General features: G+C 73.3%; 62 protein-coding genes and 1 pseudogene (2 of these 63 running past the window's edge). 30 read left to right on the plus strand and 33 right to left on the minus strand.

The window, feature by feature from the left end:
* The 4 genes in view from C5507_RS05650 to C5507_RS05660 are tightly spaced (at most 46 nt apart) and all read right to left on the minus strand, a layout consistent with a single transcriptional unit that may run on beyond the window.
* Positions 1-96, minus strand: the 5' portion of a protein-coding gene (locus tag C5507_RS05650; RefSeq protein ID WP_207225704.1) for an MBL fold metallo-hydrolase. The gene continues 1,251 nt to the left of window position 1, outside the view; only the first 96 of its 1,347 coding nucleotides appear in the window; its start codon is at positions 94-96; the stop codon falls past the left edge of the window.
* Positions 97-142: 46 nt separating this feature from the next.
* The gene (locus tag C5507_RS05655) at positions 143-508 is read right to left on the minus strand and encodes a DsrE family protein (RefSeq protein WP_104527549.1); all 366 of its coding nucleotides are present in this window, start codon (positions 506-508) and stop codon (positions 143-145) included.
* A 28-nt stretch (positions 509-536) separates the two neighbouring features.
* Positions 537-680: a hypothetical protein gene (locus C5507_RS23610; protein ID WP_158657516.1), complete on the minus strand. Its 144-nt coding sequence runs from the start codon at positions 678-680 to the stop codon at positions 537-539.
* Between the two features lie 36 nt (positions 681-716).
* Entirely contained in the window at positions 717-1,328 is a 612-nt protein-coding gene (locus C5507_RS05660; protein WP_104527550.1) for a methyltransferase domain-containing protein, read from the minus strand.
* 92 nt (positions 1,329-1,420) lie between these two features.
* Here C5507_RS05660 and C5507_RS05665 point away from each other — a divergent pair, with 92 nt between their 5' ends.
* From C5507_RS05665 to C5507_RS05690, 6 genes and pseudogenes are all read left to right on the plus strand, one after another.
* Complete coding sequence (locus C5507_RS05665; protein ID WP_207225705.1) at positions 1,421-2,083, plus strand: ArsR/SmtB family transcription factor; 663 nt, start codon at positions 1,421-1,423, stop codon at positions 2,081-2,083.
* Positions 2,084-2,344: 261 nt separating this feature from the next.
* The gene (locus tag C5507_RS22790; protein ID WP_207225706.1) at positions 2,345-2,638 is read left to right on the plus strand and encodes a transposase; all 294 of its coding nucleotides are present in this window, start codon (positions 2,345-2,347) and stop codon (positions 2,636-2,638) included.
* Positions 2,635-3,354, plus strand: a complete 720-nt coding sequence (locus C5507_RS05675) for a DDE-type integrase/transposase/recombinase (RefSeq protein WP_104527552.1) — start codon at positions 2,635-2,637, stop codon at positions 3,352-3,354. The genes C5507_RS22790 and C5507_RS05675 overlap by 4 nt, the downstream gene beginning before the upstream one ends.
* A gap of 19 nt (positions 3,355-3,373) precedes the next feature.
* Complete coding sequence (locus C5507_RS05680) at positions 3,374-4,726, plus strand: IS30 family transposase (RefSeq protein WP_423191803.1); 1,353 nt, start codon at positions 3,374-3,376, stop codon at positions 4,724-4,726.
* Positions 4,727-4,733: 7 nt separating this feature from the next.
* Positions 4,734-5,024 (plus strand): annotated as a pseudogene (locus C5507_RS05685) (integrase core domain-containing protein); the annotation flags it as partial.
* Between the two features lie 101 nt (positions 5,025-5,125).
* Positions 5,126-5,992, plus strand: a complete 867-nt coding sequence (locus C5507_RS05690; RefSeq protein WP_104527553.1) for a Rieske 2Fe-2S domain-containing protein — start codon at positions 5,126-5,128, stop codon at positions 5,990-5,992.
* A gap of 165 nt (positions 5,993-6,157) precedes the next feature.
* On the opposite strand, the gene C5507_RS05695 is transcribed toward C5507_RS05690, so the two are convergent.
* Together C5507_RS05695 and C5507_RS05700 are read right to left on the minus strand one after the other, a co-directional pair.
* Entirely contained in the window at positions 6,158-6,580 is a 423-nt protein-coding gene (locus C5507_RS05695; RefSeq protein WP_165400437.1) for a PIN domain nuclease, read from the minus strand.
* Complete coding sequence (locus C5507_RS05700; protein WP_104527554.1) at positions 6,571-6,777, minus strand: DUF2191 domain-containing protein; 207 nt, start codon at positions 6,775-6,777, stop codon at positions 6,571-6,573. Before C5507_RS05700 ends, C5507_RS05695 begins: the two co-directional genes overlap by 10 nt.
* Positions 6,778-7,385: 608 nt before the next feature.
* On the opposite strand from C5507_RS05700, the gene C5507_RS05705 reads away from it, so the two are divergent.
* Genes C5507_RS05705 through C5507_RS05720 form a run of 4 tightly spaced genes read left to right on the plus strand, consistent with a single transcriptional unit; the run spans position 7,386 to position 12,672 of the window.
* The gene (locus tag C5507_RS05705; protein ID WP_158657517.1) at positions 7,386-9,026 is read left to right on the plus strand and encodes an ABC transporter substrate-binding protein; all 1,641 of its coding nucleotides are present in this window, start codon (positions 7,386-7,388) and stop codon (positions 9,024-9,026) included.
* A 16-nt stretch (positions 9,027-9,042) separates the two neighbouring features.
* Positions 9,043-10,008, plus strand: coding sequence for an ABC transporter permease (locus tag C5507_RS05710; RefSeq protein ID WP_104527556.1), 966 nt, complete (start codon positions 9,043-9,045; stop codon positions 10,006-10,008).
* Positions 9,992-10,867, plus strand: a complete 876-nt coding sequence (locus C5507_RS05715) for an ABC transporter permease (protein ID WP_104527557.1) — start codon at positions 9,992-9,994, stop codon at positions 10,865-10,867. The genes C5507_RS05710 and C5507_RS05715 overlap by 17 nt, the downstream gene beginning before the upstream one ends.
* Positions 10,864-12,672 (plus strand): ABC transporter ATP-binding protein, encoded by a 1,809-nt coding sequence (locus tag C5507_RS05720; protein ID WP_104527558.1) that lies wholly within the window; start codon positions 10,864-10,866, stop codon positions 12,670-12,672. The genes C5507_RS05715 and C5507_RS05720 overlap by 4 nt, the downstream gene beginning before the upstream one ends.
* On the opposite strand, the gene C5507_RS05725 is transcribed toward C5507_RS05720, so the two are convergent.
* The 6 genes from C5507_RS05725 to C5507_RS05750 are packed head-to-tail and all read right to left on the minus strand — an operon-like array spanning position 12,669 to position 15,041.
* Positions 12,669-13,466 carry an ATP-binding protein gene (locus tag C5507_RS05725; RefSeq protein WP_158657518.1) on the minus strand — a complete coding sequence of 266 codons (798 nt, stop codon included), beginning with the start codon at positions 13,464-13,466 and terminating at the stop codon, positions 12,669-12,671. The genes C5507_RS05720 and C5507_RS05725 overlap by 4 nt on opposite strands.
* On the minus strand, positions 13,463-13,837 hold the full coding sequence (locus tag C5507_RS05730; RefSeq protein ID WP_104527560.1) for a PadR family transcriptional regulator: 375 nt from the start codon (positions 13,835-13,837) through the stop codon (positions 13,463-13,465). Before C5507_RS05730 ends, C5507_RS05725 begins: the two co-directional genes overlap by 4 nt.
* Positions 13,834-14,220: a hypothetical protein gene (locus C5507_RS05735; RefSeq protein ID WP_104527561.1), complete on the minus strand. Its 387-nt coding sequence runs from the start codon at positions 14,218-14,220 to the stop codon at positions 13,834-13,836. The genes C5507_RS05730 and C5507_RS05735 overlap by 4 nt, the downstream gene beginning before the upstream one ends.
* A gap of 1 nt (position 14,221) precedes the next feature.
* Positions 14,222-14,503, minus strand: coding sequence for a hypothetical protein (locus C5507_RS05740; RefSeq protein ID WP_104527562.1), 282 nt, complete (start codon positions 14,501-14,503; stop codon positions 14,222-14,224).
* A complete protein-coding gene (locus C5507_RS05745; protein WP_104527563.1) occupies positions 14,500-14,793 on the minus strand; it encodes a hypothetical protein in 294 nt (97 codons plus the stop codon). Before C5507_RS05745 ends, C5507_RS05740 begins: the two co-directional genes overlap by 4 nt.
* On the minus strand, positions 14,790-15,041 hold the full coding sequence (locus C5507_RS05750) for a hypothetical protein (protein ID WP_104527564.1): 252 nt from the start codon (positions 15,039-15,041) through the stop codon (positions 14,790-14,792). Before C5507_RS05750 ends, C5507_RS05745 begins: the two co-directional genes overlap by 4 nt.
* Positions 15,042-15,175: 134 nt before the next feature.
* Between C5507_RS05750 and C5507_RS05755 the strand changes: the two genes are divergently transcribed.
* Genes C5507_RS05755 through C5507_RS05765 form a run of 3 tightly spaced genes read left to right on the plus strand, consistent with a single transcriptional unit; the run spans position 15,176 to position 19,231 of the window.
* Positions 15,176-16,528: an NADH-quinone oxidoreductase subunit B family protein gene (locus C5507_RS05755; RefSeq protein ID WP_207225707.1), complete on the plus strand. Its 1,353-nt coding sequence runs from the start codon at positions 15,176-15,178 to the stop codon at positions 16,526-16,528.
* Between the two features lie 20 nt (positions 16,529-16,548).
* Positions 16,549-18,450, plus strand: a complete 1,902-nt coding sequence (locus C5507_RS05760) for a nickel-dependent hydrogenase large subunit (RefSeq protein ID WP_104527565.1) — start codon at positions 16,549-16,551, stop codon at positions 18,448-18,450.
* A gap of 16 nt (positions 18,451-18,466) precedes the next feature.
* Positions 18,467-19,231, plus strand: a complete 765-nt coding sequence (locus C5507_RS05765) for a hypothetical protein (protein WP_104527566.1) — start codon at positions 18,467-18,469, stop codon at positions 19,229-19,231.
* On the opposite strand, the gene C5507_RS05770 is transcribed toward C5507_RS05765, so the two are convergent.
* Both C5507_RS05770 and C5507_RS05775 read right to left on the minus strand, forming a co-directional pair.
* Positions 19,228-20,007, minus strand: a complete 780-nt coding sequence (locus tag C5507_RS05770; RefSeq protein ID WP_130504194.1) for a biotin--[acetyl-CoA-carboxylase] ligase — start codon at positions 20,005-20,007, stop codon at positions 19,228-19,230. The genes C5507_RS05765 and C5507_RS05770 overlap by 4 nt on opposite strands.
* The gene (locus tag C5507_RS05775) at positions 20,004-21,233 is read right to left on the minus strand and encodes a tetratricopeptide repeat protein (RefSeq protein ID WP_104527568.1); all 1,230 of its coding nucleotides are present in this window, start codon (positions 21,231-21,233) and stop codon (positions 20,004-20,006) included. The genes C5507_RS05770 and C5507_RS05775 overlap by 4 nt, the downstream gene beginning before the upstream one ends.
* Before the next feature lie 18 nt (positions 21,234-21,251).
* Here C5507_RS05775 and C5507_RS05780 point away from each other — a divergent pair, with 18 nt between their 5' ends.
* A complete protein-coding gene (locus tag C5507_RS05780; RefSeq protein ID WP_104527569.1) occupies positions 21,252-21,767 on the plus strand; it encodes a hydrogenase maturation protease in 516 nt (171 codons plus the stop codon).
* Here the strand turns inward: C5507_RS05780 and C5507_RS05785 are convergent.
* Genes C5507_RS05785 through C5507_RS05800 form a run of 4 tightly spaced genes read right to left on the minus strand, consistent with a single transcriptional unit; the run spans position 21,718 to position 23,067 of the window.
* Positions 21,718-22,329: a NifU family protein gene (locus C5507_RS05785; protein WP_104527570.1), complete on the minus strand. Its 612-nt coding sequence runs from the start codon at positions 22,327-22,329 to the stop codon at positions 21,718-21,720. The genes C5507_RS05780 and C5507_RS05785 overlap by 50 nt on opposite strands.
* Complete coding sequence (locus C5507_RS05790) at positions 22,322-22,501, minus strand: DUF1059 domain-containing protein (protein ID WP_158657519.1); 180 nt, start codon at positions 22,499-22,501, stop codon at positions 22,322-22,324. Before C5507_RS05790 ends, C5507_RS05785 begins: the two co-directional genes overlap by 8 nt.
* Positions 22,502-22,533: 32 nt before the next feature.
* Entirely contained in the window at positions 22,534-22,800 is a 267-nt protein-coding gene (locus tag C5507_RS05795; RefSeq protein ID WP_104527572.1) for a hypothetical protein, read from the minus strand.
* Positions 22,801-22,809: 9 nt separating this feature from the next.
* Positions 22,810-23,067, minus strand: coding sequence for a hypothetical protein (locus tag C5507_RS05800; protein WP_104527573.1), 258 nt, complete (start codon positions 23,065-23,067; stop codon positions 22,810-22,812).
* Positions 23,068-23,165: 98 nt separating this feature from the next.
* Between C5507_RS05800 and C5507_RS05805 the strand changes: the two genes are divergently transcribed.
* A complete protein-coding gene (locus C5507_RS05805; RefSeq protein WP_104527574.1) occupies positions 23,166-23,960 on the plus strand; it encodes a nucleotide-binding protein in 795 nt (264 codons plus the stop codon).
* A gap of 9 nt (positions 23,961-23,969) precedes the next feature.
* Here C5507_RS05805 and C5507_RS05810 read toward each other — a convergent pair whose 3' ends face one another.
* From C5507_RS05810 to C5507_RS05820, 3 genes are read right to left on the minus strand one after another with little or no spacing between them, the layout of a single operon-like run.
* On the minus strand, positions 23,970-24,371 hold the full coding sequence (locus C5507_RS05810; RefSeq protein ID WP_104527575.1) for a hypothetical protein: 402 nt from the start codon (positions 24,369-24,371) through the stop codon (positions 23,970-23,972).
* A 21-nt stretch (positions 24,372-24,392) separates the two neighbouring features.
* Positions 24,393-24,710 (minus strand): nucleotide-binding protein, encoded by a 318-nt coding sequence (locus C5507_RS05815; protein ID WP_104527576.1) that lies wholly within the window; start codon positions 24,708-24,710, stop codon positions 24,393-24,395.
* Positions 24,707-25,462: a nucleotide-binding protein gene (locus C5507_RS05820; protein WP_158657520.1), complete on the minus strand. Its 756-nt coding sequence runs from the start codon at positions 25,460-25,462 to the stop codon at positions 24,707-24,709. Before C5507_RS05820 ends, C5507_RS05815 begins: the two co-directional genes overlap by 4 nt.
* A 93-nt stretch (positions 25,463-25,555) precedes the next feature.
* Here C5507_RS05820 and C5507_RS05825 point away from each other — a divergent pair, with 93 nt between their 5' ends.
* From C5507_RS05825 to C5507_RS05840, 4 genes are read left to right on the plus strand one after another with little or no spacing between them, the layout of a single operon-like run.
* Positions 25,556-25,879: a HypC/HybG/HupF family hydrogenase formation chaperone gene (locus C5507_RS05825; protein WP_104527624.1), complete on the plus strand. Its 324-nt coding sequence runs from the start codon at positions 25,556-25,558 to the stop codon at positions 25,877-25,879.
* Between the two features lie 2 nt (positions 25,880-25,881).
* Positions 25,882-26,910, plus strand: coding sequence for an extracellular solute-binding protein (locus tag C5507_RS05830; protein ID WP_158657521.1), 1,029 nt, complete (start codon positions 25,882-25,884; stop codon positions 26,908-26,910).
* A gap of 2 nt (positions 26,911-26,912) precedes the next feature.
* Positions 26,913-28,589 (plus strand): ABC transporter permease, encoded by a 1,677-nt coding sequence (locus C5507_RS05835; protein WP_104527579.1) that lies wholly within the window; start codon positions 26,913-26,915, stop codon positions 28,587-28,589.
* Complete coding sequence (locus tag C5507_RS05840) at positions 28,579-29,547, plus strand: ABC transporter ATP-binding protein (RefSeq protein WP_104527580.1); 969 nt, start codon at positions 28,579-28,581, stop codon at positions 29,545-29,547. Before C5507_RS05835 ends, C5507_RS05840 begins: the two co-directional genes overlap by 11 nt.
* Before the next feature lie 5 nt (positions 29,548-29,552).
* Here C5507_RS05840 and C5507_RS05845 read toward each other — a convergent pair whose 3' ends face one another.
* A complete protein-coding gene (locus tag C5507_RS05845; protein ID WP_104527581.1) occupies positions 29,553-30,320 on the minus strand; it encodes a DUF6390 family protein in 768 nt (255 codons plus the stop codon).
* A 585-nt stretch (positions 30,321-30,905) separates the two neighbouring features.
* On the opposite strand from C5507_RS05845, the gene C5507_RS05850 reads away from it, so the two are divergent.
* From C5507_RS05850 to C5507_RS05860, 3 genes are all read left to right on the plus strand, one after another.
* On the plus strand, positions 30,906-31,739 hold the full coding sequence (locus C5507_RS05850; protein WP_242611028.1) for an SDR family NAD(P)-dependent oxidoreductase: 834 nt from the start codon (positions 30,906-30,908) through the stop codon (positions 31,737-31,739).
* A 187-nt stretch (positions 31,740-31,926) separates the two neighbouring features.
* The gene (locus C5507_RS05855) at positions 31,927-32,097 is read left to right on the plus strand and encodes a DUF1059 domain-containing protein (RefSeq protein WP_104527582.1); all 171 of its coding nucleotides are present in this window, start codon (positions 31,927-31,929) and stop codon (positions 32,095-32,097) included.
* A 240-nt stretch (positions 32,098-32,337) separates the two neighbouring features.
* Positions 32,338-32,958, plus strand: coding sequence for a hypothetical protein (locus C5507_RS05860; RefSeq protein WP_104527583.1), 621 nt, complete (start codon positions 32,338-32,340; stop codon positions 32,956-32,958).
* 56 nt (positions 32,959-33,014) lie between these two features.
* Here the strand turns inward: C5507_RS05860 and C5507_RS05865 are convergent, their stop codons facing one another.
* The gene (locus tag C5507_RS05865) at positions 33,015-33,995 is read right to left on the minus strand and encodes a GlxA family transcriptional regulator (protein WP_207225708.1); all 981 of its coding nucleotides are present in this window, start codon (positions 33,993-33,995) and stop codon (positions 33,015-33,017) included.
* Positions 33,996-34,076: 81 nt separating this feature from the next.
* Here C5507_RS05865 and C5507_RS05870 point away from each other — a divergent pair, with 81 nt between their 5' ends.
* Together C5507_RS05870 and C5507_RS05875 are read left to right on the plus strand one after the other, a co-directional pair.
* Positions 34,077-34,718: an isochorismatase family protein gene (locus C5507_RS05870; protein ID WP_104527585.1), complete on the plus strand. Its 642-nt coding sequence runs from the start codon at positions 34,077-34,079 to the stop codon at positions 34,716-34,718.
* Between the two features lie 311 nt (positions 34,719-35,029).
* Positions 35,030-36,325 carry an acyl-CoA dehydrogenase family protein gene (locus C5507_RS05875; RefSeq protein WP_104527586.1) on the plus strand — a complete coding sequence of 432 codons (1,296 nt, stop codon included), beginning with the start codon at positions 35,030-35,032 and terminating at the stop codon, positions 36,323-36,325.
* Positions 36,326-36,528: 203 nt separating this feature from the next.
* Here C5507_RS05875 and C5507_RS05880 read toward each other — a convergent pair whose 3' ends face one another.
* Entirely contained in the window at positions 36,529-38,115 is a 1,587-nt protein-coding gene (locus C5507_RS05880; RefSeq protein ID WP_158657522.1) for a Na+/H+ antiporter NhaC family protein, read from the minus strand.
* A 78-nt stretch (positions 38,116-38,193) separates the two neighbouring features.
* Positions 38,194-39,057 (minus strand): fumarylacetoacetate hydrolase family protein, encoded by an 864-nt coding sequence (locus tag C5507_RS05885; protein ID WP_207225709.1) that lies wholly within the window; start codon positions 39,055-39,057, stop codon positions 38,194-38,196.
* Positions 39,058-39,223: 166 nt separating this feature from the next.
* Between C5507_RS05885 and C5507_RS05890 the strand changes: the two genes are divergently transcribed.
* From C5507_RS05890 to C5507_RS05900, 3 genes are all read left to right on the plus strand, one after another.
* The gene (locus tag C5507_RS05890; RefSeq protein ID WP_104527588.1) at positions 39,224-39,883 is read left to right on the plus strand and encodes a cysteine hydrolase family protein; all 660 of its coding nucleotides are present in this window, start codon (positions 39,224-39,226) and stop codon (positions 39,881-39,883) included.
* A gap of 344 nt (positions 39,884-40,227) precedes the next feature.
* Positions 40,228-40,431: a zinc ribbon domain-containing protein gene (locus tag C5507_RS05895; RefSeq protein ID WP_104527589.1), complete on the plus strand. Its 204-nt coding sequence runs from the start codon at positions 40,228-40,230 to the stop codon at positions 40,429-40,431.
* Between the two features lie 125 nt (positions 40,432-40,556).
* Positions 40,557-40,925, plus strand: coding sequence for a hypothetical protein (locus C5507_RS05900; protein WP_104527590.1), 369 nt, complete (start codon positions 40,557-40,559; stop codon positions 40,923-40,925).
* 43 nt (positions 40,926-40,968) lie between these two features.
* On the opposite strand, the gene C5507_RS05905 is transcribed toward C5507_RS05900, so the two are convergent.
* From C5507_RS05905 to C5507_RS05915, 3 genes are all read right to left on the minus strand, one after another.
* Positions 40,969-41,733 (minus strand): CPBP family intramembrane glutamic endopeptidase, encoded by a 765-nt coding sequence (locus tag C5507_RS05905; RefSeq protein ID WP_242611029.1) that lies wholly within the window; start codon positions 41,731-41,733, stop codon positions 40,969-40,971.
* A complete protein-coding gene (locus C5507_RS05910; protein ID WP_104527591.1) occupies positions 41,730-42,671 on the minus strand; it encodes an NAD(P)H-binding protein in 942 nt (313 codons plus the stop codon). Before C5507_RS05910 ends, C5507_RS05905 begins: the two co-directional genes overlap by 4 nt.
* Before the next feature lie 145 nt (positions 42,672-42,816).
* The gene (locus C5507_RS05915; protein WP_104527592.1) at positions 42,817-44,373 is read right to left on the minus strand and encodes a DUF2252 domain-containing protein; all 1,557 of its coding nucleotides are present in this window, start codon (positions 44,371-44,373) and stop codon (positions 42,817-42,819) included.
* A gap of 296 nt (positions 44,374-44,669) precedes the next feature.
* On the opposite strand from C5507_RS05915, the gene C5507_RS05920 reads away from it, so the two are divergent.
* On the plus strand, positions 44,670-45,515 hold the full coding sequence (locus C5507_RS05920) for an SDR family oxidoreductase (protein ID WP_104527593.1): 846 nt from the start codon (positions 44,670-44,672) through the stop codon (positions 45,513-45,515).
* A gap of 20 nt (positions 45,516-45,535) precedes the next feature.
* Here C5507_RS05920 and C5507_RS05925 read toward each other — a convergent pair whose 3' ends face one another.
* The 5 genes from C5507_RS05925 to C5507_RS05945 form a co-directional block, all read right to left on the minus strand.
* Positions 45,536-47,113 carry a cryptochrome/photolyase family protein gene (locus tag C5507_RS05925; protein WP_207225710.1) on the minus strand — a complete coding sequence of 526 codons (1,578 nt, stop codon included), beginning with the start codon at positions 47,111-47,113 and terminating at the stop codon, positions 45,536-45,538.
* Between the two features lie 43 nt (positions 47,114-47,156).
* Entirely contained in the window at positions 47,157-48,065 is a 909-nt protein-coding gene (locus C5507_RS05930; RefSeq protein WP_104527594.1) for an NAD-dependent epimerase/dehydratase family protein, read from the minus strand.
* A 76-nt stretch (positions 48,066-48,141) separates the two neighbouring features.
* The gene (locus C5507_RS05935; protein WP_104527595.1) at positions 48,142-48,459 is read right to left on the minus strand and encodes a hypothetical protein; all 318 of its coding nucleotides are present in this window, start codon (positions 48,457-48,459) and stop codon (positions 48,142-48,144) included.
* Between the two features lie 127 nt (positions 48,460-48,586).
* On the minus strand, positions 48,587-50,158 hold the full coding sequence (locus C5507_RS05940; protein WP_242611030.1) for a phospholipase D-like domain-containing protein: 1,572 nt from the start codon (positions 50,156-50,158) through the stop codon (positions 48,587-48,589).
* 210 nt (positions 50,159-50,368) lie between these two features.
* Positions 50,369-51,280: a diacylglycerol/lipid kinase family protein gene (locus C5507_RS05945; protein ID WP_104527596.1), complete on the minus strand. Its 912-nt coding sequence runs from the start codon at positions 51,278-51,280 to the stop codon at positions 50,369-50,371.
* Between the two features lie 458 nt (positions 51,281-51,738).
* Between C5507_RS05945 and C5507_RS05950 the strand changes: the two genes are divergently transcribed.
* Entirely contained in the window at positions 51,739-53,583 is a 1,845-nt protein-coding gene (locus tag C5507_RS05950; RefSeq protein WP_242611031.1) for a phosphoenolpyruvate carboxykinase (GTP), read from the plus strand.
* A gap of 85 nt (positions 53,584-53,668) precedes the next feature.
* Positions 53,669-54,751: the 5' portion of an AtzH-like domain-containing protein gene (locus C5507_RS05955; protein WP_104527598.1), read on the plus strand. The gene runs 435 nt beyond the window's last position; only the first 1,083 of its 1,518 coding nucleotides appear in the window; the start codon lies at positions 53,669-53,671; its stop codon lies beyond the right edge, outside the window.

The following is a 54,751-nucleotide window of genomic DNA, read 5'->3' on the forward strand; positions in this document are numbered from 1 at the left end:
GCTGGCGTCGACCACCAGCGCGCGGCCGTCGCCGAGGTCGACGAGGTAGCTGCTGTTGCCCAGACCGCGGTCGGTGAGCGGACGCACCTGGACCACGACGACCTCCTCGAGATACGGGACAGCCGCGAGCTGGTGCCGCGGGTCAGTAGCTGAAGGTGGTGGCTCCCTCGTCGCCGATCCACTGCCACATCGGGACGGTCCCGGCGAGTTCGGCATTGGAGACGAGGTTGCCCTTGTCCAACTTCTTGGCGTCGAAGCAGATCGGGCAGACGTAGAAGCGGCCGCCCGCCTCGGCGTAGCGCCGGAGCAGGTCAGGGAGGGGCGGGCATCCCTCGCACGCGACTCCCACCGCGAATCTGTCAAGGGACAGCCGTACCGCCTCTTTGGTCAGGAACATCAGTGTCGGGCGACCGGATTCGGCCGCGCCGACGGCGACGAGGAACGCGACGGTCACCTTCTCGGCGTCTTCCAGGCCGGTGGTCAGGCTGATGACGGCCTTGTTGGACATGGCGGGACTCCTTCTCGGGGTGGTGGACCTACTGGAATTCGACAGGCTTGCGGGCCAGGAACGAGTAGCCGTACACCTCGTAGGCCCGGGCGTTGATCTCTCCGCCGGCGTCGCCGAAGGTGTCGACGGGCTCACCGATGGCGATGTCGGTGAAGCCGATCTCGGTGAGCATCTTCTGCCAGCCCGCACGGGGCAGCCCGCCGGCTATCTAGCCGGTCCAGAGGTCGATGTCCCGGAGCGCGCCTTCGGGCACGGGCAGGCCGTTGGCGATGTCGGCGAACTGCAGCCACCCGCCCGGCTTGAGGACCCGGCGGATCTCGGAGAGGACGGTGCGCTTGTCGGCGCAGAGGTTGATGACGCCGTTGGAGATGACGACGTCGGCCCAGGAGTCCTCCACCGGCAGCGACTCCGCGAGGCCGGCGCGGAACTCGACCTGCTCCAGTCCGAGCTCGGCGGCGGTGGCCGTCGACTTCTCCAGCATTTCCGGGGTCATGTCCACGCCAACGATGCTGCCGGTGGGCCCGACCTGCTGGGCGGCGAGGAAGGTGTCGAATCCGGCGCCGGAGCCGATGTCGACGACGCGGTCGCCAGGAGCGAGCAGGCGCGGCGCGAAGGGATTCGCAACACCGGCGAAGGATTCGACGGCCCGGTCCGGTAGGGCGGCGACGGCGTCCTTGTCGTAGCCGAGTCGGCGCGCCAGCCCCCGTCCGGTGTGGAAGTGGAAGGTCCGCGTCGGATGGGTGGCGACGTCCCGGTATTTGCTCTTCACCTGCTCGCGGAGTGCGACGGGATCCACAAGCACATCGGGTGTGGTCGACATGGACCCTCCTCAAGTGATGGCTTGAATAGTTCACCCTGCCGGGTACGCTCGTCAAGCGATCATTTGAAGAGGGAGGCGGTGTGGGGAACCGGGTGGCGAAAGACGCCCTCTTTTCGGGGCTGTCGGGGCCGGCCAAGGCGCTGGCCAACGGCCGCCGCGCCGAGATCGTCGACGTCCTCGCCCAAGGGGAACGGCCGGTCGAGGAGATCGCCGAGCAGATCGAGCAGAGTGTCGCCAACACCAGCCACCACCTGCAGCAGCTGCTGCGCGCCGGGCTGGTGGACACCCGGCGGGCCGGCACCCGGATCTACTACCGGCTGGCGAGCGACACCGTGGTGGCTCTGTGGGCGGCGCTGCGGGACGTGGCCGCTTCCCATCAGGGCGACATCGACCGGCTCGCCGCTGCATACCTCGGCGACCGCGCGGAGCTAGAGACCATGACGCGAGGCCAGCTGCAGGAACGGCTGCGCCGACGGGATGTCGTCGTGCTCGACGTTCGCCCGGCGCTGGAGTTCGCCGCCGGCCACATCCCCGGGGCCTTGTCGGTCCCCATCGCCGATCTGCAGCAGCGGCTGCGGGAGATCCCCACCGACACTCAGGTGGTCGCCTACTGCCGGGGCCCGTACTGCGCCTACGCCGACGACGCGGTCCGAGTGCTGCGTCGCCGTGGCCGGGACGCGCTGCGCCTCGAGGACGGGTTTCCCGAATGGGCGCGGGCCGGCCTACCTGTCGAGGCGCAGGAAACAGCGCGGTAGTGCTTCACGTGCGGCGGCGACGGCGACGAGCTCATCCCGGCTCCGTCGCGACAGGTCGGTGCCCTTGGGGCGTTTGGCGTCCGGCCGGGTCAACTCCACACCGCAGCCTGGAGAGCCGTGTGCGTATGTAGCGTGTCCCCCTCGGACACACAGACAACCCCTGCGGTCATCGACCGTGGGGGTTCTGCAATCGGGACTGCTGCACGAGTAGGTGACATCTGATCTGTGGTGCCGAGAGGTGCCGCTGGAAGGATGTTCACCGTGCCCAAGCCCTACCCCAAGGAGTTCCGCGACGACGTCGTGAACGTCGCTCGCAACCGTGAGCCGGGCCAGCACCTGAAGCAGATCGCGGCGGACTTCGGGATCAGCGAGTCGTGCCTGACGAACTGGATGAAGGCCGCCGACGTCGAAGAGGGTGTCAAGCCCGGGACCACGGCGGCGGAGAACGCAGACCTGCGTGAGGCCCGCAAGCGGATCCGGCTGCTGGAGCAGGAGAACGAAGTCCTGCGGCGGGCGGCGGCCTACCTGTCCCAGGCCAACCTGCCGGGAAAATGATCTACCCGCTCGTCCGTGAGCTCGCCGTCGACGGGATCCCCGTCGCGGTGACGTGCCGGGTTCTCAAGATCGCCCGCCAGCCCTACTACCGGTGGCTGGCCGCCCCAGTCACGACCAGCGACCTGGTCGCCGCCTACCGGGCGAACGCGCTGATCGACGCCCACCGCGATGACCCCGAGTTCGGCTACCGGTTTCTCGTCGACGAGGCCGCCGCGAGCGGGCAGCAGATGGCGACGCGCACCGCCTGGGCGATCTGCGCGGCCAACCGCTGGTGGAGTGCGTTCGGCAAGCCCCGCAGGGGCAAGACCGGCCGTCCCGGGCCGCCCGTGCACGACGACCGAGTCAACCGGGTGTTCACCGCCTCAGCGCCCAACGAGCTGTGGTTGACCGACATAACCGAGCACCGCACCGCCGAGGGCAAGCTCTGCCTCTGCGCGGTCAGGGACGTGCACTCCAACCGGATCGTCGGCTACTCCATCGCCGATCGGAAGAAGTCCCGCCCGGCGGTCACCGCGGTCGAGAATGCCGTCGCTCGGCGGGCCGCTGACGGCGCCGAGGTGGCCGGCTGCATCGTGCATTCGGACCGCGGATCGCAGGGCGGATTCCACTGGTGGTCGCAACACCCTGATCTTGGAGGGGTGCGGCGTGGTGACGGCGGACTGGAGCAAGAAGACCAGCGATGTTCCCGAGGGCTGGCGGCGGCAGTGGCGTGCTGACCGTGCTCTTCGGCCGGCGATGCGCTCGCCTGGCCGGCCAGAGCCTTCGCGAGCGGTGCAGCGTGAGTTCTGGCGGCTGATCGCCACCGGGGTCACCACGGTCGAGGCGTCGCTGGCCGTCGGCGTGTCCTGGCCGGTGGGTACCCGCTGGTTTCGCCACGCTGGCGGTATGCCGCCGATCTCGCTGGCCGAGCCCACGGGCCGCTACCTCTCGTTCGAGGAACGCGAGGAGATCGCGATTCTGCGCGCCAAAGGCGCCGGGGTCCGCCAGATCGCCCGCGCTGTGCGGCGCGATCCGTCGACGATCTCCCGCGAGCTGCGCCGCAACGCTGCCACCCGCGGCGGTCGGCCCGAGTACCGCGCGACGGTCGCCCAGTGGAAGGCCCAGCAGGCCGCCAAGCGCCCCAAGGTCGCCAAGCTCGTGACCAACCAGCGCCTGCGCGACTACGTCCAGGAACGCTTGGACGGCACCGTTCGGCGCGCTGATGGAACGATCGTCGCAGGCCCGGTCGCGGCCGGGTGGAAGGGGCGCAAGATGAAGCCCCAGCGAGCAGATCGGCGCTGGGTGACGGCCTGGAGCCCGCAGCAGATCAGCAGCCGCCTGGTGCTGGACTTCCCTGAGGATGCGTCGATGCGGATCAGCCACGAGGCGATCTACCAGGCGTTATTCGTCCAGGGCCGCGGTGCGCTCAAGCGTGAGCTCGTCGCGTGCCTGCGCACCGGACGGGCGTTGCGCGAACCACGAGCCCGCACGCGCAACAAGCCCCAGGGGCACGTCACCGCCGACGTGGTCTTCAGCCAGCGGCCCGCCGACGCCGCCGACCGGGCCGTGCCAGGTCACTGGGAAGGCGACCTGATCATCGGCATCGGCCGGTCGGCGATCGGCACGCTCGTGGAACGCTCGAGCCGCTCGACGCTGCTGGTGCACCTTCCCCGCTTGGAAGGCTGGGGCCAGCAGCCGGCAGTGAAGAACGGGCCCTCCCTCGGCGGCTACGGTGCGGTCGCGATGAACGCGGCGCTGACCGCGTCGATGACCCGACTACCCGATCAGCTGCGGCAGACGCTCACCTGGGATCGGGGCAAGGAGCTCTCCGGCCACGCCCAGTTCGCCCTCGACACCGGCACCAAGGTGTTCTTCGCCGACCCGCACTCGCCCTGGCAGCGACCGACGAACGAGAACACCAACGGGCTGCTGCGCCAGTACTTCCCCAAGGGCACCGACCTGTCCCGCTGGTCCGCAGACGACCTCGAAGCCGTCGCGCGGACGATCAACGACAGGCCCCGCAAAGTCCTGGGCTGGAAGACTCCCGCCGAGGTCTTCGCCGAGCAACTACAGTCCCTCCAACAGCCTGGTGTTGCATCGATCGGTTGAACCCGGCCAGTTCCGCAGCCGGAAGTTCGTCCACGCCCTCAATCGGCATCAGCTGACCGGATCGATGGGCCGAGTCGGTGCCGCCGGGGACGACGCCGCCATGGAGTCCTTCTTCTCGCTCCTGCAGAAGAACGTTCTCGACCGCCGGGCGTGGACCAGCCGACAGCAGCTCCGCATCGAGATCGTCACCTGGATCGAGCGCACCTACCACCGCCGACGCCGGCAAGCCGGCCTCGGTCGACTCACGCCCATCGAGTACGAGACCATCACCCATACAACGGCAGCTCAGGCCGCCTGACCCAACCTGTCACCGATCCGTGCAGCAGTCCCGCGATCGCTCACTCGTCGTTGCGGACGCGGCGGTCGGGTAGCCGGCTCGACTCCGGGTAGGAGGTTGAGATGACAGCTCCGGACCCGTCCGAAACCGCACCGCCCGCGGACGGCGAAATGATCGCCGTGGAGCACGAAGGTTCGGTGGTGGCGGTGGCCATGCTGGCCGGCGAGTTGCACGCCTTCGATGACACCTGCCCGCACGCCGGCTGTTCCCTGACGGAGGGCGAGCTGGAAGGACACACCGTCGTCTGCCCCTGCCACATGGCCACTTTCGACGTGACGACCGGCGAGATCGTGGAGGGCCCGGCGCCGTCCGGGATCGCCACCTGGTCGGTCGCGGTCGCCGACGGGGCCCTCGTCCTCAGCGAGCCCCAGAGAGCCGAGCGGGACGGAAACGCCCAGGCAGGTCCCGCGGACGGTGCTCCCCCGGCGGCTGCGCAGCCGGACATGGACATCACCGCCCTCGTCGAGTTGGAACACGAAGCCATGCGCCGCCAATTCGAAGCCATCGATGCGCTGACCAACGCAGAACAACTGACGGAGGCGTGGGCGAGGCTGGCTGAACTCCTCGAGGTCCACGCGAGCGGCGAGGAGTCGATGCTGTATCCGAAGCTGGCACGAGCCGCCGATGAGGGCACCGAGGAAGCTCGGCACGCCGTCCGCGAACACAACGAGATACGCGGCAGCGTTCGTGCGGTGCAGCAGCACGCTGCGGGCAGCGAGGACTGGTGGCAAGCCCTGCGGGCTGCGCGGGAGGTCAACGAGGAGCACCTGCAAGAGGAGGAACGCGACGCTCTCCCGCTGTTCCGGGAGAACACCGACCGAGCACGCCGAGAGCAGCTCGGTCGGGAATGGGTCGCCTTCCAGGAGCAGCACCAGCACGGGCGAGGACTCAGCGGAGGGGATGTCGACCCCGACGACGTGGCCCCCTAGCGGGGATCGGGAGTAGTCCATCGATTCGTCGAGGTATGCAGGCGGGCGAGGGACCGGGCGTCACCGATGGGCGCTCACTCCTTACGTGTCACCTGCGGCAGCTGTGTGCGTATGTAGCGTGTCGCCCCTCGGACACCAGCTGATGCACACCGATCGGATCTCGCGCTACACGGTTCCCCGCGGGAGGACCCACCGGTGGTCGAAGTCGAGTACCTCCGCAGCGGTCTCGAAGTCGCTGTCGTAGTGCAGGACCGTCAGCCCGTGCTCAGCCGCGAGCACGGCGGTCAGCAGATCCGCGATTCCCACCGCTCGGTGCCGCCCGGTGCGAGCCAAGACGCGCTGAGCGTCGAACGCACCCGTCCAGTGACCGTCGTCCGTGGGCAGGTACTCGTACGCATCGCGCCGGTCGGCGCGGACCTGCTCGTACTCCTCGGGGGTCCGAGCGCTGTAAAGGGCCTCCGCATCCAGCGGGGCGCATGTCGCCACGAGTCCGCCGGCGATGAGTGGCTCCAGCCGGTCGGCAACTGCGTCCAGCCGCATCCTGGCCGCCGCGCTGGTGTCGATCAGAAACCGGGCGATCACCGCCACACGTCAGCTCGCTGATCAGGATCCGCCATCGTCTCGAGCCCACCTTCGCGAAGCCAGGTCACCTGCCGTGCGCGTGCGGCCGCGTTCGCAGCCTGCCGCAAGGCGGCGCGAACCGTGTCCGACACCCCAGTGGTGTTCAGCTCGCGTTGGGCGACGGCCAACAGCTCGTCATCGAGGTCGATCAAGCGCTTTGTCATCGGAACGAGCCCATCATCGGATATATCCAGCAGGCTCCTGGAGTATATATCGCGTGCAGGCGGCCGACAACGCTTCCGAGGCGCCGATCATCAGACACGGAGCCGTGTGCGTATGTAACGTGTCGCCCACTCGGACACCCAGTCCCTGTCCCGGGGACCATGGGACGAATCCCCCGGGAACGTCCCGCGCTTGGCGGCGGGGACGGCGCTGAGCAGCCGATACGCCGTCCCGGGCACGGGGGACGGCGCGTGCCCGTCCCGGGCCGGTTCTTACCCCCACGGTGGCCGCGCGGCGGGCCGGCTTCACCGCCCGGCAACGCCCGCCGCGGGTGGTGACCTCGGTGGGCACCGCTCGGCCGCGCATGTCGACCAGCGTCCACAGCGGCGGCTTCCCGCTCTACCTCGTCGGCGAGGACCACCGCGAGCTGCTCCCGGGGCCGCGGGAGCGGAACCGGCCCAGGCACGCCCGAGCCTGCGAACCAGACAGACCAGCGCCGGCTGCTAGTGGTGTCGAGCACTTACCCAGACACAGCGCCTACTGCTTCCATCCCCGCACCAGAATTGGATCATCGCGGGGTGCGACCGCCCGGCCCCGGAGGGGAGCGGTCATGGCGGGTGATCGCATGGTCGCCGTACTCGCCGCAGCCACCATGGCACTGGCCGCCTGCTCGTCCCCCGAGGGCGACGAGGGCGAGCAGACGCCGGACGCCGACGCAGGTCCTCCCCGTGGCGGAACGCTGGTCGCCGCCATCGACAGCGACCCCGGCACGCTCAACCCCGCCATCACCACCAGCGGCGGGGCGCGCACCGCCTCGGAACTGCTCTTCAACGGCCTCGTCGGGCTCACCTCGGACCTCGAACCGGTCCCAGAGTTGGCGGAGTCGTGGGAGGTGCTCGAGGCCGGCGCGCTGTACCGCTTCGATCTCCGCGACGGCGTCACCTGGCACGACGGTGAACCGTTCACCTCCGCCGACGTCATCTTCACCTTCGAGGAGATGCTGCTGTCCCTGCACGCGCGCACCAAGGCCTCGGTGGGCGCGGCACTGGAGTCGATCGAGGCGCCCGACGAGGACACCGTCGAGTTCCGCTTCACCGAACCCTACGCGCCGTTGCTGCTCCAGCTGGACGTGACCGAGGCCCCGATCCTGCCCCGGCACGTGTACGAGGGCACCGACGTCATGACCAACCCGGCCAACACCGACCCCGTCGGTACCGGGCCGTTCCGGCTGGAGTCCTACACGCCCGACGCCGAGTTGCGCTTCAGCGCCAACCCGGACTACTTCGAGCCCGACCTGCCCTACCTCGACGAGGTGGTCATGCGGATCATCCCCGAGCGCGGCAACCAGGTGGTCGCGCTGGAGGCCGGTGAGGTCGACTGGCTGTTCGGCGTCCCGGGCCCCGACCTGGCCCGGCTGGAGGAATCGGGGGACTACGGCTTCCTCGAGACAGCCGTCAACCCCGGCGGGTCCAACTGCATCATGACCGTGAGCTTCAACCTGGAACGACCCATGTTCGCCGATGTCGCGCTGCGCCGCGCCCTCGCCACGGCGCTGGACCGCGAGCAGTTCGTCGAGCGGGTGCTGTTCGGCCAGGGCCGGGTGGCGGAGGCGCCGATCTCCAGCGGGATCCCGTTCGCCCACGCGCCGGACCTCGAAGAGATGCCGCAGTTCGAGCGTGACGAAGCCGAGTCGCTCCTGGACGAGGCCGGCTGGCCGCGGGACGGGGACGGCGTCCGGACGGCTCGCGGTGTGGACGGCGTCCCCGACGGCACACCGCTGCAGTTCGGCTTCACCCACTTCCCGTCGTTCTCCGCCTACGCAGAGCTGCTCCGGGCGCAGCTACGCGAGGTGGGCGCCGAGGTGAAGCTCGTGCCGCTGGAGCCGCCGGTCTTCGCCGACACCGTGTTCAAGGCGCGGGACTTCGACACCAACATCATCAGCTACTGCAACGGCGCGGACCCGGAGATCGGCGTCAAGCGGATGTACACGACGGCGAACATCGGGCCCGTCCCCTTCTCCAACGCCGCCGCCTACAGCAACCCCACCGTCGACGCGTACTTCGACGAGGCCCGCACCACGGTCGATCCCGAGGCGCGCTCGGACATCTACCGCCGGCTGCAGGAGCAGCTCGTCGAGGACCTGCCCTACTTCTGGATCGTCGAGACGGAGTCGGTGCGCGCGTACTACGCCCGCTGCGAGGGCTTCGGCCCGGCCGGCCACTTCGCGACGACGGCGCACTGCTCGTCCTGACGACCCAGCCGCAGCCGTGAACCGCCGTTACCTGGTCCGGCGGCTGGCCCAGCTGCCGCTCACCGTGGCGGCGATCCTGCTGGCCGGGTTCCTGCTGATCCACCTGGCGCCGGGCGATCCGGTCGTGGCCCTCGCCGGCCAGAGCGGGGACGCCGAGTACTACGCCTACCTCCGGGCGAAGTTCGGGCTCGACAAGCCGCTGCCGACCCAGCTTGTGATCTACGCCGGCAACGTGCTGAGCGGCGACCTGGGCACGTCCTACGTCCTGGGGCGCCCGGTCGCGGAAGCGATCGCCGAACGGCTGCCGGCCACGGTCCTGCTCACCGGTTCCGCCCTGGTGCTGTCCACCGTCGTCGGCATCTCCCTGGGCATCTACGGCGCACGACGCCACGGCCGCTGGCCCGACACGGCGGTCAACCTGACCGCGCTCACGGTCTACGCGGCGCCGGTGTTCCTCATCGGGCAACTGGTCATCCTCGGACTGGCACTGGGCGCCGGTTGGTTCCCCGTCGAGGGCATGACGGATGCCCGGAGCTCCGTCACGGGGCTGCCCCGCCTGCTCGACATCGCCCACCACCTGGCCCTGCCGGCGCTCGCCCTGACCAGTCAGGAGGTGGCCGCCGTCGCCCGCCTGTCCCGCGTCGGCCTGCTGGACGAACTGCGTCAGGACCACATCCGGACGGCCCGGGCGAAAGGTGTGGCCGAGGGCGTCGTCGTCCGCAAGCACGCCCTGCGCCGCGCGTTGCTGCCGGTGGTCACGGTCCTCGGTGGCCGGGTCGGGCACCTGGTGGCCGGCGCCGTCATCGTGGAGGCCGTGTTCGGCTGGCCCGGGCTCGGGCGGCTGCTGGTCACGGCCATGCAGAACCGCGACGGCCCGATCGTGCTGGGAGTGTTCCTCCTCGTCGCCGTCACGGTGGTCGTCGCCAACCTGCTCACCGACCTGCTCTACAGCTGGCTGGATCCCCGTGTCCGATACGGCTGAGGCGGCCGCCGGACGGCTGGAGGCGGGCACACCGGCGCCGGCTCCGGGATCGGTCCGCCGGGTGTTGCGCACGCCGGGCGGGGCGGTCGGGGCGTCGCTCGTGCTGCTCTGGGTGCTGGTCGCAACGCTCGCCCCGGTGCTCGCACCCACCGATCCCTTCGCCGTGGACGGCCCACCCCTGGCCGGCCCGTCCGGCGACCACCTGCTCGGTACCGACTCGCTGGGCCGCGATCTGCTCAGCGGGATCATCCACGGCGCGCGGACGTCCCTGGTCGTCGCCGGCAGCGTCGCGGCGCTCGTGGCCGTCATCGGCACCGCCGTGGGCCTGGTGTCCGGTCTCCTCGGCGGCTGGCTGGACGACGTCCTCATGCGGTTCACCGAGGCGCTGCAGGTGCTACCGCGCTTCTTCCTGGCGCTGGTGGTGATCGCCTTCTTCGGCCCCGGTCTGGACCGGCTCATCCTCGTCCTGGGCGCCACCTCGTGGCCGTTGCTCGCCCGGGTCGTCCGCGCCGAGGTGCTCGCCCTGCGGCACCGGGAGTTCGTCGACGCCGCAGTGGTCGGCGGCGCGTCACGTCTCCGGATCGCCCTCCGCGAGATCCTGCCCAACGCCGTGCCGCCGGCACTGGCCCTGCTCGGCCTGGTCGTCGCCCAGGTCATCCTCATCGAGGCGAGCCTGGGGTTCCTCGGTCTGGGCGACCCCAACGTGACCAGCTGGGGCACGCTGGCCAGCGAGGCCCAGCGGTTCCTGCGTGTCGCCTGGTGGCTCACCGTCTTCCCCGGACTGGCCATCCTGCTCGTCGTCCTGGCCCTCAACCTGCTCGGCGACCTCCTGGTGGATGCTCTGGCGGGGCGACGATGACCGCCGGTCCGGTGCTGTCCGTCCGCGACCTGGTGGTCCGGTTCCGGGTGCACGGCCGGCCGACGACGGTGGTGCACGGCGTCGACCTCGACATCTCCCCCGGGGAGACCCTCGGCCTGGTCGGCGAGTCCGGATCGGGGAAGACGGTGACCGTGCTGGCCGCCACGGGCCTGCTCCCAGCGCCACCGGTCTGCACGGTCCGCGGCACGGTCCTGCTGGGAAGTCGCGACCTGCTCACCATGGACCGGCGGACGTTGCGATCGGTGCGCGGCCGGGAGATCGGCATGGTCTTCCAGGACCCGATGACCTCGCTGCACCCCTCCTTCCGGGTCGTCGACCAGGTGGCCGAGGCGCTGCTGGTCCACGACCGTGCGCTCGCCCGGGGAGTGGCGTGCCGACGGGCGATCGAGCTCCTGGAGCAGGTCGGCGTGCCGCACCCCGGGCGACGGGCCGGTGACTACCCGCACCAGTGGTCCGGCGGGATGCGCCAGCGCGCGATGATCGCCATGGCGATCGCGAACCGGCCGCGGCTGCTCGTGGCCGACGAACCCACGACGGCGCTGGACGTCACGATCCAGGCACAGATCCTGGAGGTGCTCCGGGCGGCGCGCGACGGGACCGGGGCCGCCACCGTGCTGATCACCCACGACCTCGGCGTCGTCGCGCAGCTGGCCGACCGGATCGCGGTCATGAGCGCCGGCCGGATCGTCGAGACCGGGCCCGCCGTGGAGGTCTTCGCCGCGCCCGGCCACCCCTGCACCCGGATCCTGCTGTCGGCGGTGCCGCGACTCGACCGGCCGGCCGCGCCACGGCCGGAGCCGGTCCGGGGGCCGGCCGTGCTCGAGGTCCGGGACCTGGTCACGCACTACCGCACGCCCGGGGACCGTACGGTCCGTGCGGTCGACGGGGTGAGCCTCCGGCTGGCGGCGGGCGAGACGCTGGGGCTGGTCGGCGAGTCCGGCTGCGGCAAGACGTCCCTGGCCCGCACGGTGCTCCGCCTGGTGGACGCCACGTCGGGTTCGGTCCTCTTGCGCGGGACCGACATCACGCAGGCACGTGGTCGCCGGTTGCGCGTGATCCGTCGTTCCCTGTCGATGGTGTTCCAGGACCCGTACTCGTCGCTCAACCCGCGGATGACCGTCGGTGAGATCGTGGCGCAGCCGCTGCGGGTCGCCGGGCGGTTCCGTGCCGAGGGTGGTGCCCGCCGGGTGGCCGACCTGCTGGACCTGGTGGGGCTGGACCCGGGGCTGGCGGCGCGCTTGCCCGGGCAGTTCTCCGGCGGGCAGCGACAGCGCATCGGCATCGCCCGTGCCCTGGCGCTGTCACCCGAGGTCCTCGTTCTCGACGAACCGGTGTCCAGCCTGGACGTCACCGTGCGGGCCCAGGTCGCGGACCTGCTCAGCCGCCTGCAGCGCGAGCTCGGCCTGGCGTACCTGCTGATCGCGCACGACCTGGCGCTCGTCCGCGACCTCAGCGACCGGGTGGCGGTGATGTACCTCGGGCGGCTCGTGGAGACAGGCACCCGCGACCAGGTCTTCGGCCATCCGATGCATCCCTACACGCGGTCGCTGCTCGCCGCGGTGCCGGTGCCCGATCCCCGCTGCCGGTACTCAGTGCCGCTGATGCCCACCGGTGACCCGCCGGATCCGGCGGATCCACCCTCAGGGTGCCGGTTCCGCACCCGCTGCCGCATCGCCACCGCGGAGTGCCCCGAGGTGGTGCCAGAGCTCGTGCCACGCGCCGGCGGCGACCATTTCTGTGCCTGCATCCATCCGGCGGAGATCCCGCTGCGCCGCGGACCCTAGCCCCTCCGCGCCGCTCCGCGGTCCGATGCGACGCTGCCTGCCGGGATCCCGAGCCTGCTTGCCAACCGCTCGACCGCGGCGACCACCGGCGCGGTTCCCGGCCAGTCGACCACCGGGACGCCGGCTCCGTCGGCGGCGGTCACCGCGTCGCACCACGGCACGGTGCCGCAGAGGGCCAACCCGTGCCGGGTGCAGAACTCGGTGACCGCCTCCTCGTCCGCCGCCGACCGGATCTTGTTGGCGATCACGACGGTCCGGGGCACGGGCAGCTCGGCCACCAGTGCGCCCATCCGACGCACCGTCTCAAGCGAACGGTAGTACGGCTCGGCCACGAGGCAGACGACGTCCACGTGCCGCACGGTGCCGCGGCTGAGGTGCTCCGGCGACGCCTCCATGTCGACGACGACCGTGCGGCCGGGACCGTCCCTGAGGTCCTCCAGCAGGCTCGCGACCACGGCGTGCGCCGAGCAGAGGCATCCCTCCTCCGCGTGCGCGGGCGCGCCCATGCCCATCAGACGGACGCCGTCCGGGGCGAGGACGGCGTGCCGGTCGAGGACCGACTCGACCGGCTCGGTGAGCCCCGTGCCGCCGCGGCGCCGGGAGACGAGCGCGGGGGGAACCGCCCGAAGGCCGGCGGCGACCTGGGCGGACACGCCCAGCGCCGGTGCCAGGTTGGGATTGGCATCGGCGTCCACGGCCACGACGAGGCCGCCGCGCCGAGCGGTCAGCCGGGCCAGCGTGGCGCTGATCGTCGTCTTGCCGGCCCCGCCCTTGCCGGCAACGGCAATCCTCACCGGGACCGGTCGAGGTCGCCGACGATCGCCTCGTACCGGCCCCGGTAGGTCTCCAATGCCCGGGCGACGTCGCGCAGGGACCCGGCGAGCACGTGCAGCCACTCCCGGCCCTCGTCGGTGAGCGTGTACGTGCGCCGGGCCGGGCCGGAGGCCGACGGTTCCCAGGACGAGCGGACCAGGCCGTCCTCGTCCATGGCCCGCAGGCTCCGGTAGAGCCCGCCGGGGTCGACCCGTTCGATCCCGAGGCCGCCCATCTGGGCCAGGAGCTCGTAGCCGTGGGCGGTCCCCTCGGCCAGCAGGAGCAGCAGGCAGGGGCGCAGGTAGTTGCGGGGCAGCCCGATCGGGACCTCCTCCCCCGTCTCCCCGGTCATGCCGGGCCGTGCCCCTCGCGCTCGGCCGCGCAAGCCAGTGCCTCCTCGACGGAGTTGTGGCACCAGCAGTCGGCGCTGCACTCGCCGTGGGCCGGGCGGGTGAGGTCGGCGAAGCTCAGCGCGAACTCCGTCCGCCCCTCGGCCAGCCCCGACTCCGAGAGCACGAACCCGCCGTCGACGGCGTCCAGGTACCCCTCGGTGACCAGCCGGCCCAGGTAACCGACGCCGACGTCGGCGCCGACGCCGAGGAAGCGCTGCAGCAGGGCGGCGTCCACCACCTCACCGAGGCCCTCGCCGCGCAGCCAGTACATGAGCTGCAGGATCTCGCTGCGCCAGTACAGGGCGCGGAGGGCCTCGGACTTGGGCGGGTGCAGCTCGTCCACCTCAGCCCTCCCCCGCCGGTACCCGTCCGGTCGCCCGGGCGTCGGCCAGCTCGGTGAGGTCGCGGAGCGCTGCCGCGACACCGGAGAGCTGGTCGTTGATCTGCAGGGCCGACGGGCCGATGGCGCCGCACTGCGTCTCGATGGCGCGCACACCGAAGGCCACCTTGGCCAGGAGTGCGGAGCTGCGCCGGAGCGAGGCGGCGATGCGGATCAAGTAGTACGCGAGGACTGCGACCACGAGCACGATCTCTACGACGGTGAGCGTCACCAGCAGCGCGGTCATCGGGCTCCTCCTGCGCCGTCGGAGGAGTGCCGGCCGGCCGGTGCGGGGCCGAGGAGGTCGACGTGGCGGCCGGCCTCCTCGGTCAGCCGGTCCAGCCGCTGCGACGTCTCGCCCAGCAGCCACGTCGCCGCCGTGTTCGCCGCGACCTGCTTGCCGGCCGCCCAGACCTCGCCCGCGCCGCGCTCGATGCGGTGCACCTGGCGCAGGAAGGTCTCGAGGAGCACCACCGCGACCACCGCGGCGACCAGCCCCAGCGCGAGGGCGAGGAGCCAGTACCCCTGGTCGCTCACGACCGGTCCCCGGGCGTCAGGGCGGCGCGCGCGTCGGCCGCGGCGTCGACGATGCGCTCGGCGGTCTTCATGCTCGTGCCGAGCTCGCGCAGCCCGGCGGTGCCGTCCCGTGCGGCGCGCAGGCCCGCGACGATGGCGTCGACCTTCTCCGCCGTCCGCCGCGCTTCGACGATCATCAGGAGCAGGAGGACGACGACCGCCGCCACGACGACGACGCCGGCGATGTACCCGATGATCCAGCCGTCCACCGGCCCTCCCGCCGCCTCGACGCTCCCCGAGCGGCGCGCCACCTCGGCTGGGGTCCGTGCGAAGAGCCAGTAGGTGCACGCCACACTGAGGGGCTAGTGTGACATAGCCCACAGTGCGGTGACCAGGAGCAACGATGGCTGACCGGCAGACCAGGACGCCCCGCCAGCAGGACCGCACGCCCGCCGAGGAGCTGCTCGAGGAGCTCGGCCCGGTCGACCGATACCACGACTACGAGAGCCTCGGCGACTTCGGGATGCCGGCCCGGGCGATGACCGACGACCTGCTCAGCGGGATGACCCGGCCAGGGCGGTTCGGCCCGCTGGAGAAGGTGCACGCCTTCTGGTTCGCCGGGGCGAGCTGCGACGGCTGCAGCGTCGCCGTCACCGGAGGCACCACGCCCAGCCTGGAGAGCATGCTGCTCGGCGCCCATCCCGGGATCCCCCGCATCGCGTTGCACCACCCGGTGCTCAACGTCGAGTCGGGAGCGCACTACCTGCGGGCCGCGGAGCAGGCCGTCCTCGGCGAGCTCGACGCCCCCTACGTCGTCATCCTCGAGGGCTCGATCATGGATGAGGTCGCGGCCTGGCGGGCGGGTGGCTACTGGTCGGCCCAGGGCGAGGAGCCGTGGGGCCCCGACGGTGAGCTGCGGCCGGTGAGCGCCACCGAGTGGATCGCCCGGCTCGCCCCGAAGGCCGCCGCCATGATCGCCATCGGCACGTGCGCGACCTGGGGCGGAGTCCCGGCCGCGGAGGGCAACCCGACCGGCGCGATGAGCCTGATGGACTTCCTCGGCAAGGACTACCGCTCCGTGCTCGGCGTGCCCGTGGTGAATGTGCCCGGTTGCCCGCCGATCGGCGACAACTTCAACGAGACGGTGGCCGCCGTCCTGTACTTCCTGCAGGGCTTCGGGCCGCTGCCGGAGTTCGACGAGCTGGGCCGCCCGGCCTGGCTGTTCGGGGAGACGGTGCACCGGCGCTGCGTCCGCGGCGCGTACTACGAGGAGGGCGTGTTCGCCGAGGAGTTCGGCGACCCGGAGTGCCTCGTCGAGATCGGCTGCTGGGGGCCGGTCGTGAACTGCAACATCACCTCCCGCGGCATGATCAACCACGTCGGCGGCTGCATGAACGCCGGAGGCGCGTGCATCGGCTGCACCATGCCCGGCTTCCCCGACAAATTCACGCCGTTCTACAAGCGCCCACCCGGGTCGCTGGCCTCGACGACGGCCTCGCGGATGGTCGGCAGCCTCATCCGGCCGCTACGCAAGTTCAGCAACAACAACCTCAACCGCGAGGTCCGCTGGGACCGGCAGGGCGCCTCGCCGAGCGCCTTCTCGCGGGAGAAGTCCGAACCGAGCGCGCTGGCCGACGTGGGCCACCGGTTCTACGACAAGGTGCGCCGCGCGAACGACACCGGCCGCAACGACGCCGACGTCTGGGGCAAGCGCGACGAGGCCCCCGCCGGCGGCAGCCCGAACCCCCGCGTCTGACCTGACAGGAGCGCCCGCAGATGTGCTTCAAGACCCTGCCGGTCGAGTTCGACGAGCGCGGCAACGCGACGCTGCGCGGGGGGATCCCCAACCCGTACGACGTCACCGTGGCCAAGCCCGACGTCGCGCTGACCGAGGACCAGCGGCGGGAACGGATCGAACGCCTGGTCGCCGCCAACGGGCACATCAAGGACCTCAACATGGACCCGGTCACCCGCATCGCGGGGGCCCTGGCCGTGCACGTGACCGCCGACACGGACAAGCAGGCCTACCTCGACGCGCACGCGCAGGCCACCCTCTTCCGCGGGTACGAGGTCATCCTGATGGGCCGCGACCCACGGGACGCCATCTTCGTGTCCTCCCGGGCGTGCGGGGTCTGCGGCGGGGTGCACGCACATGCCGCGGCCTACGCGATCGAGTCGGCGATGGGCATCTGCCCGCCGCCGATGGGGACCGTCGTCCGCAACATGACCGAGGCGGCGGAGATGGGCTATGACAACCCGCTGCACCTCTACCTGCTGGCCGGACCCGATTACTCCGAGGTGATCCTCAAGGCCTCGAACCCGGAGCTCTGGCCGAAGGCGGAGTCCTGGCGCTGCCCCAACGCCGACGTGCACGGGTACACCACGATGGCCGACCTGGCCGCCGCCCTGAACCCGCTCACCGGCCAGCTCTACCGGGAGGGGCTGGAGTTCACCCGGTTGTCGCGCGAGATGGTCGTACTGCTCACGGGCAAGTACCCGCACCCCGAGAACGTGGTGCCCGGCGGGGTGTCGACGACGCTGACGCTGCAGACGCTCAACGAGTTCCACTCCCGGCTCGGCAAGATCTTCGACTACGCGCAGCGGATGCTGGCCGTCTGGGACGACATCCCGGCGTTCTTCTACGAAGCGGACGAGCGCTACCAGTTCGTCGGCTACCGGCCGACCAACCACATCGACCCGGGGTACTGGGACGACCCCTACGCCTACGACGCCACCTACGAGAACTGCAACGCGTGGGGCGAGAAGCGCTGGTCGACCCCGGGTGTGGTCATCGGCGGCGAGCTGTTGACCACCCGGCTGACCGATATCAACATCGGCTGGGAGGAGTTCGTCGAGCACTCGTACTACGAGGAATCCGCCACCACGCGCTACGAGACGGACATGCTGGGCAACCCCATCTCGCCCTACCACCCGTGGAACAAGCGCACGCTGCCCAAACCGGGCGCCCGCGACTGGAAGGACAAGTACACCTGGGCCTGCACGCCGCGCTGGGACCGTCAGGTCGTGGAGGCCGGGTGCTACAGCCGGCTGCTAGTGACCGCGATGGCCCAGAAGATGCCGGAGAGCCAGTTCATGTCGGCCACGGGTTCGAGCATGCGGTTCGTGATCCCCAAGGGCGAGAGCGGCGAGCGCGAGGTGGAATGGCACGCGCCGGTGCGGTGGAACGCCTTCGAGCGCAACCGCGGCCGGGCCTACCACTACCTGTTCAGCCAGCTGGTCGCGCTGGAGAGCCTGCTCGAGGCCTACAAGCTGATGAAGCAGGGCGAGACGCGGGTTGCCGCCCTGAACCCCAAGGAGCTGGAGAGGGCCATCCCGATGGACGAGCGCCGCAGCGTCGGCTGGTGGGGCGCCGGACGCGGCTGGCTCACGCACCACCTGGTGATGGATAAGGGCAAGATCACCAACTACCAGATCTGCACCCCCTCGACGATCAACGCCTCGCCGCGCGACCCGTGGGGTCAGCCCGGGCCGTACGAGGAGGCGGTCATGAACACGCCGATCATCGAGGACGTCTCCGACCCGGCCCGCTTCACCAGCATCGACATGCTGCGCACCATCCGCAGCTTCGACCCGTGCATGCCGTGCACGACGCACGCCTATACCGGCGACGGCGAGGTCGTGCGGGACGTGAACACCTGCTCGTGCGGCGCCGACTGAGCCGGCGCCCGCCCCCGTGACCGTCCTCGTCGGCGGGGTCGGCGAGCTCTTCCAGGGCGACCTGGACCTGGGCCGGCTCGCCGTCGAGCGGCTGGTCGCCGAGCCGCTGGGGCCCGGGGTACTGGTGGAGGAACTGCACTACGGCGCGGTGGCCGTTGCCCAGCGGCTGCAGGAACTGGCCCCGGAGGCGCTGGTGCTGGTCGCCGCCGTGCGGCGCGACCGGGCGCCCGGCGCGGTCACCCGCCGCCGGGTCGAGCCGCCGCAGCTGGATCCGGCGGAGTTGCAGGCTGCGATCGGCGACGCGGTGGTCGGATACATCCACGTCGACCTCGTCGTCGAGGTCGCCGCGGCGCTGGGCGCCCTTCCGGGCCGGACGGTTGCCGTCGAGGTCGAACCGGCGCGGACCGCGCCGGGGAAGCCGCTCAGCCCGGCCGCCGAGGCGGGTCTCGAGGTGGCCCTCGACGTCGTCCGCACCGAGCTGCGCCGCCAGCCCCTGCTGCAGCTGGCCGACGAGCTGCGCCCCCTCGTCACCGGGTGCCGGCTGGCTCCCTCCCCGGCTCTCACTGCGGTCCACCGGCTGCTCGACGAGCTCCACCACGTCGACCGGACCGGCGGCTGGGGCGCCACGTTCGCCCTGCGGGACCGGTTGCGGCTGACCATCGCCACGGAGCCGGCCAGCGAGGGCATGGACCACCGGGACTGGGGCCTGTGGTGGGCGCTGGTCGAGGAGCTGGACCGCGTGCAGGCGCTGGAGGCGGTGACCGCGCGGGCGGTCCCCTAGCCGACCGGCCGGCCGAGCACGTCGGGCGGTACCTGCGCCGGGGCGGCGGGCGCCTCCAGCAGGCCGAGGTTCTGCGGTGGGACGGCGACCCGCCTCCCGTTCCGTGTCGCGATCACCAGCGCGCCGTCGGCCAGCACGTCCACCGCCTTCCCGACGACCTCGGGACCGTCGGGGCCCAGCGGGAGGAGCCGCGCGCGAACGGCCCGCCCCAGAGTGGCGCATGCGGATCGGTACTCCCCGAGAACCTCGTCGGCCGGCCGCCCGAGGCGGTGGTCGAGCGCGGCCACCAACGCGGCCAGAAGTGGCGCCCGGGGCGGCGCGGCGTCCTCCAGCAGCACGTTCACGGTGGCCCAGTCGACGCTCCCGTCCCCCACCTCGCCGTGCACTCCCAGTTGCGCCAGGACCCGGCCCGATCCCTGCTCGAGCACGGCGTCCGGCCACTCCAGCACGGCGTCCGGCCGCGCCAGGGCGTCCGCCAGCGCAAGGCTTCCCGGGAGGTAGGGCCAGCCCTCCCGCTCGGCCGGCAGCTCCGGCCGCAGGAGAACGCTGACCCCGAGGCCGCGGCCCGGCCGGACCTGCCACGGCCACCCGGCGCGCCCCCGCGGGGCCGCCTGGTAGTCCGCGACGACGACGGCGCCCGCCGGGCCGCCCGACCGGGCCCACGCCATGGCCTCGGCCTCGGTGGACAGCAGGGCGGGATAGCAGCGCACCGGCCGGTCGCGCAGCGCGGCGGCGACCACCTCCTGCGCCAGATCGGTGGAGGAGGGGGTGCTCACCGCCAGCCTCCCGGCTCCCCGCAGGCCGCCGCGGCCGCGTTCAGCGAGGCCGCCAGCCGCTGCCACTGCGGCATCGCGAACCGGGCCATGGCCGAGGCGAGCACCGCGCGCAACCGCTCCTCGTCCGGCTCCCGTCGGCCGGCGCAGCCGTGCACCACCGCGTTCACCAGGCCCTCGTAGCCGCGCGGTGGCAGCTCCAGCACCACCGAGAGCAGGCTCTCGGCCAGGGCGTAGGCATCGGCGGGACGGTCGATCAGCCCGTCGAGGAAGGTCCGTACGGTGGCGTCCCGCTCGCCCGGCGACGCATCAACCAGGCGCAGGACCTCCTCGCGGAGCACCGGCGTCCAGCGGTCCCGGGACTCGCTGTCGAGGACGGCGATGACGTCGTCGTCCGCCGGTGGCAGGGCGGCGAGCACCTCCGCCGCCTGATCCCGGACCGGCGGTGCCGCGGCCGGGACCGCCAGCGCCTGCCGGGCCGCGAGCCGGGCGCGCACGGCGTCGCCACCGCGGGCGGCGGCCAGGGCCAGGTTCGCCTTGACCATCGCGTACTCGGCCGGGCGCACCGATCGCGGGGAGGCGGCGAGCGCCCGGCGGAAGGCGGCCGTCGCTGCGGGCACGTCCCCCAGCGCGAGATGGGCGAGACCGAGGACGTTCGCCGCGGCACCGAGCCCGACGACGTCGTCGGCCCGCTCGGCCGCACCGACCGCCTCGTCGAGCAGCGTCACGGCCGCGGCCGGCTCGCCGGCGGTCAGCAGGGCGGCGCCGTGCTCCCGCGCCGCTGCCGCGGCCTGCGCGAGCTGCCCGCTCTCGAGGAAGAGCCGTTGCGCCCGCTCCCAGCAGGCGCAGGCACCGGCACGGTCCCCGACATCGGCTAGGACCAGCCCGAGGTTGTGCCGCGCCGCCCCCTCCTCCGCGGGCCGACCCAGCGCCGAGAACCCGTCGGCCGCCGCGGTCAGGATCGCCGCGGCCTCGTCGTGGCGGCCGGCACCGCGCAGCGCGATGCCGAGCATGGTGCCGGCCTTCGCCTCCTCCAGCCGCATCCCGGTCTCCCCGAAGACCGCGCGGGCCACGGTCAGGGCGTCGAGGGCTCCGGTCGTGTCGCCGGCCGCGAGCCGGCCGGCGCCGAGGTGGAACTGGGTGGTCGCGTGCTGCACGGGATAGCGCGACACCGGGAACCGTGCCAGCCTCGCCCGCAGGTCCCCGGCCCGGTCCGGTACGGCCGTCATGCGCCTATCCTGCGCAGGATGCGCGCGATCGTGGCCTGCTTCGGCAACGTGCTGCGCGGGGACGACGGCGTGGGGGCGGCCGTGGCCGCGGCGCTGCGGGCGGAGCCGCTGCCCGCCGGCGCGCGGGTGCTGGACGTCGGGATCGGCGGCATCCACCTGGTGCAGGAGCTGCTGACCGGCGTCGACGTGCTGCTGGTCGTCGACACCGTGGACCTGGGCCGGCCGGCCGGCACGGTCGTCGTGCAGCGCCCGACCGTGCGGGACGTCACCACCCTGTCCGTGCACGAGCGACGCGACGAGCTGGCCGACATGCACCTGGCCTCCCCGGAGCGCGCGCTGATGGTGGCCCGCGGGCTGGGCGTGCTGCCACCGGTCACCTGGATCGTCGGCGTCCAGAGCACCGACACCGCCGAGCCGCGACACGGGCTGAGCGAGCCGGCGCGGCGGGCCGTGCCCGTGGCGGCCCGGGAGGTGCGGCGGCTGCTCACCACGGAGGCGGCGGGCTGGGTACCGGCCCGCCCGGACGAGGCGTGATCTGCAGGAGCACCTGAGGAGGCGGCGGGGAGCCGGGCGGCGGATGCGCCGGCGCGCCGTCGTCCGGGGCCACGTCCAGCGCGACGAAGCCGGGGAGGTTCTCCCGCAGCGCCACCTCCACGCCCTGCCGCAACGTCTCCCCCGCGGACGTGCACCCCGAGCAGGTCCCCGACATCCGGACCCGGACGACGCCGTCATCCATCCCCAGCACCTCGACCGCGCCCCCGTGCCCGGCGATGTACGGGCGGACCTGTTCGAGCGCCGCCTCCGCTGCGGCGACGTCGTCGACGCCGACACCGTAGGCCTCGAACAGCCAGTCGACGGCCGCGTCCGCCCGACGCTGCTCGGCCAGGCCGGGGCCCAGGCCGGCGGCCAGGCGCGTCACGGCCAGCCGGTGTACCGCGTCGACACCGTCGAGCAGCTCGAACACCCGGCCGCGGACGTCGTCGTCGAGCGCCTCGATGTCGCCGAGCAGTTCCTCGAGTCGGTCCAGCAGCGGGCCCAGCCGGGCCAGCGACTCCTCGACGGCCGGCACCGTCTCCCGGACCGGCGGATCACTCACGAGCCGGGCGCACCTTGGTGACGGCGTAGTCCACCAGGGTGTCGTTCAGCGTGACCCCGTGCCGGGCCTTCGCGTGCTCGGCGACGGCGGCGACCAGCGCCTCGGGGGTCTCGGCCCGCGTCACGTGCCGGCAGGCGACCCCCACGTCGCTGCACCGGAACTGCACCGCCATGAGCTCTCCCCTCGATTCCCATCCCGCGCCCATCAGGACGCCCGGGCCGCGGGGACACCTTGCAGCTCGACCGCCAGGTCCTCGAGTGCGTCCGCGACGGCGGCCAGGTCCCCGTTGATCTCGCCGACCAACCCGTTGACCGGCTGCACCCGGTGCGCGATGGCATCGACCCCGAACACCACCTTGCCGAGGGTGTCGGTCAGCCGGCGGAGCAGCAGCACCACCCACAGCAGGTAGCCGGCCAGGGCGAGGACGAGCACCCCGGTGACGATCAGTGCGGCGATGGCGGCGACGGACACGGCGCCTCCTCAGGCCCGGGCGGCGAGCCGCCGGAGTGCGGTGACGTAGCCGACGGCGGCGCCGGTGACGTCTCCCACCCGTTCCCGGGTGGTGACCAGCACCGGCACGGGCTCGAGCGCGACGGTGATGCCGACGCCGTGCTCGAGGATGTCGTCGGCGTAGCGCACCGCCTCGCGGGCCGGGCGGATCACGTAACTCGCCAGAGCGACGACCACCGGAGCCACGACGAGCAGCCCGATGGCGCTCATGACCCACAGGACCACCATGCGTTCTCCCTGGTCGACACGGAGTGCGGTCTGCTGGCAGTGTGCTCCTGGTAGGTGATCCACGCCACTACCCGTCGCGGACAACCCGGGAGACCGCCATGGCCACCGTCACGAGCCCGCGTTCCCTGGTCCTGGGCGTGGTCGGCAAGGGCGGTGTCGGCAAGACCACGGTCGCCGCGCTGCTCGCCCGCGCGTACGCCGACCGGGGACGGCGGGTCGTGGCCATAGACACCGACTCGAACCCGAACCTCGGCCTCTCGCTCGGACTGTCGCCGGAGGAGACCGACGCCGTGCCGGTGCTGCCGCGCAGCGCCGTGATGGGCAACGGCGCCGGGGCCTCCGCCGGCGAGCTGCTGGCCGAGTACGGCCGGTCCACGCCCGCCGGACCGACGCTGCTCTCCGCGATCAGGGTCGCCGCGGCCGGCGCCGGCTGCACCTGCGGCGGGCACGCCACCGTCCGCAGCCTGCTCGCCGACGCCCTCGAGGACGTCGATCTGACCCTGGTGGACATGGAGGCCGGGCTCGAGCACCTGAGCCGGGCCGGGGGGACCCTGGCGCACGCCGACCTGCTGCTCGTGGTCTGCGAGCCGACCCGCAAGTCGGTGCTCACCGCCGTCCGGACCGCCGCGCTGGCCGGTGAGCTCGGGATCCCGCAGGTCCTCGCGGTCGGCAACAAGGCACGCACGGCCGAGGACGCGGAGTTCCTCCGCGGCGCGCTCGCCGCCGACGGCGTCCCGCTGATCGCCGTCCTCCCCTACGACGCCGAGGTGGCCGAGCAGGACCGCGCCGGGATCACGAGCACTCCGACTGTCTCGCCCGCCGCCGCGCGGGAACTCGACACCGTCGTCGCCGCGCTGGACGACGCCGCCGCCCGGCTCCTCCCCCGCCCGTGAGACCTGCGCTCAGGCCGCCTGCGCTCGCAGCAGACGGGTGGCCAGGCCGGCCAGTGCGCCGACGGCGGGGGCGTCCGGTGCCGCGTCCAGCGGCGCCACCCCCTGCCGCTCGGCGGTGACCACCGCCTCGTCCTCCGGGACGACGGCCACCTCGCAGGAGGGGAAGGCGGCCCGCACCCGCTGCTCGTCCGCGTCGTCCCGCACGCGGTTGGCGACCACGACCACCCGGCCCAGCCCGGCCAGCGTCACGGACTCCGCGGCACGGCGACCCACCTCCAGCGACGCGGCCGTGGGTTCGACCACCACGACGACGACGTCCACCGGAGTGTCGCCGAGTCGGAGGACGGTGCCCAGCCCCGCCTCGAAGTCGGCGACGATGATCCCGCCGGGCTGTTCCAGCTGCCCGAGCAACTGCTCAGGTGAGACCCCGCACTACGGGCAGCCCGGCTCCGGGTTCTGGATCGCCGACACCACGGCCAGCCGCACGCCGTCCGGGGCATCCACGCCGAACCGGTCGACGAGGTCGTCGACGCTGACGGCGTGCTCGGTCTCGCCCGCGTCGACCGCCTCCCGCACGGTGACCAGCCGCTCGGTCTCCGCCTCGCCCAGCCCGAGGGAGATGCCCAGGTTGGGGTTGCTGTCGCAGTCCAGGGCCAGGGTGCTGCGCCCGGAGCGGGCGAACGTGCGCGCCAGGACCGCCGACGTCGTGGTCTTGCCGGAACCACCCTTGCCGACCACCGCGACCTTCATGCCGCCTCCCTCGACCGGAGCGCCTCGACAAGGCACCGTACTGCCGCAGCGGCCGGCCCGTCAGGGGCCTGGTCCAGCAGCGGGACGCCGGCTCGGGCAGCGGCCGCCACGCCGGGGTCGAACGGAACCGCCCCGACGACCGGGAGCCCCGTCCCCTCGGCGACCCGCCGCGCGTCGTCGCTGCCGTGCACCTTGTTCGCCACGGCCAGCACCCGCGGGCTCCCCGCCATGGCCGCGAGCCGGGTCAGCCGCCGGCCGGTGAGCAGTGAGGCGGGTCCGGGCTCCACCACGACCAGGAAGGTCGAGGCGTAGCGGCCCCAGGTCATGAACGGCTGGCGGGTGCCACCGGGAAGGTCGCCCACGATGCTCCACCCCTCCCCCGGGAGGTCGTCGAGCACGCGCTGGAAGCCGAAGTGCGCGGGCGTGTTGTCCCACCGCGGGCCGCGGGCCTTGCCCAACTGCAGGAACCGGACGCCGTCGGGGCCCTGGACGGCGTAGCGCTCGATTACGCCCGAGCCGGTCAGGCCCGCCCGCAGCCGGTAGCGCCGGCGGCCGTCCTCCTCGTACTCCTCGACCACGTCGTCGGGCAGGCCGGCGTCCGACCCCGGCGTCCCCAGCGCGAAGGCCAGCCCCGGCATCGGATCGGAGTCCAGCGCCAGCACCCGCTCGCCCGTCCTCGCCAGCAGGCGGGCGAAGGCGCCGGCCAGCGAGGACTTGCCCGCACCACCCTTGCCTACGAACGCCACCCGCACGGGCCGGACGATAGAGACCCACTGGTCAGCCGGATAGTGGCGTGGAACACATAGCGGTGCCTAGAGTGAGCGCACCATCGCGAGGAGCCGCCCATGTGCCTCGGCCTCCCGGGCCGGATCGTGGAGATCAGCGACGTGGCGCAGCAGCGCGTCACGGTCGACGTCGACGGGGTCCGGCGCGACGTCTCCGCCGCCCTCGTCGGGCTCGAGGGCCCCGGCTCGGCCCAGGTCGGTGGATGGGTGCTGGTGCACGCCGGGTTCGTGGTCGAGGCGATCGACGAGCGCGCGGCGCAGGAGATCCTGGCCGACCTGCAGACGCTCGGCGACATGTACGAGAACGAGCTCGGCGACCCCTCCCCCGTCGCCGACGGCACGGAGGGCGCCCCTCCCCTGACCGTCCCCGGCGGCCGGGGATGACGGTGCCGTCGGAGTCGGTCGCGGAGCCGGACGGGAAGTGGCGCCGGCGCCCCGCGCCGGCCGTCCCGGCCGCCGTCGCGCTCCTGCTGCTCGCCGCCTGCGGTGCCGACAGCGGCGCGACGGACGTCGGTACGGGACGGGCCGAGCCCATCACGCTCTACACCTGTCTGAGCGACCAGTCGATCCAGCCGGTGATCGAGGCGTTCGAGGCCCGTCCCGATGGCGGGCAGGTCGACCTGTTCCGCGCACCGACCGGGGAACTCAACGCGCGGGTGGCGGCCGACGCGCGTTCGGGCGGGTTGCGCGCCGACGTGGTCTGGGGCTGCGATCCGCTGACCGTGCAGGCCTTCGTCGACCAGGGCCTCGTCGGCGGGTGGACGCCGCCGGGTGCCGACACGGTCCCCGTCGAGTTCCGCACCCGCGACTACGTGGGTGGCCACGTGCTCTACATGGTGGCCGTGCACCGCACGGACACCGCGGCGCCCCGGACGTGGTCCGACCTGGCCGAGGACGGGTACACCTCGCTCGCGGTGCCCGATCCCGCCGTGGCCGCCTCGGCGCTCGGCGCGCTCGGCTGGTTCGCCGCCGAACCCGCCTACGGTGTCGACTTCTTCGAACGGCTGCGGGCCCGGGGGGCCGTCCAGGTGAGCACGCCGGACGCGGTCACGACCGGCGTGGCCCAGGGAATCTACGACGCGGGGATCACCATCGCCAACTCTGCGTACGCCGCGAAGGAGGACGGTTCGCCGGTCGACGTCGTCTGGCCCGAGCCCGGAGCGGTGGCCGTCTACGGCCCGCTCGCGCTCGCCACGGGCAGCGCCGACTCCGACGTCGCGAAGAGCTTCATCTCCTTCGTGGTGAGCGAGGAGGGGCAGACGGTGCTCGGGGCGTCCGGCGCCTACCCCACCGTGCCCGGCGTCGAGGGCCCGACCGTGCCCCCCGGCGCGCCCGTCGTCTCCCCCGACTGGGCCGCGATCGCGGCGGACAAGGACGCGGTGCTCGCGGAGTACCAGCAGGTCTTCGGCGGCTGACGATGCCCAGCGGCGGTCCGCCGGCCGTGGCCCGCAACGTCGCCCTGGGCGGGGTGCTCGCCGTCGTCGCCGTGCTCGTGGTGCTGCCGGTGCTCCGCCTGGCGGCGGTGCTGTGGTGGGAGGGCGGCGATCTGCACCGGATCCTCGCCTCCGCCGCGGTGGGCGAGGCCGCCCGGAACACCGTGCTGCTCGCCGTCGGGGTCACCGGTGCCGCGGTCCCGATCGGCGTGGTCATGGCGCTGACCCTCCGGCGTCCGGACCTCCCCGGCCGGACGTTCTGGCGGGTCGCCGTCCTCGCCCCGCTCGTCGTCCCGGACTTCGTCCTCGGCTACAGCTGGACGCAGGCGTACGCGCGCGCCGGCTTCACCGACACCGCGCTGGGGTGGCACTGGGCCGGCCTCCTGGGTCCGAGGGGCGTGTGGCTGGTCCTGGTGGTGAACGCCGCGCCGTTGGTCTACCTGGTCGTGGCCGTCGGGCTCGCGGCCCGCGCCGAACCCGACGGGGAGCTCGCGGCGCGGGTCTCGGGAGCAGGACGGGTGACGGCGCTGCGCACCGTCACCCTCCCCCTGCTGGGACCCGCCGTGGCTGCGGCCTCGGTGCTGGTCTTCGTCCTCACGCTGGGGACCTTCGCCATCCCCCAGGTCCTGGGGACGCCGGCCGGGTTCAGCACGCTGACGACGCGGATCTACGCCGGCCTCTCCATCGGTGGCGACCCGGCGTCGTTCCTGGAGGCGGTGCTGCTCGCCCTCGTGCTGGTCCTCGTCGCGGCTGCCTGCGTGGCGCCGGCCGACGCGCTCCTCGGTCCGCGGTTGCGGACCACGCGACCGGCCGACGTGCAGGCGGCGCAGGTCGTCCCGGGGCCGGCGGCGATGCGCCGCGCCCAGGCCACCGGGCTCGCCGGCTACCTCTTCCTCACGACCGCGCTGCCCCTGGCCGCGTTGTCGCTGGCCTCGGTCACCCGTGCGCTCGGGGTGGCGCCCACGCCGGCGAACTGGAGCCTGGAGCACTTCCGGCAGGTGCTCACCCCGCGCACCCTGGAGGCGCTGGGCCGCAGCCTCACCCTGTCGGTCGTCGCAGCGTCGCTGCTGGTCCTGCTCGGTGCACTGGTGGCGGTGGGTGAACGCCGTCGCTCGGGCCGGGCGATGGGGACGCTGGTCGTGCTGACGCTCGTCCTGCCTGGGTCCACGCTGGCGGTGGCCCTGCTGATCACCTACGGCCGCTGGCTCTCGGGCTCCCTGGTGCTGATCCTGCTCGCCTATCTGGCCAAGCTGTGGGCCGTCGCGCACCGGCCCATCGCCGGCGCCCTGGACCGGCTGCCCGCCGACGAGCTGTTCGCCGCCCGGGCCAGCGGCGCCGGCCCGCTCACCGCCGTCCGCACCGTCGCGCTGCGGCCGATGGCGCCGGCCCTGCTGGGCGCGTGGCTGATCTGCTTCCTGACGGCACTGCACGAGGTGACCATGTCGAGCCTGCTCTACGGGTCGGGCGGCGAGACGCTGGCCGTCGTCGTCCTCAACGCCCAGGAGCTGGGCCGGGTCGGACCGAGCGCGGCCCTCTCCGTGGTGCTGGCGCTGCTGGTCGCCGTGCCGGCGCTCGCGCTGTGGTGGGCAGCGCGCTGGGCCCGGGCCCGCGGCGTCGCCCGGACCGCGATGTCGCCACGCGAGGTCCCCGGTGTCCGTTGAGCCGGTCCTCGAGGTCGTGGACCTCGTCGTGGTCTACGACGGCACGACGGCCCTGCACGGCGTCAGCCTCAGCGTCGCGCCGGGCGAGGTGCTGGCGCTGCTCGGTCCCTCGGGCTCCGGGAAGTCGACGCTGCTGCACGCGGTGGCGGGATTCCTCGTGCCGAGCGGTGGGACGGCCCGGCTGGGCGGGACCCCGGTCGCGGGGAACGGCCGCCCGGTGCCCCCGGAGAAGCGGGACCTCGCGGTCGTGTTCCAGAACTACGCCTTGTGGCCGCACCTCTCCGCGCTCGACACCGTCGCCTACCCCGCCCGGCGCCGCGGCGTCTCCCGCGAGCAGTCCCGCCGCGAGGCCCTGGAACTGCTGGACCTCCTGCGGATCGCCCACCTGGCGGACCGGCGACCGGCCGAGCTGTCCGGCGGGGAGCAGCAGCGCGTCGGGCTGGCCCGGGCGCTGGCGCGGCGCCCGTCGCTGTACCTGTTCGACGAGCCGACCGCCCACCTCGACGCCCACGTCCGCGACGTCTTCCTCCAGGAACTCGTCGCCCGCCGGCGCGGCACCGGAGCCGCCGGGATCTACGCCACCCACGACGCCGAGGAGGCGCTCGGTCTGGCGGACCGCGTGGCGCTGCTGAGGGACGGCCGGCTCGTGCAGGTGGGCACGCCGCAGCAGGTGTACGAGGAACCCGTGGACCTGTTCGCCGCCCGGCTCACCGGCCCGGCCTCCGTGATCGACGCACCGGACGGCGCCGGCCGGCTGCTCGTCCGCCCCGGCTGGGCGCGGCTGGGTGGCCCCCTCGAGGGACGGCTGCGTGCGGTGTGGTTCCGGGGGCCGCACTCCGACCACCTGCTGGACACCGCGGCGGGCGAGGTCCTCGTCCGGCAACCCGGGCCGCCTCGCCACCCCGTCGGCGCCTGTGTGGGCTGGACCCTCGTCCGCAGCTGGCCGCTCGCCGGCTGACCCCGTCAGCCGAGCAGCTGCGGTACCGGGGAGCGGGTCTGCCGGTCGTTCACGATCGCGAGGTGCCGCTCGGTGAACCGGCGCAGCCGCCCGACCTGCGCCTCGGTAAGCCGGTCGCAGACCCACTCCCAGTGCAGCGACACCCAGTCGCCGGGTGACACGCCGCCGACCATGCCGATCCCGTCGACCGACTGGACCACCGTCTCGGTCCTCTTCTCCCCCAGCCGCAGCAGGTGGCCGTCCCAGGTCAGGGACGAGCCCTCGACGACGACCTGGTCACCCTGCACGGCCAGCACCCGTCCCCAGCGGATCCGGCAGCGGTCGAGCACGGTGAGCGCGTGCGCGGCCTTCTTCCGGTCGGTGAGCAGGCCGGTGTAGGGGTAGATGCAGAAGACGGCGAAGCTGTGGTGCGGCACGCCACCGGCGAGCACCCCCTCGGTGAGGCTGGTGAACCGGGCACCCGCCATGTGCCGGAACCGGTCCTCCATGGAGTCGCCCACCGCGCGGGTGGCCACCCGGTCGAGCCGCGGGCTGCCCACCCAGTAGGCCTCCACCACCCGCCGGTCGAGCGGGTCGTCGAGTCCGGTGGCACCGGCGATGAGCTGCAGGTACGGCCACGCCCCCGCGAACTGCCGGGCCATCGCCCGCAGACCGCCGTCGTCGACCCCCGCGACCGCGTACTCGAAGAGCCCACCGTGGTCGGCGGGACCGCAGAAGCCGTGGGAGTTGGGTGGAAAGGCGTACCTGGCGAAGAGCACAGGGCCGGGGACCATCCGCGCCGGCGTATCAGTCACGGGGCGCCGCCCGGTCCACCAGTGGAAGCCTCCGGGCGGCAGGCGGCGCCCTGCGCCTCCGAGGCGACACCGTTGTGCCCGCAGCCGCCGCTCACACGCCACCACCTCCAGGACCGACCGGGCAGGCCGGGTCGGCCTGTCACGCGGCGGGGCGACCGGGCGGTCGGATCCCGCCGTGAGAGCAGATCGGGTACCGCCGCCACCGTGGCACAGCACGACCGGGCGCGAAAGCGGGAGGCTCACGCCAAGGGGGGTCCGGGGGGACCGCCATGACCGGCATGACCGGCATCGTCTGCGCTGAGGGGTTGTCCGGTCTGACGTCAACCGGGAGAAATGCGTGGCGGAAGTACGGTGTCCCCCCTCGGACACCACGTTGAGCCTCCACGGCCGTGAGGCCGGTGGGGATCCACCTGTCTCTGCGTCGGCACATGCGCGGGATCTCTGCCCCACCGGGCACACCGTCGTGGGCTCCGCGGCGCTCGCTGGAGAGCGGAGTCCGGGTGCTCCTCCACGGCGCCCACACCGCGTCGCTGGACGTGCATGCCGGATGCCTAAGGACCACCGGTGCGCTATGAAGTCCTCCGCGCGGACTGCACCGGTCCGCTCGTCCGGCGACCGACCACCACGGGAGTGCACGTGCAGCCGACCGACATGCGCGGCAGCGTCGCGCCCGGCACGGTCGTCCTGGTGACCGGTGGCGCGCGCGGCATCGGCGCCGAGCTGAGCCGGTACCTGGCCGCCCAGGGAGCGGCCGTGGTCGCCGCCGACCTCGTCGAGGCCGTCGGCGACGCGGGCGACCCGGACGTCACCCACGTGCAGGCCGACGTGAGCGACGAGACGTCGTGGCGGCAGCTGGTGACGACGGTCCTCGATCGGCACGGCCGCATCGACGCGCTGGTCAACAACGCGGCCATCTACCAGGGCCTCGGCGCCAAGCGGCCGTTCACCGACATCACGGTCGACGAATGGGACCGGGTCATGGCGGTGAACACCCGTGGCGTGTGGCTGGGCATGCGCGCCGTCCACCCGGTCATGAAGGCCCAGGGAGGAGGCCGCGTGGTGAACATCGCCTCGTCCACCGTGCACAGCGGCGTGCCCTACTTCGCCCACTACACCGCCTCCAAGGGTGCGGTGATCGCGCTGACCCGCAGCGTCGCGCGTGAGGTCGGTCGGGACGGCATCACGGTGAACGCCGTCGCGCCCGGGCTGGTCGAGACCGACGCCACCCGAGCCCTCAACGACGACGACTACCTGGCGTCGGCCGCCGGGCACCGCGCCGTCCCCCGCCCGATGGAGCCCGGGGACCTGGCGCCGGTGGTGTCGTTCCTCTGCTCCTCCGGCAGCGGGTTCATCACCGGGCAGACGGTCATCGTGGACGGCGGCGTCACCTTCAGCTGACGCCGCTGACGTCCGCTACCCGCTCACCGCTGGTACCGGAATGCAGCGGCCCGACAGACCCGTCCCTCACGTCCCCTCGCAGAACACCGGCAGTGACCGCGTGGGCCGCGACCAGATCTCTGGACGCGTCGAGGACGGGCGGGCACGCTGCGCACATGGCAGCGGCCGTTCACGAAGGAGCGCGGTCATGAAGGAACTGAAGTGCCGGGACGCAGGATTCGACTGCGACGCCGTCGTCCACGGCGAGACGACCGATGAGGTCATGGCCCAGGCCGCGCCGCACGCCGAACAGGTGCACGGCGTGGACGTCACGCCCGAGCTGGCGGACCAGATCAAAGGACTGATCAGGGAGCGGTGACCCCGGTCTGTCGCCGTCCTCGGAAGCACCCCCACGGCACGACGGGATGACGCTGCATGCCCTGCGGCGGCCGACGAAGGCGAAGGGCGTCGCCCCGTGACCGCCTCGAGGCGAACCTCCGTCGGTGCGGTGTTCGGCACAGCCGCGGCCCCGCGCAGCGGACCGTTGTGAAACGCCCGGAGACAGGAGCACCATCTCGGTGCGGGGGTCCGACCAACCACATCCCACGCGGAGACAGCCATGGAGCCGACCTCGAGCACCACACCTGCCGAGACCACGGTCGTGCGCACCCGGGCGGAGACGGTCGGGGCACTGGCGATGGTGGCCGGAGCCCTGTTCGCTCTGGGCGCACTGGTCAGCAGCGCCGTCGACTGGGCCTGGTTCGCCATCCTCATCGGATTCGGCCTGCTCGTCTACGTCATCCCGCAACTGCACCGTGTGCAGGCGCCGGCCGACGGCTGGGCCGGCAGGGCGGGCAGCGTGCTGGTGGCCGCGGGCGCCGGGCTGGTCGTCGCCCTCGGCGTCGTCTTCCTCGTCCTGGAAGCGGTCGGCGATCCCGGGGAGCCCGCGTGGGCCGAAGTACTCTGGATGATCGGCTTCCTCGCGTTCCTCGTCGGCATCGTGCTCTTCGCCGTCGGCAGCGCCATCGGGAAGAGGTTCCCTCCGGGCGCCCCGCTGCTCATGCTGTTCGGCCTCGTCGCCGCGGTGGCGATCGACATGGCCACCGGCGCCTTCTTCGAGGACGACTCGAGCACCACCGAATGGGGCTTCTTCATCGGCGTCCCGTTGTTCGGGCTGGGCCTGGCCTGGATGGGCTACGCCCTCAGGAGCGCCTCTCCGAGGCCCCAGGTGAGCAACTGACCGACAGCCGGCCGGGTCGGTGAGCTGCAGCCGTACGGGCAGCGAGCACGTCGCGCTCACGCACCGTCGGTGACGCGGAACCGCTGCCGGTAGGACGTGGGCGTGGTGGCGTAGGCCGCGGTGAAGTTCTGGCGGAAGGTCACCGCACTCCGGAAGCCGCAGGCACGCGCCGTCCGTTCGATCGACCAGGTGGTGGTCTCCAGCAGCCGCCGGGCCTCCTCCAGCCGCTGGCTCAGGACCCAGCGGGCAGGTGAGGTGCCGACCGCCTCGGTGAACCGGCGGGTGAAGTTGCGCCCGCTCATCCGGGCGTGGCCGGCCAGCTCGTCGACGGTCAGGTCCCGGTCCAGGTTGGCCAGGGCCCACTCCATGGTCGCGCCGATCCGGCCCGCCCCGCCCGGATCGGGGACGGGCCGCCGGACGAACTGCGCCTGGTCCCCGTCGCGGTGCGGCGCCACCACCAGGTGCCGGGCCAGCGTGCCGGCCGCGGCGCTGCCGAGGTGGGTGCGGACCACGTGCAGGCAGGCGTCCAGGCCGGAGGCGGTGCCGGCGGACGTGAGGACGTCGCCGTGGTCGAGGTACAAGGCGGAGGCGTTGACCTGGACCGCGGCCCGGCGCTGCTGCAGCAGCGGTGCCGCCGCCCAGTGCGTCACGGCGCCCCGGCCGTCGAGGAGGGCGCTGTCGGTGACGGGGAACGCGCCGAGGCACAGACCGACGACGGTCGAGCCACCTGCGTGCGCGCGGCTGACCACGTCGACCAGGTCCTCGCCGGCCGGCGGCAGATCGGTGGGCCAGGACGGCAGCACCACGATGTCGGCGCCCGGCACCACCTCGGGTCCGGCGACGTCCTCGACGAGCAGGCCCTCGGCCGTGCGGATGCCGCGCCCGTCCTGCGTCCACACGCGGGTGCGCCAGCCGGGCGCCAGGCCGAGCCGCGACACCTCGCCGAACACCAGCAGAGGGGTGGCCAGGTGGAACATCGTCATGCCGTCGAAGGCGTGCACCGCGATGTCCACGCTTGTCCTGATCTCATCGTCCATCGGCTGACCTGCCACTCACGGTACGCCCGGGGCAGGCGGCAACCTGGGGTGTCACCGCCGTCCACCCAGGGAGAACCCGACATGTCCGCCCCCCGCCGCGCCCTCGTCGTGATCGACGTGCAGAACGACTACTTCGACGGACCGCTGGAGATCCGGTACCCGCCGCGCGAGGACTCCCTGGCCCGCATCGGTTCCGCCATGGACGTCGCGGCCGAGCACGGGCTCCCGGTCGTCGTCGTCCGGCACGAGCTGCCCGAGGGCGCGCCGGTCTTCGCGGCCGGCTCCGCCGGGCAGGCGCTGCACCCGGACGTCGAGAAGCGCACGACGGACGCGCACAAGCGGGTGACCAAGAGCCGGGCGAGCGTCTTCGCCGGCACCGACGTCGCCTCGTGGCTCGCCGACAAGCAGGTCGACTGCATCACGCTGGTCGGCTACATGACCAACAACTGCGTCATCGGGACCGCGGCCGCCGCCGAGGACCTGGGCATCGCCGTGGAGGTCCTCTCCGACGCCACCGGCGCCATCGACATCGTGAACGACGCCGGCAGCGCCTCCGCCCGCCAGGTCCACGAGACCCTCATGGCGCTGCTGAACTCGAACTTCGCCGCCGTCGCCACCACCGCGGCGTGGACGGGAGCCGTCGAGCAGGGTCAGGTCCTCGCGGGCAGCGACCTCGGGACGTCCGCCGTCCAGGGCCGGGCCACCTACGACGCCACGGCGTAAGCGCCTCCACTCACGCCCCGGCGGTCCGTGCTCGACGTCGCGGGCGTGTGCGGAACCAGCGTGTCGCAGCACGGACACGACCGACGGAGCCCCACGGTGCACCCGTGGGGCTCCGTCGGTCCGGGGAGGGCGTCGCTCCCGTCGTCATGACGGCGGAGCCGGCTGGTCCGAGTGCCGGTCCCGGTTCGAGGGCCGTCCGCGTGCTGTGCCACGCTCGGCTCCCGGTCGAACTGGACCATGTCGTTGCCGCGCTCCCCGCCGCGCACCCCGCGGGGACGGCGTTGCACCGACCCAGCTGAGAGGGACATCTGATGCAGACCGCTGAACCGACGGAGCTCTTCGACCTGCGCATGAGCGAGGCGGCCCGGCCGCTCCTCGACCGCGTGGTCCGGTTCCTCGAGGACGTGGTCGCGCCGATGCAGGAGGAGTACTTCAGGCTGGGCGAGGCACGCGTCGACCGGTGGACGTACGCGCCGGGTCAGCTCGAGGCGCTCGACGCGGCCAAGGCCAGGGCCAAGGAGGCCGGCCTGTGGAACTTTTTCCTGCCCGACTCCGAGGTCGGCGGCCTGACCAACCTCGACTACGCCTACATCGCCGTCGAGCTCGGCAAGTACCCGCTCGGCTCCGAGACGCTCAACTGCTCCGCCCCCGACACCGGCAACATGGAGGTCCTCGAACGCGTCGGGACCCCGGAGCAGAAGGCCCAGTGGCTCGAGCCGCTGCTCAACGGCGAGATCCGGTCCGCCTACGCCATGACCGAGCCCGACGTCGCCAGCTCCGACGCCAGGAACATCCGGCTCCAGGCGGTGCGCGACGGCGACGAGTACGTCCTCAACGGCGAGAAGTACTACATCTCCGGCGCCGGCGACCCGCGCTGCACGATCATGATCGTCATGTGCCAGACGGACGCGAACGCGCCGGCGCACATGCAGCAGTCCCAGATCCTGGTACCGATGGATACCCCCGGCGTCGACGTGCTGGGCCCCATGACCGTGTTCGGCCGTGACGATGCCCCCCACGGCCACATGCACATCCGGTTCACCGACGTGCGCGTCCCCGCCTCCAACATGCTCCTCGGCGAGGGCCGTGGCTTCGAGATCAGCCAGGTGCGGCTGGGCCCCGGGCGCATCCACCACTGCATGCGCGCCATCGGCCAGGGCGAGAAGGCCCTCGAGCTGATGATCCGCCGCGCCAAGTTCCGGGAGGCGTTCGGCAAGCCCGTGCTGGACCTCGGCAAGAACATGGAGACGGTGTCGCGGGCACGCATCGAGCTCGACGCCTGCCGGCTCATGGTGCTGAAGGCCGCCAAAGCGATGGACGTCCTCGGCAACTCCCAGGCCCGCGTCTACGTCTCGGCGGTGAAGGCGATGGTGCCGGAGAAGGTCTGCCAGATCATCGACCAGGCCATCCAGATCCACGGCGCCACCGGGGTGTCGCAGTGGACGCCGCTGGCCGACATGTACACCGCCCAGCGCACCCTCCGCCTGGCCGACGGGCCCGACGAGGTGCACCACTTCGTCGTCGCCCGCCACGAGGCCGGTCGCTACGCCGAACCCGCCCCCGGCCGCGCCGAAGCCCACGGCGACGGCGTCTTCGCCGGCCCCTGAGTACGCGGCGGTTCCGCGCAGCCGCACCAGGCCGCTGTGCGCGACCCGCGGCCACGGGTCGTGAGCCTGAAAGCGTGCGACGACCAACCGTCCGACGAGAGCGCGTGGGGACCGACGGCCACAGTCGTACATACGGCCCGACAGGTCCGGGCCAGGACCCATGCCGTGTCGAGCCGCTCCCCCGTGGTCGGCCACGCCTCCCCTCAGCTCTGGACGCTGCCCATCTGCGGCGCTTCCTCCGATTCGATCGCCCGGGCGGCGCTGTGCCCCTTCAGCAGCAGGACGGCCACCGCGAGGGCGGCGACCGCAGCCAGGAGCCCGAGGCCGGTGCTCTCCGTGAATCCGGAGACCAGGTAGCCCACCGCGGACGCCGACGCAGCCACCAGGGCGTAGGGCAACTGGGTGGTCACGTGGTCGATGAGGTGCACCCCGGACCCGATCGAGGACAGGATCGTGGTATCCGACAGCGGCGACGTGTGGTCGCCGAAGATCGCGCCGGCGAGCACCGCGCCGAAGACCGGGATGAGCAACGCGCTGTCGAGGGAGAGCGCGATCTCGGCCGCGATCGGCAGCAGCAGACCGAAGGTCCCGAACGTGCTGCCGATGGAGAAGGCGATGAACGAGGCGAGCACGAAGAGGATCACCGGCAGCAGGGCCAGGGGCAGTGCCTCGTCGATCACGCCGGCCAAGTACTCGCCGATGCCCAGTTCCCCGATGACCTCGGCGGTGATCCAGGCGAGGAAGAGCACCGCGGCCGCGAAGAACATCGACCGCACCCCCGATACGGCGGCCTTGCCGATCACCCGGCCCGGTGTCCGTCGGGCCAGCAGCATGGCGGCGGCCACGAGACAGGCCGCGATGGTGCCGTAGAAGAGCGCCAGGATGACGTCGGTGGCGGCCAGGATGTCCATGGGTGCCAGCGAGCCCTCGGCCCCGGCGATGCCGATCCACAGTGCGCCGACGACGGTGACGGCGATCAGGGTGAGGACGGGCAGGGACAGGTCGCGGACGCGGCCGTCCTCGCGCACCGGCAGGTCCCGGTCGGTCTCGCCGGGCGGGAGGCCGTGTGCGGCGTCGTAGAGCACGTTCTGCTCGATCGCGGTCCGCTCGTGCCGGCGCATGGGGCCGATGTCGATGCTGAACCACGCCACCGCGACGACCAGCAGCAGGGCGGTGATCGGGTAGAGCATCGCCGGGATGGACTGCAGGTACGCCTCGTAGCCGTTGAGCCCGCCCACCTCGTTCTCGTCCAGGATGCCGGTCATCGTCGCTGCGATGAATGCTGCCCAGCCCGAGATCGGTACCAGGATGATCACCGGGGCGGCGGTCGAGTCCACCAGGTAGGACAGCTTGGCGCGGGACACGCGGTGCTGGTCGGTGATCGAGCGACTGACCGTGCCGCCGACCAGGCTGCTGAACGCGTCGTCGAAGAAGATCACGATGCCGGTGACGACCGGCACGAACTGCGCCTGGCTGCGGGTGCGCACCCGGCGGACGGCCCACGCGGCGAAGGCCAGCAGCCCACCGGACACGTAGATCAGAGAAGTCAGGACCCCGATGAGGACGACGGCGACGAGGATGTAGACCTCCTCGGCGATCTCGCCGTCGGCGACGATGAGCCCCGAGGCCGCCTCCCCGACGAACTCGAGAGCGCCCAGGACGTCCCACTCGGCGTACATGAGGGCACCGAGCACGATGCCGACGCCGAGCGAGATCAGGATCCGCCGGGTGGCGATCGCCAGGACGATCGTCACGAGCGGCGGCAGCAGCGACAGGATCGACGGTTCCACGAGCCCTCCTCGATGGTGCGGGTGTGGTGTTCCCCTGGTCCACGGCGGCGCTGCAGCGGCCGTGGACCAGGACAGCGCTCAGCCGGGATCGGCCACCAGCGGGGTGACCAGGCGCCCCATGCCTTCGATCTCGCACACGACCTCGTCGCCCGGCTGCAGCCAGACCTGCTCGGCCATCCCGAGGATCACGCCCTCCGGGGTGCCGGTGTAGATGACGTCGCCCGGGTCGAGGGTCATGATCTGCGACAGGTCGCTCACCAGTTCGGCCACGGAGAAGACCATGTCCCTGGTGTTGGAGCTCTGGCGCAGGTCGCCGTTGACCCAGCACTGCAGGTCCAGGCCCTGCGGGTCGGGGATCTCGTCAGCGGTCACCACGTAGGGCCCCAGCGGCGCGAAGCCGTCGATCGCCTTTCCGTACATCCACTGCGAGCTGCGCATCTGCAGCTCACGCGCGGACAGGTCGTTGCCGGTCGCGTACCCGAACACGTGGTCCAGCGCGCGGTCCTCACTCACGTTCCTCGCGCTCCGGCCGATCACGGCCACCAGCTCGACCTCGTAGTCGGCCTTCTCGGTGACCGCGGGGATGGCCACCGCTTCCCCGGAGGCAGCCAAGCTGTTCGCGTACTTGGCGAAGTAGATCGGGCGCTCCGGTACCGGCATGCCGCCCTCGGCGGCGTGCTTCCGATAGTTCAGGCCGACGCAGATGATCTTGCCGGCGTCGGGCACCGCAGGCGCGAGCCGGAGCTGCTCGACGGGGACGACGTCGGAGGCGGACTCGGCCGCCTGTCGCACCCGCTGCAGCGCCTCCGGACCTGCCGCGGCGAGCGACCGGACCGTCGACCGGCCGCCGTCGCCTGCGGCCTCGCTGACGTCGGCGACGCCCGCATCCGTCTCGACACCGAGGCGGATGCCGCCCTCGCCGTGGAAGGCCAGGAGCTTCACCTCGCCGCTCCCGACGTCGGGATGGGGTGCCGCCTGGCGCTCACTGGAGTGATCTTCGTCACGTGCGGCATCATGGGCGCCGGGTCGGTGCGGGTCAAGGGTCGACGGGCGGGCAGGTCCTGCGGGCGGGCCCGGTGGACGTCGTCGAGAGGACGGAGGTGAGGCGATGGGAGCCGGCTGGCCGACGGACGTCGATCCCCACCTCGCCCCGGAGCCCGAGCGGTCCGCGCTGCTGGTCATCGACACGCAGGTCGACTTCCTCGACGGGGGCAGCAGCCCCATCGCGGGCACCAGCGCCGTCGTCCCCACCATCGCGCGCCTCGTGCGTGGCTTTCGGGCCGCCGGCCGCCCGGTGGTTCACGTGATCCGGCTCTACGACGGCGACGACGTCGACCTCCCACGCCGCTCGCTCATCGCCTCCGGGGCTCCCGTGGTGCGCCCGGGTTCCGCGGGGTCGCAACTCGCGCCCGACCTGCGGCCCGCGCCCGACGTCCGGTTGTCGCCTCGCGACCTGCTGGCCGGGGAGCTACAGCCGCTGGGCCCCCGGGAGTGGGCGATGTGGAAGCCGCGCTGGGGCGCCTTCCACCGCACGCCGCTGGATGCCCACCTGCGTGCGCTCGGCGTCGGCACCGTCGTGGTCGCGGGGTGCAACTACGCCAACTGTCCCCGGGCGACCCTGTACGGAGCCAGCGAGCACGACTACCGCACGGTGATCGCCGCGGACGCGATCTCCGGTCTGGACGCTCGGCACCTCGAGGAGGCGGCCCGGATCGGCGTCCTGCACGCGACGACCACAGACATCTTGGCGCGGCTGTCGCGGGGCTGACCGCGACGCTCGTCCCCGTCCACCCCGGGTCCAGCCGGGGTTCCTCCGCCTCCGGCCGGGACCGCCGGCCTTTCAGCCGACGTGCCAGTACCGGCGGACCAGCTCCTCGCGGGCGTCGTCGTCCTTCGTGGAGTCCCCCTGGACGACGTCCGCCGGCAGCAGCTCGCCGTGCTGGCCGTCTGCCCCTTCGTCAGCGGCTACGTGCAGCGCACCCCGAGTGCGGCGACCTGCTCTACCGGTCCCGGACGGGCAAAATCCGGGACTGACCCCGGACGTCGCACCGCGGCGCCGGTCCGGGCCACACCTGCCGGGCGGCGGCGGGACCTGCTGCCTACGGTGGCGGGATGTTCTTCCTCTTCGGCTTCGGCACCAAGGAGCAGGACCTGGGGCCCGGGGAGGTCCGCACCTGCCCGAACTGCGGGAACACCACGCAGTGGGCGCGGGTGCGCCTGGTCAAGCAGGTCACCGTCTTCTTCGTCCCGGTCGCCCGGTGGGGACGACGGCGGCTCGAGGTCTGCGGCATCTGCGGCACGGCCGTCGAGATCTGAGCGCGCTCGCCGACCGACGGCGAGCGGCCGCACGACGCGTGGATGCCCGTGGCGGGGTACACCGGTACACGCGCGGCCGTTCCGACGGCCCGCGATCTGCTCGACGAGAGCCGAGAGGAGCACGGATGTCGACCAACCGGCCCGATCCGGGCGAGTTCTTCGATCGGGCGCAGCAGGTGCTGCGCGACCTGTTCGCGGGTCCGGGCGGAGACGACGAGCCCTGGAGCGCCGCCACCCGTGCCTCGCGCGACCGCCCGGCGGCCGCGCGGGGGTACCGGGAACCCAGCGCCGAGGAGCAGCGCGAGAACCTCACGTTCGCCCTCGCGACGCGCGCGGTGGAGGCGCTGGAGGACCTGGCGCTCAACGTGGCGGCGATCCGCCAGCGCCTGGAACGCGGGGACGCCCCGACCGCGCGGTCCCGGCCCCGGCGGAACGACCGCGGACCGGGTGGCGGCGAGGGCTCCGGCGGGAGCGGCGACCCCGCCGCGATCTGACGTCCGCCGCGGTGCGCCGCCGCAGGTGATCCGGTGCCGGCCCTCACGCCGGCGTCGGCAACCGTTCCTCGGCGAGCTGGGAGGCGAACAGCGGCGGCAGGTAGCGCAGCATCAGGGCCGACCACACCACGTGCGTCAGCATCGGGGCCTGGATGCCGCCGGTGATCCTGCGCTGCTGGGCGAAGAGCAGCCCCATCGGGACGCTCGCCAGCACGAGCGCAGGGTTGCGGGTGGCGGTGGTCGCCAGCCCGTAGACGGCGGTGGTCACCAGCACCGGGCGGTCCGCGCCGGCCGCCGCGTAGAGCGCGCCGCGGAAGAACACCTCCTCCGCCACGCCGTTGGCCAGCGTGGTGGTGAGCACCAGCGGCGCCGAACCCTGGTCGGCGTAGCGGAGCACCGAGCCGATCGCCCGTGCGAGGACCGGGATCCGCCGGGCGACCAGCGCCGCGGCGTAGAACGCCCCGAAGGCGCCGGCCCCCGAGGCGACCGGTGTGAGCACCGGCCGGCGCAGGCTGTCGCCTGGCCCGAACATCCGCCCCAGGTGCAGCGGGCCGGACGCCAGTCCCCCGGCCACCCAGGTCCCGGCGACCCCGAGGGTCAGCCCGTAGAAGCGCGGCGAGCCCGGTGGCGTCGACAGCGACACCCCGAGCAGGGCGGCGCCGGTGACCGCGACGGCGCCGGTGACCCGCCGGCGCCGCCGGAAGGCCGCGTCGGTCTCCCAGTGGTCCCTCGGGACGCTGCGCAGCAGCGGCCCGGCCGCCCGCTCGATCGCGCCCGGCAGCCCGCGGAGCGCTCGTCGCCGGGTCACCGCCGTGCTCCGCGGCTCAGCCAGCCGCCCCGCCGCTCTCCCACCTGCCGCCGCCGTTCCCGCGCCCGCTCGACCAGGGCGGTCATCACCATCTCGTCGTAGTCCATGGGCTCGAACGGGACGACCGAGCGGATCGCGTCGTCGGTGACGACCACCTCGATGCTCATGGAGTCGATGAGCGAGCGCCCGGTGGGCACGTCGACGTCGGTGACCAGGGCCAACCAGCGCGAGGACAGCTGCGGGCTGAGCAGTGGCACCGGGACGACGAACAGGTGCCGGTTCTGGATGTCGGCCACCCGGGTGAGCATCTGCAGGTAGCTGAGCACCTCAGGGCCGCCGACCTCGAAGACCCGCCCCTCGGCCTCCGGTGCGTCGAGGACGCCGACCAGGTAGCGGACGACGTCGCTCACCGCGATCGGCTGCGTGCGCGTGCTGACCCACCGCGGGGTGACCATCGCCGGCAGGTGGGCCACGAGCTGGCGGGTCATCTCCCACGACACCCCGCCATGGCCGACCACGATGCCGGCGCGCAGCACGGTCACCGGCACCCCGGTGCCGCCCAGGAGCCGCTCCACCTCGCGGCGGCTGCGCAGGTGCCGCGACAACCGGTCACCGTCCCGCCCCAGGCCGCCGAGGTAGACGATCCGGCCGACCCGGGCATCGGCGGCCGCCCGGGCGAAGGCCCGCGCCGCCTCGGCGTCCTTGCGCTCGAAGTCCCGGTCGCCCAGCGAGTGCACGAGGTAGTAGGCGGCGGCGCAGCCCTCCAGCGCCGTCCGCAGGGAGGCCTCGTTCCCGACGTCGCCGGCGACGGGGGTGCCGGCTCCCCGGTAGCCCTCCGGCCGCCGGGTCATGGCCCGGACGTCGTGCCCAGCCCCCTCGAGGGCGGTGGCCAGCCGGCTGCCCACGAACCCCGACGCGCCGGTGACCAGAACCCTCACCGGCCCAGCCTGACCCGCACGGGCGGTGAGCGCGACTCGTCCCGGCGCCGGCGGCGGCCGTCGACCGGCCAACCCACCGGTGAGGTGGCGTGGTCGTCCTGGACGCCCCCGCCTGACGGTCCGGGCGCCATCCCTGCCACCGACCTCAGCGGTAGACGACGTCGACCCTGCGGAAGGCACCGAGCGCGTGGTCGGCGACGAAGTGGTCGTGGTCGCAGCGCACCCGGGCGACGGCCTCCTCGGCGAAGCGGACCAGGTCGTCGACGAACAGGTCGTGTCCGCCGATCGCGTCCATGATCGCGGGCTCGACGTCGTAGTCGATGAGGCCGTTCTCGTCGGACATCGCGTGGGTGTGGGCGAGCACGCGGCCGCAGATGGCGGCGTACTCCTTCCACCCGCCCGGCGACAGCGACCCGAGGCTGATGTCGTCGCGGTAGGGGGCGCGCTCCCGGACCATGAAGCTGTGGCCGTCGAGGTCGACGCTGCCGTAGAACACGTCCCCGTTCACCAGGTGCACCCGCTGAGCGTGCCGGATCCGGTCGCCCTGCCCGTCGACCTCGAACTCCGAGGGGGGCACCAGACCGACCAACGCCGACCGGCGTGCACGCTTCAACTCCAGGACCAGGTCGTCGGTGCCGTCGGCCAGCGGGCCTTCGATGAGCACGAAGTACCGGGTCAGCCCGAGGGACGCCGTCCCGGCGCCCTTCCGCTCGGCGACGTCCTTCACCCGCATGGCGCCCGCGCGGGCGGGCACGGAGACCTCGTTCTCGCGCACGTAGCGGTCGACCAGGGCCTGGAACTCGGCCCGCCTGCTGCTGACCGGGACCAGCTCGTCGTCGGCGCGGAAGCCGGTGCCGTACTCGTCCAGCAACGTGGCCGCCAGCCACTCGGAGCGGCTGTGCCGCAGAGCCCGCCCGATCAGGTCGGCGATCATCGGCGGGGCGTTGTCGAGCCGCAGCTGCTCGTCCTGCTCGGTGGAGTCGGTGGCGTAGGCGGCGATGCCCTCGATGTAGCCGCGGACGAACCGCTCGGCGATGGTCCGTTGCTTCTTGCGCCCGAGACCGGACTTCTCGGCCGCCGCGAGCATGAACCCCACGACTCCGCGCTTCAGGTCCCACGTGAACGGTGCGTAGAAGGCGTCGTCGAAGTCGTTGACCCCGAACACGGGCACGTCGTCCGAGCTGGGCATGACGCCGAAGTTGCCCGGGTGGACGTCGCCGAGGCCCAGCACGGTCGGCATGCGGGCGTCCTCTCCGAGGACGTCCCGGTAGAACAGCAGGTTGGTGCCGCGGAAGAAGTGGAAGACCGACCGGGCGAGCTTGTCGAACTTCTCCACCGCCTCCACGTCGCCGCTGGCGATCCGGGTCTCGTGGTCCTCGCGCACCGTCTCGCGGACGTGGGTCCGGCGGTCGTTCCCGCCGAGCATCCGCGGCAGCAGCACCATCTCGCCGCGCGCGCGGGCCTCCGCCAGCCGGCGGAAGGCCTCCACCCGGGCGCCCACCCGCCGCCTGCCGTCCCCCTCGACCTCGCCGCCCCTCTGGTCGCGGGTCTCCCTCTCCTCGTCCCAGGCGCTCCGGTCGCGCTCGCGCAGGCTCGCGATGAGCTGCGGCTTGCTCATGGACGAGCGTCCGGTGATGTCGGCGGCACGGGCGCGGTGGAGCAGGTCGGTCCGGCTGGCGCTCTCGAGACTGTCTGACGGCATCGGCCATGGGTACCCGTCCGGGCGGGGCCCACGGGCGCCGGGCCGTTACGACCTCGTGACAGTGCACCAATGGCTGCCGGGCCCCGCCTCGTCCCCACGGGGCGGCGCCGGCGGGGCTCACGGCCTGGTGGCGACGAGCGTCGACCAGCACCCGGGGAGCCGGGTCTCCCTGCGCGAGGACGCCCGGTCCTGCGGCCGCGGCCATCGCCGGTGCCGTGGGCCGGTCGCCCTCGGCAGGGGCAGAGGGATCGCGCACCACGCGGTTGTGGCCTCTGGAGGCGGGGAACAACCGCGCCATGACAAGCCTGCGGGAGCGCGTCGTCCTCGTCACCGGCGGGAGCGCGGGAATCGGGCGGGCGGTGGTGCACCGCCTGGCCGCGTCCGACGCCCGGGTGGTCGCCTGCGCCCGCGATCGCTCCCGCCTGTCCGAGGCCCTGGCGGGGGTCGACGGCGCGACGGCCGTCCCGGCCGACGTGTCCTCCGCGACGGACCGGGTCGCGCTGGTCGAGCGGGTGGTCTCGGAGCACGGGCGGCTGGACGCCGTGGTCCTCAACGCGGCACTCGGCTACGCCGCCCTGGTCGAGGAGACGCCGCAGGAGGCGGTCGAGGCGATGATCGCGACGAACCTCACCGGCGTCGTCGACGTCGCGCGGCTGGCGCTGCCGCACCTCCTGCAGGCCGCGGCCGAGCGCGGCCGCGCGGACGTCCTGGTCACCGCCTCCTCCGCCGCGCTGGCACAGGTCCCACCGCTGACGATCTACTCGGCGACCAAGGCGGGCGTGCACGGCTTCGTGAAGGGCCTGCGCCGGGAGGTCACCGCCCGGGGCGTCCGGGTCCACTCGATCACCCCCGGTCCGGTGTCGACGGAGTGGCTGGTCCGCGGCCGGGGCGCTGCCCCGGTCTCCGACGAGGACGCCGAGGGGCGGCTGTCGCCGGGGATCGCACCGGAGCGGGTGGCCGAGCAGGTGGTGCGCAGCCTCACGTCCCCCTGGTCCCGCTCGGTCTCCGTACCGCGCTGGATGGGACTGGCGCGGCTGGGCGAGGTCCCGCCGATCGACCGGCTCCTCGACCTGGCGCTCTCGCGGCAGGCCGGCCGCATCCAGCGGGTCACCGACCGCATGGTGGCCGATCGTCGGGGCTGAGCCCTGCCGGCGGCGCCGGGCTACGGCGCCGTCGTGCCGCGGTCCCGCTCCTGCTCCACCACGGCCTCGAGGTCGGCGAGCCGGTCGAGGCCCTGCAGCGGCCGGCGCATGCGGTGGTTGCCCGCGAGCCGGTCCTGCGTGCGGTCGAGGAAGGCCCAGTAGCCCGCGGTGTAGGGGCAGGCGTCCTCGCCCAGCCGCTTCCTCGGGTCGTACCGGCAGCCGCCGCAGTAGTCGCTCATCCGGTCGATGTAGGCGCCGCCCGCGGCGTAGGGCTTGGTGGCCAGCACGCCGCCGTCGGCGTGCTGGCTCATGCCCACGACGTTGGCGACCATCACCCACTCGTAGCCGTCGCCGAAGCTCTCGTGGAACCAGTCGGTCATCGCCGACGGGTCGATGCCCCGCTGCAGCGCGTAGTTGCCCAGCACCATGAGCCGCGGGATGTGGTGCACCCAGCCGTCGCGGCGCAGGTCGCCGAGCACGTCGGAGAGGCAGGCGGCGTCGACCGCGGCGTCGTCGAGACCGGCCAGCCAGTCCGGGACCGCGGCGCGGGCCGCCAGGAAGTTGCGGTTCCGGAAGTCGCGGCCCAGGTGCCAGTACATGTGCCAGATGTAGTCGCGCCAGCCCATGACCTGCCGCACGAAGCCCTCGACGCTGTTCAGCGGCAGGAGGTCGCCCGCGGCCGCGCGGTCGCGGGCGCTGCGCTCCGTCGCCACCACCACCTCCAGCGGGTCGAGCAGGCCCAGGTTGAGCGCCGGGGACAGCAGCGAGTGCGCGAGCCAGCGGTCCCCGGCCAGCATCGCGTCCTCGTGCGGGCCGAAGGCGCCGAGCCGGTGCTCCAGGAAGTCCTCCAGCCGGTGCAGCGCCTCGGCGCGGGTCACCGGGAAGAGCCTCGGCCCGTCGTCCCCGACGAAGGAAGCCAGGCCCTCGGCCTCCCAGCGGTCGAGGTCGGCGCGCACCTCGGCGTCGATCTCGTCCTCCTCCGGCCACCACGGCTCGGGCACCCCGATCCGGCCGTCGGCCGGCGGGGGTTCGCGGTTCTCCGTGTCGAGGTTCCACCGGCCGCCCACGGGCTCCGCGCCGTTCATCAGGACGCCGTGGCGGCGCCGGGAGTCCCGGTAGAAGTCCTCCATGAGCAGCCGGCGACGCCCGCGGCCCGCGGCCCAGCCGGCGAACTCGCCCTGGGTCGTGACGAAGCCCCGGGCGGCGAGCACCTGCACACCCGGACGGCGGAGGACGAGGTCGCGGCTGCCCCACGACGTCGGCGCGCACACGCTCAGCGGCTCACCGACCCGGTCCAGCGCCTCGCCGTAGGTGCCGACCTGGTGGAGCTCCGCCTGGTCGCCGAGCTCCGCCGCGCGGTGCCGCAGGGCCGAGAGGACGAGGTGCGCCTTCTGGCGGTGGAAGCGGCGCCGGGCGAACACGGCCCGGGACTCGACGAGCAGGACCGGCTGGTCCGGCCCGTCGAGGAAGTGCGGGCCGAGCTGGTCGGCGAAGCACCAGCGCCGGGTGCCGGGAGCCCGGTCCGGGAAGTCGGCCAGGGCGGGGTCGGCGCGGCGCCCGTCCGCACCTCCCCCGCCACCGACCGCGTCCACCGCCACCGTCCGCACCTCCTGCGGGCATCCCCCGCCGCCGGCGACGAGGTCACGCACCGGTGGTCAGGCCCCGCCGCAGCTCGTCCAGGGCCTGCGCCAGGCCCACCCGCGGGGCCCAGCCCCACCCCCGCGCGCGGTGGGTGAGCAGCTGCCCGGTCCAGACCGGCTCGTCGGTCCACTCGGGCTCGATGCCCAGCGCGTCGGTCACCGTGCCGAGGTAGTCCCGCCAGGTCGCCCGCTCGCCCGCGACCAGGACCGGCGTCGTGCTCCCGGCCACGGGACCGCGCTCCGGGTCGTCGGTGGTGGCGACGGCGCCCATGGCGACGTCCGCGATCAGGGCCGCCAGGTCCTCGACGTGCACCCACGCCCAGGTCTGCGCGGGGTTGGCCCGGCGGTCCCCGTCGCGGATCTCCCGCGGTCGCAGGGTGTTCCAGACCGACGTGTCGCCGGCACCGATGATCGCCGGCGGGCGGACCAGCACGGTCGTGAGCCCGCCGACCTGCGCGAGCGCGGCGTCGGTGGCGTTCTTGGTGTCCGGGTAGGCGCCGCTCCCCTGGGGCAGCAGGGCGCCGTCCTCGGCGATGTCCCCCACCCCTGCCGAGCGGTCGTGGACGCCGGCCGTGGAGACGTGCACGAACCGGGCGACACCGGCGTCCCGGGCGGCCCGGGCGAGAACCGGCGTGCCCTCCACGCCCACGCGGTGCTGCACCTCCCGGGGCGAGCCCATCGGGTGGACGGTGCTGACCACCGCGTCGGCGCCGCGGGTCACCGCGGAGGCCACGGACCCGTCGGCGAAGTCGCCGACGTGCTCGGTGACGCCGGCCAGGACGGGAGCGCTGCCGGCACGGCGGACGACGGCGCGCACCTGCGCCGACCGCTCGACGAGCGCCCGGCAGACCGCGCTGCCGACCAGTCCGTTGGCACCGGTCACCACGACGACGGGAGAGGTGTGGGGCATGCGACCCACCCTGCCAGCGACCGCGGGAGGGCGCCCGTGCACGGCGGTTGCCGGCCGGGGACGGTCGCGGGTGGAATCAGCCGAGCAGGCGGCGCGCCGTCGAGAGTGGTTGCCGCACGCACCACCGCGCCAGCCGCAGCCCGATGTGCCACAGGTCCGCCCACTCGGCGGGCCGCGGGCCGCCGGTCGGCGGGGCCGGGGGCGCCGCGTCGACCACGGGTTCCTGCGGGCCGAGCAGCAGGTCGACCGGGGACCGCCGGCGGGTGTCCCGCAGCGAGGCGAACGACGGGATGGACGGCGCGGCCGCCGATTCCGCCTCCGCGTCCTCCGGGGCGGGGACGGGCAGGCCGCGGGTACGCGACCCGGATCCGGTCCTCGGCACGTCGTGGTCCATGGCGCCCGACGCTAGTCGCCGGACGGCGCTCCGGCCCCACGTGCCCCCCGGGCCGTGCCGGGCGCTGTCCCGCCCGGCCCCGTCGCCCCGGGATTCCACGGCACCGGGAGGCCGCCGGCCGGGAAGGTCAGGCGCGCACGCGGTCGCGCGGCCGCCGGCGGCGGGCGAAGAAGCGCTCGACCCGGCGCCACCGGTTCGGGGTCTTCTCCGGATCCATCACCTCCGACTCCGCGAGCGCCCGGTCGGCCGGCCCCAGCTCCGGCGGCTCGAAGGGCACCAGCGAGCGGCTCGTGGGCCGGCGCAGCCGCTCGATCCCCTGCACCAGCGACCCGGTGTCGGCGATCGCGGCCACGACCTCCTCGGGCGTGGCCCCGAGGTGCTCGGCCAGCAACCGGTCGCGGAAGCCGACGATGGTCGAGGCCAGGGCTTCGGCCCCCGGCCGCCCGTCCACCACCTCGATCGCCAGGTCGCACTCGGTGTCCAGGCCCATCGAGCGGTTGTTGACGTTGCCGGAGCCGATCCGCAGCAGACGGTCGTCGACGACCGTCACCTTGGCATGCACGTAGATGTGCTCGCGCTGCTCGGTCACGGGGGTGTAGAGGCGGAAGCGGTCGTGCACGTCGGCGTCCCGGACCATCTGCAGCAACCGGGCCCGAGCGGTGCCCATCGCCTTCTCCGAGAGCCAGCCGTCCGCGGTCTCCGGGTTGACCACGACCACGTCCGGTCCGTCGGGCTCGCGCAGCCGCTCGATGATCGCCTCGGCGATCCGGCGGCTGGCGAAGTACTGGCTCTCCACGTAGAGGGAACGGCGGGCCGCGGCGATGGAGGCCAGCCACAGCAGCTCGATCTCGTGCACCAGGGGCTCGCCGCCGTACTCGGGACGGGTCCGGGAGATCGCCACGTCGACGTCGGTGAACAGGGGCTCGACCTCGTCGGGCCAGCACTCCCGGGACTCCGGGAGCGGCTCCAGCCGCTCCCCCGTGCCGCTCTCCCACCTCTCCCGGGCGAGCTGGGCGACCGCCCGGGCGGCGGGTCCGGTCATGATGCTGGTCGCGTCGTGCCACGGCCCGGTCGCCCTGCCCGGACGCCGTCCGGACGCCGGACGGCGGCGGTGCGGGTTGCCATCGGCGTGGTCGGAGGTGTCCCAGCGGTCGGCGGTGATGTCGATGCCGCCGGCGAAGGCCAGGCAGTCGTCGATGACCACGATCTTCTGGTGGTGCGCACCGCCCACCGGGTGATGGGCGTCCACGGCGAAGGTGAGCCGGTCGGGGGTGCGCCGGTCGAGGAGCACGATCGGCTTCAGCCCGCGGCCGAGCGCCCTGAGCATGCCGAGGTCCCACTGCAGGAGCCCGATCTCCAGCCCGGGGTTCTCCCGCACCGCCCGCCCGAGCACGGCGCCGAGCCGGTCGTCCCGCGGGCGGCCGCCGGCGAGGGGGTCCAGCCGGATCCGGGGATCGAAGTCCCAGCCGATGAAGAGCACCCGCCGCTGCGCCTGCAGCACGGCACGCTTGAGGGTGGCGAAGTAGCCGGCCGCGTCCACGAAGATCGCGAAGCGGTCGGCCCGCTCCAGCCGCCAGCAGGTCTCCCCCGGGATGAGCAGCGGGGCGCCCGGCTCCGGGCGCACCGCGCCGGTGGCGGCGCGCGCTCCGGTGCCCGGACCACTCTCGGGCTGGGGCGGGGCCCCGGCGGTGTCCGTCACACCGGTCAGTGTGCTCGGTGGGGTCGGAGGAGCCGGACGCCGACTCCCCCGCTCCACCCGATCGGGTCCGCGGCCGGGTGCCGGCGTGCGGGGCCCCGCTGTCGGGCGAAGCCCCCCCACCCGGCGTCCCGCGGCGTGCGGGGCCCCGCTGTCGGGCGAAGCCCCCCCACCCGGCGTCCCGCGGCGCGCGTGCACCGACGGGCGGGTGGGTCAGCCGGGCACGAGCACCGACCAGGCGTGGCGCTCCGTCCGCCACGTCCGGCCGCGCACGTCCTCCTCGAGGTCGCCGTCCGCCACGAGGTCGACGGGACCGCCGCCGACGGTCACCTCGCGGCCGCGCACGACGAGGACGTCGTCGCGGTCGACGTGCCGCCCGGTGCTGAGGGCCGTCGCGAAGGCCGCCCGCGCGAGCGGACCCGTCGCGGTGGACACGACGACGTCGAGCAGCCCGTCGTCCACGAGCGCGTCCGGCGCCAGCGGGGTGGCCCCGCCGATGGTGGGCCCGTTGCACACCGCGGCCATCAGCACGTCCCGCGTCCCGTCCGGGGACCAGCCCGCCGTCGCGTGGCCGACCACCCGGCCGTCGACCTCCACGCGCAGCTTCCAGCCGGCGGTCGTCACACCGGCGATGGCGGCGCCCAGCGGGTAGGCCGCCGCCCCCAGCCGGCCCTTGAAGCGGACCGCCTCGGCCGACGCCCGGGCACCGGCGCCGAGGTGCACGGCGTTGACCACCAGGCCACCGGCCTCGTCCCGCAGGAGGTCCAGCGGTCGCCGCGCCCCGGTGAGGACGACGGCGGCGCTCTCGGACGGGTCCAGCGGCAGGCCGAGCGCCTGGGCCAGGTCGTTGCCCGTCCCGAGCGGGACGATCCCGAGGGGCTCGTCGGGGTCCAGGCCGCCCACCGCGTCCAGCGCCGTGACGGCCGCGTGGACGGAACCGTCGCCACCGAGCACGACCAGCCGGCGGTCCCCCCGGCCCTCCACCGCCCGCAGCAGCTCGCCGGGATCGGCGGTCGCCGCGACCCGCACGTCGGCGCCCGAGCGGAGTGCGGTCAACGCCGTCGTCACCGACTCCTCGTCGGTGGTCCCCGCGGCCCGGTTCACCACGACGAGCAGCTGGTCCATGGCAGAGGGCTCCGTTTCCCGCAGCCGGCGGCCACGCGTCGCGCAGTCTGCACGAGAGACCTCGCACCGGCCAGCACGGCTCACTCTCCCGGCGGACGGGCCGCAGGCGGGGCGGCCGTCCTGGGTCGCCCCCCGGTCGCGCGTCCCGAGCGCGGCCCGCGCGCGCCGGAGCCACTAGGGTCCCGCCATGCCGTGCGCGCCCGGTCGCCCCGTCGCCTCCGCGGAGGCGGACCCGCTCGAGGGGCTGTCCCACGCCGGCCTCGCTCGGTCCCGTGCGGGCCGCCGGCCGACGACGGGCCCGGCCCGGGTGCCCGTCGACCGGCACATACGCGCCCGCCGGCCGGGGGAGATCGTCCTCCCCCCGTCCCCGGAGGCCGCCGCGCACGTCCCGGGGCATGCTGCTGCGACAGCACCGTCCCCGGTCCGAGTTCGATGGTTCCGAACGAGAAGGTGAGTTTGTGATCGACGTCGATTCCGCGCTCCGGGCAGCGGGGCTGGAGAACAGCCATGTCCGGGACTACGTGCGCCACTGGGCCGAGCTGACCGGCGCGGAGCGGGTCGAGGTGGTGAACGCCTCCGACGACGACCGCCTGATCCGTGAGGCGCTCGAGGCCGGCGAACTCCTCCCCGCCGGCGAGGGCCGCTACTACTCGCGCAGCCATCCGAGGGACACGGCGCGCTCGGAGGAGCGCACGGTCGTGGCGACGAACGACCCCGAGGACAAGGGCGAGTACAACAACTGGCGCCCGGCGTCGGAGATGCGGCCGATGCTCGAGGAGCGGATGGCCGGCAAGTCCGCGGGCAAGACGATGTACGTCGTCCCCTACCTGATGGCCCCGCCCGGCTCCCCGCTCCAGGCGTTCGCCACCGGCGTCGAGCTCACGGACACGCGCACGGTCGTGCTGCACATGATCCGGATGGCGCGGGTGGGCGTGCAGTACGTCAACGAGCTCGCCGACCAGGACTACTTCGTCCGCGGGGTGCACGTCACCGGCGACCTGGACGACCTGGGCCAGGGCACCGCCGAGGACCAGCGCTGGTTCGTCACGCTCGCCGACGAGCGCACGATCCTGCACTACGGCTCGTCCTACGGCGGCAACGCGCTGCTGGGCAAGATCGCCCACGGCCTGCGCCAGGCGACCTACGACGGCTGGGCCTCGGGCACGTTCCTCGCCGAGCAGTTCCTGCTGCTCGGCATCACCGACAACGAGACCGGCCGGACCTACCACATCTGCGGTGGCATGCCGAGCGCGTCGGGCAAGACGAACCTGGCCATGATCCTGGCGCCCGACGCCCTCGGTGACCGGTACCAGGTGCACTTCTACGGCGACGACATCGCCTGGCTGCGGGTCGACGAGGAGGACGGCCGCGTCTACGCGATCAACCCCGAGTACGGGGCCTTCGGCGTCGCCAAGGACACCAACGAGGTCACCAACCCGACGGCCGTCGAGGCGGTCGCCGAAGGCACCGGGACGATCTTCACCAACGTCGCCTACAACGAGCACACGCAGGACCTCTGGTGGGAGGGCAGGACCAAGAACCCGCCCGCCGATGCCTCGGGCTGGCGCGACTGGAAGGGCGCGCTGATCTCGGAGCGGTCGGAGGCCGAGAGGGACGAGCCCTGGGCGCATCCGAACAGCCGCTTCACCACGACGCTGGCCAACATCCCGAACATCGCGCCGGACTACGAGAACCCGAAGGGCGTGCCGGTCGACGCGATCATCTTCGGGGGGCGCACCCGTGACCGGGAGCCGCTCGTCCGCGCGATCACCGATCTGGCCGAGGGCGTCTACGACGGCCTCACCCTGGGCGCGGAGGCGACCTTCGCCGCCGAGGGCACCGAGGGCGTGCTGCGGTACGACCCGATGTCGATGCGGCCGTTCATGGCCTACTCCGAGGGCGCCTACGCCGCGCACTGGCTGAAGATCATCGGTTCCGCGGAGGACCAGCCGATCTTCGCCCACGTGAACTGGTTCCAGCGGGGCGACGACGGCCGCTTCCTCTGGCCGGGATACCGGGACAACCTGCGCCCGCTGCTGTGGCTGATGCAGCTGCGCAACGGCGAGGTCACCGGCCGGCAGACCCCCGTCGGCGTCGTCCCGACCAAGGAGGAGCTCCAGCTCGAGGGCATGGACGACCTGCGCCCGGACGACCTCGACACGATCCTGTCCATCGACATCCGTCGCTGGCAGCAGGAGATGGCGCACCGCGAGCAGCACCTCTCGCAGTTCCGCGACATGCCGGAGGCGATCTGGGCGGCGCACCGCCGCGTCTCCGCGGCTCTCGACGCGCAGGGGTCCTGACCCCGCTCGCCCAACGGGCCTCCGTGCGGGGCAGCACCCCGCACGGAGGCTCGCCGTCGCGACCAGAAGGAAGGCGGACCCCGCCATGAGCACTCCTCCTCCCCCGGGGCTGCTGGACGCGTTCGGCGCCTACGAGTCCGCGTTGCTGGCCGACGACGTCAGCACGCTGGACCTGCTCTCCGCGCCCGGGGACGGGACGGTCCGCGCCGACGCCGAGGGCGTCCTGGTCGGGCACGAGGCGATCGCGGCGGTCCGTGCCGCGCGCGGCGGCGCCCCGCTGCGCACCGTCGTGCGCAGGCACGTCCAGGTGATCGACGCCGAGCACGCCCTGGTGGTGGCGGAGACCGAGCCGGCCGGCGGTGGGCGCGGCGTGCAGACCCAGCTCTGGCAACGCTTCCCCGGGGAATCCGAGCACGGCGGCTGGAAGGTCACCGCTGAACACGTCTCCGAGCCGCCGCCGGCCATCGACGCCCGGATCTGGCGGATCGTCGGCGAGCCGCTCGTCCCGCCGACCGCGGACGGTCCGCTGACCGGGCAGACCGTGGCGGTCAAGGACCTGTACGCCGTCGCCGGCCACCCGATCGGCGCAGGGAACCCCGCGTGGCTGGTGGGCGCCCGGCCCGAGCCGGCGCACGCCGCCGTCGTGGCCCGGCTGCTGGCCGCCGGGGCCTCCCTGCGCGGGATCGCGCGCACGGACGAGCTGGCCTACTCGCTGGGCGGCACCAACCCCCACTACGGCACGCCCCCGAACCCCGGGGCCCCGCACCGCATCCCGGGTGGCTCCTCCAGCGGCAGCGCCAGCGCGGTCGCCCTCGGCCAGGCCACCATCGGCCTGGGCACCGACACGGCCGGATCGATCCGTGTGCCGGCCGCCTACCAGGGGCTGTACGGGATCCGCACCACGCACGACCTGGTCGACCGCACCGGGCTGGTCCCGCTCGCCCCGGACTTCGACGCGGTCGGCTGGCTGGCCCGGTCGGCGGAGGTGCTGCAGGCCGTCGGTGGCGTGCTCCTGCCCCCCGGGTCGCCCGGCGGCAGCGACGAGCTGGTGTTCGTGCCCGAGCTGGTCGGCCTCGCTGATGCCGACGTGGAGGACGCCGTGCTGGCGTGGATGTCGGCGCGCGGGGCGACCAGCCTCCACGCGCCGATCGGCGATCTCGAGGAATGG

It is taken from the genome of Blastococcus saxobsidens (assembly GCF_002938435.1).
GTDB classification, from domain to species: domain Bacteria; phylum Actinomycetota; class Actinomycetes; order Mycobacteriales; family Geodermatophilaceae; genus Blastococcus; species Blastococcus saxobsidens.

Coding starts and splice junctions, on each gene's coding strand:
- C5507_RS05890 (WP_104527588.1), top strand. CDS start 39,224: ATGGGAGCCGGCTGGCCGACGGACGTCGATCCCCACCTCGCCCCGGAG.
- C5507_RS05945 (WP_104527596.1), bottom strand. CDS start 51,280: ATGGACCAGCTGCTCGTCGTGGTGAACCGGGCCGCGGGGACCACCGAC.
- C5507_RS05675 (WP_104527552.1), top strand. CDS start 2,635: ATGATCTACCCGCTCGTCCGTGAGCTCGCCGTCGACGGGATCCCCGTC.
- C5507_RS05775 (WP_104527568.1), bottom strand. CDS start 21,233: ATGACGGCCGTACCGGACCGGGCCGGGGACCTGCGGGCGAGGCTGGCA.
- C5507_RS05780 (WP_104527569.1), top strand. CDS start 21,252: ATGCGCGCGATCGTGGCCTGCTTCGGCAACGTGCTGCGCGGGGACGAC.
- C5507_RS05740 (WP_104527562.1), bottom strand. CDS start 14,503: ATGACCGCGCTGCTGGTGACGCTCACCGTCGTAGAGATCGTGCTCGTG.
- C5507_RS05690 (WP_104527553.1), top strand. CDS start 5,126: ATGACAGCTCCGGACCCGTCCGAAACCGCACCGCCCGCGGACGGCGAA.
- C5507_RS05845 (WP_104527581.1), bottom strand. CDS start 30,320: ATGGTCCCCGGCCCTGTGCTCTTCGCCAGGTACGCCTTTCCACCCAAC.
- C5507_RS05835 (WP_104527579.1), top strand. CDS start 26,913: ATGCCCAGCGGCGGTCCGCCGGCCGTGGCCCGCAACGTCGCCCTGGGC.
- C5507_RS05660 (WP_104527550.1), bottom strand. CDS start 1,328: ATGTCGACCACACCCGATGTGCTTGTGGATCCCGTCGCACTCCGCGAG.
- C5507_RS05915 (WP_104527592.1), bottom strand. CDS start 44,373: ATGCCGTCAGACAGTCTCGAGAGCGCCAGCCGGACCGACCTGCTCCAC.
- C5507_RS05800 (WP_104527573.1), bottom strand. CDS start 23,067: ATGGTGGTCCTGTGGGTCATGAGCGCCATCGGGCTGCTCGTCGTGGCT.
- C5507_RS05705 (WP_158657517.1), top strand. CDS start 7,386: ATGGCGGGTGATCGCATGGTCGCCGTACTCGCCGCAGCCACCATGGCA.
- C5507_RS05935 (WP_104527595.1), bottom strand. CDS start 48,459: ATGGACCACGACGTGCCGAGGACCGGATCCGGGTCGCGTACCCGCGGC.
- C5507_RS05920 (WP_104527593.1), top strand. CDS start 44,670: ATGACAAGCCTGCGGGAGCGCGTCGTCCTCGTCACCGGCGGGAGCGCG.
- C5507_RS05895 (WP_104527589.1), top strand. CDS start 40,228: ATGTTCTTCCTCTTCGGCTTCGGCACCAAGGAGCAGGACCTGGGGCCC.
- C5507_RS23610 (WP_158657516.1), bottom strand. CDS start 680: ATGCTCACCGAGATCGGCTTCACCGACATCGCCATCGGTGAGCCCGTC.
- C5507_RS05930 (WP_104527594.1), bottom strand. CDS start 48,065: ATGCCCCACACCTCTCCCGTCGTCGTGGTGACCGGTGCCAACGGACTG.
- C5507_RS05805 (WP_104527574.1), top strand. CDS start 23,166: ATGGCCACCGTCACGAGCCCGCGTTCCCTGGTCCTGGGCGTGGTCGGC.
- C5507_RS05875 (WP_104527586.1), top strand. CDS start 35,030: ATGCAGACCGCTGAACCGACGGAGCTCTTCGACCTGCGCATGAGCGAG.
- C5507_RS05720 (WP_104527558.1), top strand. CDS start 10,864: ATGACCGCCGGTCCGGTGCTGTCCGTCCGCGACCTGGTGGTCCGGTTC.
- C5507_RS05760 (WP_104527565.1), top strand. CDS start 16,549: ATGTGCTTCAAGACCCTGCCGGTCGAGTTCGACGAGCGCGGCAACGCG.
- C5507_RS05700 (WP_104527554.1), bottom strand. CDS start 6,777: ATGACAAAGCGCTTGATCGACCTCGATGACGAGCTGTTGGCCGTCGCC.
- C5507_RS05815 (WP_104527576.1), bottom strand. CDS start 24,710: ATGAAGGTCGCGGTGGTCGGCAAGGGTGGTTCCGGCAAGACCACGACG.
- C5507_RS05790 (WP_158657519.1), bottom strand. CDS start 22,501: ATGGCGGTGCAGTTCCGGTGCAGCGACGTGGGGGTCGCCTGCCGGCAC.
- C5507_RS05865 (WP_207225708.1), bottom strand. CDS start 33,995: ATGGACGATGAGATCAGGACAAGCGTGGACATCGCGGTGCACGCCTTC.
- C5507_RS05755 (WP_207225707.1), top strand. CDS start 15,176: ATGGCTGACCGGCAGACCAGGACGCCCCGCCAGCAGGACCGCACGCCC.
- C5507_RS05655 (WP_104527549.1), bottom strand. CDS start 508: ATGTCCAACAAGGCCGTCATCAGCCTGACCACCGGCCTGGAAGACGCC.
- C5507_RS05870 (WP_104527585.1), top strand. CDS start 34,077: ATGTCCGCCCCCCGCCGCGCCCTCGTCGTGATCGACGTGCAGAACGAC.
- C5507_RS05900 (WP_104527590.1), top strand. CDS start 40,557: ATGTCGACCAACCGGCCCGATCCGGGCGAGTTCTTCGATCGGGCGCAG.
- C5507_RS05825 (WP_104527624.1), top strand. CDS start 25,556: ATGTGCCTCGGCCTCCCGGGCCGGATCGTGGAGATCAGCGACGTGGCG.
- C5507_RS05855 (WP_104527582.1), top strand. CDS start 31,927: ATGAAGGAACTGAAGTGCCGGGACGCAGGATTCGACTGCGACGCCGTC.
- C5507_RS05860 (WP_104527583.1), top strand. CDS start 32,338: ATGGAGCCGACCTCGAGCACCACACCTGCCGAGACCACGGTCGTGCGC.
- C5507_RS05730 (WP_104527560.1), bottom strand. CDS start 13,837: ATGACCGGGGAGACGGGGGAGGAGGTCCCGATCGGGCTGCCCCGCAAC.
- C5507_RS05680 (WP_423191803.1), top strand. CDS start 3,374: ATGCGCTCGCCTGGCCGGCCAGAGCCTTCGCGAGCGGTGCAGCGTGAG.